The 50112-nt window shown below is 36.0% G+C and carries 47 protein-coding genes (1 of these 47 running past the window's edge); 30 read left to right on the top strand and 17 right to left on the bottom strand.

The genetic code is table 11. From position 1 onward, the window contains the following. Positions 1-115: 115 nt before the first annotated feature. A complete protein-coding gene (locus EG242_RS02885) occupies positions 116-847 on the bottom strand; it encodes an ion transporter (RefSeq protein WP_317124936.1) in 732 nt (243 codons plus the stop codon). Between the two features lie 446 nt (positions 848-1293). Here EG242_RS02885 and EG242_RS02880 point away from each other — a divergent pair, with 446 nt between their 5' ends. The 8 genes from EG242_RS02880 (at position 1294) to EG242_RS15005 (ending at position 10317) form a co-directional block, all read left to right on the top strand. Continuing rightward, the gene (locus EG242_RS02880; protein ID WP_124898411.1) at positions 1294-3303 is read left to right on the top strand and encodes a BCCT family transporter; all 2010 of its coding nucleotides are present in this window, start codon (positions 1294-1296) and stop codon (positions 3301-3303) included. 80 nt (positions 3304-3383) lie between these two features. Then, positions 3384-3677: a hypothetical protein gene (locus EG242_RS02875; RefSeq protein ID WP_124898410.1), complete on the top strand. Its 294-nt coding sequence runs from the start codon at positions 3384-3386 to the stop codon at positions 3675-3677. 819 nt (positions 3678-4496) lie between these two features. Then, complete coding sequence (locus EG242_RS02870) at positions 4497-4772, top strand: hypothetical protein (RefSeq protein WP_124898409.1); 276 nt, start codon at positions 4497-4499, stop codon at positions 4770-4772. Between the two features lie 271 nt (positions 4773-5043). Continuing rightward, positions 5044-6309 (top strand): mechanosensitive ion channel family protein, encoded by a 1266-nt coding sequence (locus EG242_RS02865; RefSeq protein WP_124898408.1) that lies wholly within the window; start codon positions 5044-5046, stop codon positions 6307-6309. A gap of 484 nt (positions 6310-6793) precedes the next feature. Continuing rightward, entirely contained in the window at positions 6794-7486 is a 693-nt protein-coding gene (locus tag EG242_RS02860) for a hypothetical protein (RefSeq protein ID WP_235831851.1), read from the top strand. 75 nt (positions 7487-7561) lie between these two features. Next, entirely contained in the window at positions 7562-8584 is a 1023-nt protein-coding gene (locus tag EG242_RS02855) for a sensor histidine kinase (RefSeq protein WP_124898406.1), read from the top strand. 1 nt (position 8585) lies between these two features. Then, positions 8586-9356, top strand: coding sequence for a LytR/AlgR family response regulator transcription factor (locus EG242_RS02850; RefSeq protein ID WP_124898405.1), 771 nt, complete (start codon positions 8586-8588; stop codon positions 9354-9356). Positions 9357-9879: 523 nt separating this feature from the next. Beyond that, a complete protein-coding gene (locus tag EG242_RS15005) occupies positions 9880-10317 on the top strand; it encodes a hypothetical protein (protein WP_235831850.1) in 438 nt (145 codons plus the stop codon). Between the two features lie 314 nt (positions 10318-10631). Here EG242_RS15005 and EG242_RS02840 read toward each other — a convergent pair whose 3' ends face one another. The 4 genes from EG242_RS02840 to EG242_RS02830 form a co-directional block, all read right to left on the bottom strand. Beyond that, entirely contained in the window at positions 10632-10901 is a 270-nt protein-coding gene (locus tag EG242_RS02840; RefSeq protein WP_235831855.1) for a hypothetical protein, read from the bottom strand. Next, complete coding sequence (locus EG242_RS15000) at positions 10828-11004, bottom strand: DUF1801 domain-containing protein (RefSeq protein ID WP_235831849.1); 177 nt, start codon at positions 11002-11004, stop codon at positions 10828-10830. Before EG242_RS15000 ends, EG242_RS02840 begins: the two co-directional genes overlap by 74 nt. Positions 11005-11054: 50 nt before the next feature. Beyond that, on the bottom strand, positions 11055-11453 hold the full coding sequence (locus EG242_RS02835; protein WP_124898404.1) for a GyrI-like domain-containing protein: 399 nt from the start codon (positions 11451-11453) through the stop codon (positions 11055-11057). Positions 11454-11569: 116 nt separating this feature from the next. Continuing rightward, positions 11570-12043 (bottom strand): twin-arginine translocase subunit TatC, encoded by a 474-nt coding sequence (locus tag EG242_RS02830; RefSeq protein ID WP_124898403.1) that lies wholly within the window; start codon positions 12041-12043, stop codon positions 11570-11572. A gap of 188 nt (positions 12044-12231) precedes the next feature. On the opposite strand from EG242_RS02830, the gene EG242_RS02825 reads away from it, so the two are divergent. The 4 genes from EG242_RS02825 (at position 12232) to EG242_RS02810 (ending at position 17411) form a co-directional block, all read left to right on the top strand. Beyond that, positions 12232-13683 (top strand): alanine/glycine:cation symporter family protein, encoded by a 1452-nt coding sequence (locus tag EG242_RS02825; RefSeq protein ID WP_124898402.1) that lies wholly within the window; start codon positions 12232-12234, stop codon positions 13681-13683. A gap of 61 nt (positions 13684-13744) precedes the next feature. Next, positions 13745-14914 (top strand): Na+/H+ antiporter NhaA, encoded by a 1170-nt coding sequence (nhaA, locus tag EG242_RS02820; RefSeq protein WP_124898401.1) that lies wholly within the window; start codon positions 13745-13747, stop codon positions 14912-14914. Between the two features lie 59 nt (positions 14915-14973). Next, positions 14974-16701, top strand: a complete 1728-nt coding sequence (locus EG242_RS02815) for a TrkH family potassium uptake protein (RefSeq protein ID WP_235831848.1) — start codon at positions 14974-14976, stop codon at positions 16699-16701. An 8-nt stretch (positions 16702-16709) separates the two neighbouring features. Next, entirely contained in the window at positions 16710-17411 is a 702-nt protein-coding gene (locus tag EG242_RS02810) for a potassium channel family protein (protein WP_124898400.1), read from the top strand. Positions 17412-17438: 27 nt separating this feature from the next. Here the strand turns inward: EG242_RS02810 and EG242_RS02805 are convergent, their stop codons facing one another. After that, positions 17439-18725, bottom strand: a complete 1287-nt coding sequence (locus EG242_RS02805; RefSeq protein WP_124898399.1) for a DUF389 domain-containing protein — start codon at positions 18723-18725, stop codon at positions 17439-17441. A 183-nt stretch (positions 18726-18908) separates the two neighbouring features. Here EG242_RS02805 and EG242_RS02800 point away from each other — a divergent pair, with 183 nt between their 5' ends. Both EG242_RS02800 and EG242_RS02795 read left to right on the top strand, forming a co-directional pair. Beyond that, on the top strand, positions 18909-20714 hold the full coding sequence (locus EG242_RS02800; RefSeq protein ID WP_124898416.1) for a chloride channel protein: 1806 nt from the start codon (positions 18909-18911) through the stop codon (positions 20712-20714). A gap of 914 nt (positions 20715-21628) precedes the next feature. After that, a complete protein-coding gene (locus EG242_RS02795) occupies positions 21629-21844 on the top strand; it encodes a hypothetical protein (RefSeq protein ID WP_124898398.1) in 216 nt (71 codons plus the stop codon). 214 nt (positions 21845-22058) lie between these two features. Here the strand turns inward: EG242_RS02795 and EG242_RS02790 are convergent, their stop codons facing one another. Continuing rightward, positions 22059-23009 carry a catalase family protein gene (locus tag EG242_RS02790; RefSeq protein WP_124898397.1) on the bottom strand — a complete coding sequence of 317 codons (951 nt, stop codon included), beginning with the start codon at positions 23007-23009 and terminating at the stop codon, positions 22059-22061. 239 nt (positions 23010-23248) lie between these two features. Here EG242_RS02790 and ku point away from each other — a divergent pair, with 239 nt between their 5' ends. From ku to EG242_RS02760, 6 genes are all read left to right on the top strand, one after another. Beyond that, positions 23249-24028 carry a non-homologous end joining protein Ku gene (gene ku / locus EG242_RS02785; protein ID WP_124898396.1) on the top strand — a complete coding sequence of 260 codons (780 nt, stop codon included), beginning with the start codon at positions 23249-23251 and terminating at the stop codon, positions 24026-24028. A 56-nt stretch (positions 24029-24084) separates the two neighbouring features. After that, positions 24085-26622, top strand: a complete 2538-nt coding sequence (gene ligD / locus EG242_RS02780; protein ID WP_124898395.1) for a DNA ligase D — start codon at positions 24085-24087, stop codon at positions 26620-26622. A 364-nt stretch (positions 26623-26986) separates the two neighbouring features. After that, the gene (locus tag EG242_RS02775; RefSeq protein WP_124898394.1) at positions 26987-27211 is read left to right on the top strand and encodes a hypothetical protein; all 225 of its coding nucleotides are present in this window, start codon (positions 26987-26989) and stop codon (positions 27209-27211) included. A 3-nt stretch (positions 27212-27214) separates the two neighbouring features. Continuing rightward, positions 27215-28381, top strand: a complete 1167-nt coding sequence (locus tag EG242_RS02770; protein WP_124898393.1) for a zinc-dependent alcohol dehydrogenase — start codon at positions 27215-27217, stop codon at positions 28379-28381. A 27-nt stretch (positions 28382-28408) separates the two neighbouring features. Then, on the top strand, positions 28409-29140 hold the full coding sequence (locus tag EG242_RS02765; protein ID WP_124898392.1) for an endonuclease: 732 nt from the start codon (positions 28409-28411) through the stop codon (positions 29138-29140). After that, on the top strand, positions 29137-29865 hold the full coding sequence (locus EG242_RS02760; protein WP_124898391.1) for a DUF72 domain-containing protein: 729 nt from the start codon (positions 29137-29139) through the stop codon (positions 29863-29865). The genes EG242_RS02765 and EG242_RS02760 overlap by 4 nt, the downstream gene beginning before the upstream one ends. Positions 29866-30827: 962 nt before the next feature. Here the strand turns inward: EG242_RS02760 and EG242_RS14810 are convergent. The 4 genes from EG242_RS14810 to EG242_RS02745 all read right to left on the bottom strand — a co-directional run bounded on the left by EG242_RS14810 (position 30828) and on the right by EG242_RS02745 (position 33754). Next, entirely contained in the window at positions 30828-30986 is a 159-nt protein-coding gene (locus EG242_RS14810) for a hypothetical protein (RefSeq protein WP_158608839.1), read from the bottom strand. A gap of 530 nt (positions 30987-31516) precedes the next feature. Next, a complete protein-coding gene (locus tag EG242_RS02755; RefSeq protein ID WP_124898390.1) occupies positions 31517-32590 on the bottom strand; it encodes a mechanosensitive ion channel family protein in 1074 nt (357 codons plus the stop codon). 267 nt (positions 32591-32857) lie between these two features. Continuing rightward, on the bottom strand, positions 32858-33409 hold the full coding sequence (locus tag EG242_RS02750; protein ID WP_124898389.1) for a DUF4142 domain-containing protein: 552 nt from the start codon (positions 33407-33409) through the stop codon (positions 32858-32860). Positions 33410-33436: 27 nt separating this feature from the next. After that, a complete protein-coding gene (locus EG242_RS02745) occupies positions 33437-33754 on the bottom strand; it encodes a hypothetical protein (RefSeq protein WP_124898388.1) in 318 nt (105 codons plus the stop codon). 632 nt (positions 33755-34386) lie between these two features. Here EG242_RS02745 and EG242_RS02740 point away from each other — a divergent pair. From EG242_RS02740 to EG242_RS02720, 5 genes are all read left to right on the top strand, one after another. Then, a complete protein-coding gene (locus tag EG242_RS02740; protein ID WP_124898387.1) occupies positions 34387-34581 on the top strand; it encodes a hypothetical protein in 195 nt (64 codons plus the stop codon). Positions 34582-34655: 74 nt separating this feature from the next. Next, a complete protein-coding gene (locus EG242_RS02735) occupies positions 34656-36845 on the top strand; it encodes a bifunctional alpha,alpha-trehalose-phosphate synthase (UDP-forming)/trehalose-phosphatase (RefSeq protein WP_124898386.1) in 2190 nt (729 codons plus the stop codon). Between the two features lie 23 nt (positions 36846-36868). Then, the gene (locus EG242_RS15125; protein WP_124898385.1) at positions 36869-37195 is read left to right on the top strand and encodes an FAD-dependent oxidoreductase; all 327 of its coding nucleotides are present in this window, start codon (positions 36869-36871) and stop codon (positions 37193-37195) included. After that, on the top strand, positions 37134-38387 hold the full coding sequence (locus EG242_RS15120) for an FAD-dependent oxidoreductase (RefSeq protein ID WP_124898384.1): 1254 nt from the start codon (positions 37134-37136) through the stop codon (positions 38385-38387). The genes EG242_RS15125 and EG242_RS15120 overlap by 62 nt, the downstream gene beginning before the upstream one ends. 198 nt (positions 38388-38585) lie before the next feature. Then, the gene (locus EG242_RS02720; protein ID WP_124898383.1) at positions 38586-38900 is read left to right on the top strand and encodes an SPW repeat domain-containing protein; all 315 of its coding nucleotides are present in this window, start codon (positions 38586-38588) and stop codon (positions 38898-38900) included. Positions 38901-39725: 825 nt separating this feature from the next. Here the strand turns inward: EG242_RS02720 and EG242_RS02715 are convergent. From EG242_RS02715 to EG242_RS02705, 3 genes are all read right to left on the bottom strand, one after another. Then, complete coding sequence (locus EG242_RS02715; protein WP_124898382.1) at positions 39726-40409, bottom strand: DUF421 domain-containing protein; 684 nt, start codon at positions 40407-40409, stop codon at positions 39726-39728. Between the two features lie 46 nt (positions 40410-40455). Then, positions 40456-41055, bottom strand: a complete 600-nt coding sequence (locus EG242_RS02710) for a hypothetical protein (RefSeq protein WP_124898381.1) — start codon at positions 41053-41055, stop codon at positions 40456-40458. Positions 41056-41197: 142 nt separating this feature from the next. Beyond that, entirely contained in the window at positions 41198-41497 is a 300-nt protein-coding gene (locus EG242_RS02705) for a hypothetical protein (protein ID WP_124898380.1), read from the bottom strand. 674 nt (positions 41498-42171) lie between these two features. Here EG242_RS02705 and EG242_RS02700 point away from each other — a divergent pair. Continuing rightward, positions 42172-42537 (top strand): hypothetical protein, encoded by a 366-nt coding sequence (locus EG242_RS02700; RefSeq protein WP_124898379.1) that lies wholly within the window; start codon positions 42172-42174, stop codon positions 42535-42537. Positions 42538-42596: 59 nt separating this feature from the next. Here EG242_RS02700 and EG242_RS02695 read toward each other — a convergent pair whose 3' ends face one another. From EG242_RS02695 to EG242_RS02685, 3 genes are read right to left on the bottom strand one after another with little or no spacing between them, the layout of a single operon-like run. Then, on the bottom strand, positions 42597-43091 hold the full coding sequence (locus EG242_RS02695; RefSeq protein ID WP_124898378.1) for a CinA family protein: 495 nt from the start codon (positions 43089-43091) through the stop codon (positions 42597-42599). 21 nt (positions 43092-43112) lie between these two features. After that, complete coding sequence (locus EG242_RS02690) at positions 43113-44000, bottom strand: SDR family oxidoreductase (RefSeq protein ID WP_124898377.1); 888 nt, start codon at positions 43998-44000, stop codon at positions 43113-43115. A gap of 11 nt (positions 44001-44011) precedes the next feature. Next, complete coding sequence (locus tag EG242_RS02685) at positions 44012-44869, bottom strand: SDR family oxidoreductase (protein WP_124898376.1); 858 nt, start codon at positions 44867-44869, stop codon at positions 44012-44014. A 705-nt stretch (positions 44870-45574) separates the two neighbouring features. Here EG242_RS02685 and EG242_RS02680 point away from each other — a divergent pair. The 4 genes from EG242_RS02680 to EG242_RS02665 all read left to right on the top strand — a co-directional run. After that, positions 45575-46609 carry a hypothetical protein gene (locus EG242_RS02680; RefSeq protein ID WP_124898375.1) on the top strand — a complete coding sequence of 345 codons (1035 nt, stop codon included), beginning with the start codon at positions 45575-45577 and terminating at the stop codon, positions 46607-46609. Positions 46610-46661: 52 nt separating this feature from the next. Further along, entirely contained in the window at positions 46662-47345 is a 684-nt protein-coding gene (locus tag EG242_RS02675) for a YciE/YciF ferroxidase family protein (RefSeq protein WP_235831846.1), read from the top strand. Between the two features lie 699 nt (positions 47346-48044). Then, the gene (locus tag EG242_RS02670) at positions 48045-48515 is read left to right on the top strand and encodes a hypothetical protein (protein WP_124898374.1); all 471 of its coding nucleotides are present in this window, start codon (positions 48045-48047) and stop codon (positions 48513-48515) included. Positions 48516-48740: 225 nt separating this feature from the next. Further along, positions 48741-50112, top strand: the 5' portion of a protein-coding gene (locus tag EG242_RS02665; protein ID WP_124898373.1) for a type I restriction-modification system subunit M. It continues 179 nt past the right edge of the window; 1372 of the gene's 1551 nt are visible here — the first part of the coding sequence; the start codon lies at positions 48741-48743; its stop codon lies beyond the right edge, outside the window.

Below are 50112 nucleotides of genomic sequence, written 5' to 3'. Positions count from 1 at the left end.
TTCATACGTCAAAAATAAGATTTTATGCTTAACTTTAACTAGAAGCTAAGTTAGTATATCCAGAGACCAGCTTACTACAGTTTATGAAATCAAAAACTTTGCTCATAAATTTATTTTAGCTTTTTAAATGATGTCCGCAACTGTAACAGTAATCTGCATCGTTTCTGTGCCCTTCCTTGTTACAGTGTGCGCAGACAATGCCGTTCAGGCTGGTGCGAAATTTTTGCTGTTCGCTGTTACTGTTTAATTTTCTGCCTACTTCTTTGGCAATTTCAACTCCTACTATACCTGTAGGCACGGCAATTATGCCGTAACCGGTTACCATCAGTATCATAGAGAAAAATTGTCCCAGTGCGGTGGTAGGCACCATATCGCCATAACCTACGGTCGTTAGGGTAACTATGGTGTAAAAAACGCTTTTAGGTATGCTTGTAAATCCGTTTTCAGGTCCTTCTATATAGTACATGAGTGTTCCTATAAGCACCGAAATTATAAGTACGGCGTAAAGGAAAACCATAATCTTTGCCTTGCTGGCAAGCAGCGCTACTTTTAAGCGCGATGATTCTTCCATGAAGTCTATCAGCCTGAAAACCCTGAAAAGTCTTAGGAGTCTTAAGATCCTGAAACTGCTTAAAATATGGCTTCCGGCGAGGAACAAGGAAAAAAACATCGGCAGTATGGACAGCAGGTCTATGATGCCGTAAAAACTAAAGATATAGCGCAGTGGCTTCTTACTGACAAATATACGTACCAGATATTCCGTAGTAAACAAAATCGTAAAAATCCATTCCAGTACGATCAGTTCATTATGGAATTGGCTGTCGATACCCTCCACGGTTTCTGCCATTATCGTAAATACGCTTAAAAGTATGGCTATTAGCAGGCCTATGTCGAATGCTTTTCCTGCCGGCGTATTCACGCCGTAGATTATTATGTAAAGTCGCTGCCTTATCAGGTCAAGTCTGCTTTTTGACTGATCGTTTGTGCTGTACATGTTTTAGCTTGTTTTATGGTACGGTTTAATTGTTCAAATTCTAATACTTAAATATAAGTAAATTATCGGAAAGGTATCTTTTTTTTGCAATGATCGTTGTTAACCACTGTTCTTTTTACAGCCATAATTGTTCGCTGTTTTAATAAAATATCGGTATTCATTGTCCTCTTCTTATATGAAATTCTTAACTTTATAAGTACAACACCCAAAATAAATTCTAATCGTCGTTATGGTTTGTGGAAATGCGACCTGTTTATTTGCAGTAATCTTTGAGTGTTTGTTAATTTAAAAGCTATGAAATGAATTTACCAAGATTTAGAACAACCCTTAGCAAAGGGGTTATAATTCCAAGCATGCTGTTTATAATAGCAGTTTCACTATTATCGGCAGTTTTTCCGGCTTTAACAAATAACCTGCTTAATCAGGTTAAACAGTTTATCTTCGTAAACCTTAACTGGATCTATGTTTGGTCTGTGACGGCTTTTGTTATCTTTTTAATTTACCTTATGGTTGGCAGGTATGGTAGCATTAGGCTTGGTCGCAATAACAGTAAGCCAGAATATTCTTTCTTTTCATGGATATCCATGTTGTTTGCCGCAGGTATGGGAATAGGCCTTATGTATTTTAGCGTTGCCGAACCAATACAGCATTTTTCAAACGATGTTTTTGCAGCAGGTCCACAGGTACAGCGTGCGAAGAATGCCCAGATGTACACCTTCTTTCACTGGGGCGTACACGCATGGGCTATATATGGTGTGGTGGGGCTCTCGCTTGCTTATTTTTCGTACCGTTATAGGCTTCCTTTGTCACTTCGGAGCTGCTTTTACCCTCTTTTAAAAGATAGGATTAAAGGGAAGTGGGGAAATGCAATTGATGTTTTTGCCTTGTGCAGTACCTTTTTCGGTATTACTACAACGCTTGGTTTCGGGGTTGTACAGATTAATTCGGGGCTGCGTACACTTAATATACTGCCGGAAAGCAGCTTTACGTACCAGGCTCTCATAGTAGCGGTTCTTGTATCCCTTGCGGTTATTTCTGCGGTAAGTGGGTTGGATAAGGGGGTTAAACTGTTAAGTAGCATAAACATCATAGCGGTACTCATACTCCTTGCTTTTGTGCTCATCTTGGGACCTTCGATATATATTATCGGAAGTTTAACCGATGGCATCGGCAACTACATAAACAACTTTTTCAGCCTTACGTTTAATACGCATGTTTATGAAGAAAACACCAAACTCTGGTTCTACGACTGGACGATCCTTTATTGGGCGTGGTGGATCTCTTGGTCGCCGTACGTGGGAATCTTTATTGCAAGGATATCAAAAGGACGTACTATCCGTGAATTTGTGGCAGCAGTCCTTATAATTCCCACACTTTTTAACTTTGTGTGGATGACGGTTTTCGGAAACAGTGCTATATATTTCGATATGAATATAGCCAACGGCGCACTAAGCAGCTTGGCAGGCGATCCAGATGCCCTGATGTTTCGTTTTTTGGAATACCTGCCGCTAAGTACATTTGCAAGTATTCTTACTATTGTAATTATTATCATATTCTTTGTTACATCTGCCGATTCTGGAATGTTCGTGATGAACAGCATTGCTACTAAAAATGCACGCATTTCTCCCAAATGGCAAACCATCGGTTGGGGTGTGCTGCTGGGCGGATTGTCTTTGCTGCTGCTTAAGGTTGGCGGACTAGATGCCTTACAAAGCATGACACTGATCACTGCGCTTCCTTTTTCAATCATTATGCTGCTTTTTATCGTCAGCCTTGTAAAGGCGTTATCAGTCGATAGAAGTTACTACGAACGTGAATTTGCCGTGACAACTGTTCCGTGGACGGGTACGTCGTGGAAAAAGAGGTTAAGGCAGATCGTTTCGTTTAAGGACCGCAATACGGTCAATTACTTCATGAACACTGTTGTACAATCTGCATTTGCTGAGTTGCAGGAAGAATTCCTGCGGAACAATGTTGTGGCAGTAGTTAAAACGTCTAATAATCCGGAATGTTTTGAAATACACGTAAGGAACGATCGGATCAATAACTTTATTTACGGCGTAAAGGTAGAATCACGTATTATATCTGAATATATTTTTGATGATAATATGCCCGATGCGGAACAGCATCAGCTGTTTTACCCTAAATCATATTTTGGTGACGACCGTCCGGGGTACGATGTTAGTTTGTTTACGAAGAACGAATTGATATCCGACGTGCTTAAGCATTATGACAGGTACATCGCCATTGTTTTAGAAGAGCAAAACAATATGTTTATAAGCAGTGAAGATAATTACAGGTTAAAGTAAAAGTCTGTTTAAAAAGTTGGCTGTAGAGCTGAAATGATTTTATTAAATTGTGATGAATGTATTAATAAATTAAAGAGACTATGAATTATATAAAATGCCCAAATTGTAGCAAGTTTAATTTAAACAGAGAAGACTGTGCTGTATGTGGTACATCATTGATGATATCTGAAAACCGAAAGCAAAAGCAGTTACAGGAAAGGGACGATGCACTTGCAAAGAGCAGCGAAACCGACAAAAACGGAATTTATGAACGTATGAAGAATCATAATTTAGCTCCTGTCAGGTGGCTGGCGTCAGGTATGAAGAGTATTTGGCTGGTGTTTATTGGGGTAACTACGTTAATTGCCCTTATATTGAGTGTTTTTGCAGGATGAAAAAAATAGTGTATCCCTTCATTTTTTTCAGTATTATTGGTATATCGGTCTACATCATGCAAATGTTGGGTACTAAATTACCGCTGTTTGTAAACAATCATTTAAATGATCTGCTAATAATACCTATAAACCTGTTCGCTGTTCAGCTGTTGTGGGGTGTTCTTACCGGTACAATAGTTTTCTTACGGTTAGGTATTGTTGCTACTTGTGTGCTGTTCTACAGTATTGTTTTCGAATACATTTTGCCTCAGTTCAACAGCAGGTATACTGCCGACTGGTGGGATGTCCTTTGCTACCTTTCCGGTGGGCTGCTGTTTTGGTTGTATCAGCATGTTGTCATCAAATTCAAAAGATAAAATCAGGTATTTTGCAGGTAAAAAAATTTAATAATTTTAGCAATGTGTAAACAACACATTAAATTATGTTTCATCTAGCACAATACCCGTACTCACCTTAAGGCATTTGTCTTTATAAAACAACATACTGCATTTTTTAGGATACAAAAATAATCTTACAATAAAATATAGGTGTTATATTTTGTAATACTGTTTGCAAATTTGTAAATTTAAGATTCTCAATAAAAAATATTACGCTATGCACGAAGAGTTGTCAAAGGTAGTGGTCACACTAAAAATGAAAAGGGAATTGATGCCGTTCTGAATACTGCAGAAAAGTTTAGTTCCACCCAGATCGCAAATTACGAAGGAGTGGCAGGCATACCTGTTTTCGAATTTTCTGTTGTAGCAGATAAGGATGATCAATTTGTAGCGGCAGTTAATGAATGCTCTCTTAAAATGTTGAAACAAAAAATATTTATATATGAAAATTATTAGTAAAATAGATGAAGATCTTGTATTTGATGCTTTGGAAAAAATAAAACTGAACAATATGGTAAATGACGGGTACTTTATCATACAGGCATACGAACGGAACGGTCTTGATGACGGTTATAGGATATATAGCTTCCTTTACGATTCAAAAGACCGTTTTACTGAGCAGGAAATGGAAGAATTAAAGCGCTATCAGGCGCTAAAATATTCAAGGCTTACCCAGATACAGTATAACGAACATCTGGACCTTAACAATGTCTATTAATGGAATGGTAGGTTTCATAACGATATTACTTCTTCATTGTATCATACTTCGGTTTCGTTCGAAATTAAAATTCGATTAAAATATTCCTGATTAATTTTCAGATATTCAGGTCATTTTTAATTTACCTTAAGTGCTGTGATGTACTGATAGACTGTATTTGGAAGTTTTTTTTATTCTTTTTTCATTTGTCCGATTTTCAACAGTTGCCATCATCCTGTTTGTATAATCGCCTGTTTTTTTGTAATTTGTGGAAAACGATAAAAAAATAAGAATGGATAAAAAAAGTTTGGTGTACGATTGGTTGTTTGGTAAGTTGTTAGATTTAGGTGTTTCCGAACAGGTAGCGCATACGGTAAATTCAATCATACTTATAGCGGTGCTAGGTGTTGTTCTTTACTTCGTAGATCTTTTTTTTAGGAAGGTACTGCTTATGGTAATAACAAAAACAGTAAAAAAAACACGAACGTCATTTGATGATTATCTTCTTTCAAACAAAGTGGTGAAATACCTTATGCATACGATCACCATAGTTATTGCCAAGCAGTTCTTACCTCTTATTCTGGCTGGCTTTCCAACTTGGATTACGGGAACTATGAAGTTAACCGATGCTATGCTTATCATCAGTATAGGACTTTTTGTAAACGGTATTTTAAAATCGGTAAGAGACTGGCTAAAAACTAAAAAAGCTTTCCAAGACAAACCTGTAGACAGTTACATGCAGGTTTTAACGATCTTGGTTTTCTTTGTATGCGGCATCCTAGTTTTTTCACTTCTTACAGGTAAATCTCCTTATGCTTTCCTGATATCTTTAGGTGCGGCGTCGGCGGTATTGATGTTAATTTTTAAAGATACCATTTTGGGTTTTGTTGCCAGTATACAGGTTTCAGCTAACGACATGATCCGGATTGGTGACTGGGTAGAAATGCCTAAATACGGGGCAGATGGCGACGTGCTTTCCATCAACCTGAACACGGTTAAAATTCAAAATTTCGACCGTACCATTACAACGGTTCCAACCTACGCTTTTATTACTGATTCTTTCAAAAACTGGAGGGGTATGTCCGAATCCGGCGGAAGAAGGATAAAGCGTTCAATCTCGTTGCAGATGAGCAGTTTCAGATTTCTGGACGAGGCTGATATTGCATTGTTTAAAAGGTATAGGCTTATAAGTGATTATATTACAAGCAAAGAAAAAGAAATCAAGCAGTATAATGAAGCTGTTCAACAACCCGAATCAGTACCGGTAAACGGTAGAAGGATGAGCAACGTTGGAGTATTCAGAGAATATGCAGAAGCGTATCTGAAGCAGAATGATAGTATTAGTGGTGATATGACAGTAATGGTTAGGCAGCTGGCTCCTACTTCAAAAGGTCTACCAATAGAACTTTATTGTTTCACTAATGATGTAAGGTGGAATTATTATGAAAAAATAATGGCAGATGTGTTTGATCATCTTATGACCATCGTACCGGAGTTCGGACTAAAGATATTTGAAGAACCTACTGGTGATGATATTGCGAGGTTGACGGAGTTTTAATGTAATGGTATCTCTTTAACCAAAGTAAAACGTTTAATGCAAGTAAATGGTTACAAGCTGTAAAGTAGTAATATTGATTCAACCGTGTGATATTTTTATGTAAGTCAACTTATAGGGATTAAAAACGATCTCACAGATCAAAACCACCTGATATAAGGTGGTTTTGATCTGTGAGATTATATAGCATTCCATATTCTTTATAATCTTGTAATGATGCATTTTTATTTTTAATATAGTAGATTATTTTTAGTTTGATCAGATAATATTTTACGTAAATAATTGGTTGACCCTTCCAACATGCTAAAACTTTAGAGCTTTTAAGCTGATTATTCCTCAGCTCGCTGTTTTTTTTCCTGAGCTCAATGGTTTATCGTTTACATAAGCCGGCTTTGATAATAGATTTGTCATCGAATAATTAAAATTAGAAATGATGAAAAGAGAATTAGTTTTTTTACGAACATTTGCAGCCGCTACAGTTGTAGCTATGGTATACATTGCGTCAACGGCTTTTAACAAATCCGAAAATACAAGATTCACTGAAATTGATGTGGAACGAATTAATATCGTAGAGAAAGATGGTACGGTCAAAATGATCGTTACAAACGTAGATCGTTTTCCTAATGGAACCGACAGCATAAATGAGAGGGAAACCAATACAGACAGAAAAAAACGTTCTGGTATGTTGTTCTTCAATGAGGACGGTATAGAGTGCGGCGGGTTCATTTATGATGGAACAAAAACGGAAAACGGTCATTCTGCGGGTCTATCACTTACTTACGACCAATACGATGGCGATCAGGTAATGCAGCTGCTTACACAGGATGTGAGAAAAGATGATAAAAGATTTGTAAGCAGTACGCTGGCATTCAATGATCGACCTGCTAAAGAATCGCAAGCCAGAACCGCTGAAATTATAAATGAATTACAGGAGTTGCGCAAAAAGGATCCAAAAGCTGCCGACATAAAGCAAAAAGAATATGAAGAGCAAGATCTGATTGGGGGAGTTACACGCGTTATGCTGGGAAAGTCAAAAAGTCAGAATAGCGGTCTTTTTCTGTTTGATGACAAAGGTATGCCCAGAGCCATGTTCTATGTAGATAAAGAAAACAATGCAAAATTGGATTTTTTTGATGATAAAGGACAAACGATTGCCTCATTTCCTCAAAAGGTAAATTAATCATAATCTATTTCCTGTTCTAAAATAGCCGTTTAAATAAAACGACACTATTGTTAAGTCCTTTATCAAGTATCCATGAAAATTTTAATTCAAAAAATTCATCAACATAAATATTTTTTGTTGTTTATATTTATTTTTGCTTATATCCAGTCAATTTATATCCGTATTGCTGTCAGGCGAGTGGTCAACGCCTACATATTTACTCCTGAGGCAGCACTTGCATCTCTCATGGGAGCTGGAATCCTATTTTTCATCGTACGTTATTTTATAAAAGTCTGGCAGCCCAACAATAAGTTTAAAGCGCTTTACACTTTAAAAATATTCGGACTTTCATTGTTTTCTTATGTGGCGGTCATGCAGTTTATCGGGATTCTAATTGCAGTTATATTTGGAAAATTCGAACAGAATTTCAGTCAACAGGCATTCATACTTTCTCTATTTTCCGATTTTATTGATGGATTCATTTACGGAAGTTTTTTTCTGGCGTATTATTATTACAACGGTAATAAAAAATACCAGCAGCAGTTAACAAGTTCTAATCAGGCACTTTCGGAAGCAAAAATCAATCAGTTGAAAGCGCAGCTGAATCCACACTTTTTATTCAATAACTTAAATATTCTGGATCAGCTCATTGAGGAAGATCAGTTCAAGGCGTCTGATTTTCTTAATGAATTTGCAGAGATATATCGTTACGTTTTGTATGTGTCAGAAAAAGATCTTGTTAAGGTTGAAGAGGAAGTTCAATTTATTAGGCAGTATTTCAAACTCTTACAACATAAGTATGGTGATATTTATCAGTTGCAGATTGAGAACTTGGATAAAGAGGGATATACCGTACCTCTTACAATGCAGCTCCTTGTAGAAAATGCCGTGAAACATAATTTGGGAACACTTTATAATCCTGTTAGGATTAAGGTTTTTATAAATGAAAGTATTACTGTTTCAAATGACATCATTCCGAAAAGGAAAACCGCAGCCAGGTCAGGAGTGGGGTTAAAAAATTTAATCGAACAGTATCGGCTTTTAACTATGAGTACTATAAATATTCATGAAGATAAAACTATTTTTAAAGTAACAGTTCCAATTATACGCCAGTAAAATGAAAAAAATAATCATAATAGAAGACGAAATTCCGGCAAGGAACAAACTGAAAAGGCTTATCGCAGAGTTAGGTATAGCAACTGAAATTATAGCAGAGCTGGATACGGTGGAGCATGCCGTTGAATTTTTAAGAAAGCAGCAGGCAGATGTCATCTTTTCGGATATTGAATTGTTGGACGGCAATGCCTTTGAGATCTACAAACAGGTAACTGTAACATGCCCTATAATTTTTACAACGGCATATAGTCAGTTTTGGATGGATGCTTTTGAAAGCAATGGTATTGCTTATCTGTTAAAACCGTTTTCAAAGGAACGTTTTCAGAAAGCATGGGATAAGTTTACATTACTGGGCAGTAGTTCCGCTGCCCAAGATGATACATCATTAAACGGACTGAAAAAACTTATTGAGGAAAGCTTAAAAAGCAACTCTTATAAAAAGAGGTTTACCGTAAATAACGGCCAAGGGCTTTATTTTATAGAAACCGAAAATATTATTTATTTTGAAGCTAGTGAAGGTGTAGTTTTTGGGCATTGCGAAAAGGGACGAAAACATCTGCTTTCAGAAGCAACCCTGAAAGAAATAGAAGAACAACTTGATCCCTTGTGTTTTTTTCGCATCAACCGAAGTGAAATGGTAAATAAGCGGTATATTGAAAAAATATCGCGCTACACTAAAAATGCACTAGCTGTTAAATTAACCGGCTTTGATAAGTATCTTAAAACCAGTCAGAGCCTTACCCCATCTTTTCGCAGTTGGGTAGAAAAGTAACTTTAGTAGATTTCGTAAGTATAAAAATGTTTTATCATGAGCTTATTAAAATACATCGTCTTATCATTTTTGGTTGCTTCGGGTTCTTTAGCTGCTCAGGAACATGCTGTTTCTTTGGTCGATCCAAAGTTCAACCGGTTTTTGAGCATGCGCGATTTCTGTATGTCAGAAAATTGACAAGAAGCATTTTTTACGTTACAGAGTCCTGACGGGAAAATATCTCAAATAGTGTCCATTATGCGTGAGAAGGCAGGGTGTTCTGAACCTGAATTGATGTTTTTTTGTGATGAATACTCTTACCTTGAACCTTTTATGACCTATAACGCTAAAAGGCTCTTCTTTGTATCAGACAGGCCGAACAGCAGTTCGGAGGAAGGTAAAAAGAATTTTGATATATGGTATATAGAAAGGGGGGGCACCGGGATCTTCCTGGTCAGAGCCAATTAATGTTGGAAGCCCTGTCAATACCGGTTCAGATGAGTTTTATCCTACATTAAGTCAAAATAGAAATTTGTATTTTACATTGGATTCTCCTGATGGTATGGGTAAAGACGATATTTATGTAAGTTTATGGAGTGAAAAAGGATATGCTAAACCTGCTTTGTTAAGTGCTAATATAAATACTGAAGGATTTGAATTTAATGCCTTCGTGTCCAAAGATGAAAGTTTTTTGCTTTACACAAAATATAATGCTGAAGGAGGCTTTGGAAGCGGAGATTTGTACATTTCCCGAAAGGATGCTGATGGTAAATGGGAAAAAGGTTTGAATCTTGGTAATATAATTAATACTTCTTCAATGGAGTACTGTCCTTTTTATCATGGAAAAACGCTGACTTTATATTTTACAAGTAGGAGAAACCTTCTGCAATCAAAAAAGTTTAATGGCATTAGTGAATTTCAAGAGTATATAAACTCTGAAAACGGCTTGAGTAAAATATATAAAACCCGTATTATATTTTAATGAGTTGTATATAATCAGATAAATTTAATTCTATATATAACATTATTTAATGTAACAGAGTATTTGATTAGTTAAAAATGTTATATTTGTTAGTGTTTTATTAAAATGTTTTTAAAAGCGCCGGCATTGTACATGTTGGCGTTTTTTATATATTTGTTAGTGATGACAGAAGCTTATATAGATATAAGGTTTTTCACTTAGCAGTAAAGAGGTTGTTTAGACAACCTCTTTTATTAATTATATAGATAAAGCTCGATAATACTGATTAGATATTTAGTCATATAGACGCAATTGGTGTATGCGCTTTACACCTGTCAGTCTTTGATTTTTATTATACCTGTTCTGTATAAGTCCAAGGCTTTTTGTAAAATACCTTTAATTTTACCTATGGGTAAATCTTTGTTTGGATTAACCTTGAAAATCTTCATTTTTGTACGGTCGCCTTCTTCCAATTCGGGATGGTCAAGGTATTTTCCTTCTACCATAAGAATATAGGGTTCGTCCGTCTTTTTATCTGTCCACAAATAGCAAAACATTTTTTTGCTTATAGCAAAAGCAGGGCATTTCCCACTTCTGCGTTTCATTAATATCTGTGTCCTGATTAAGAATAATCTCCCGTAGTGTAAGCAGGCAGCTCTTGTTTGGTTCTTCTTTATTCAGATAGTAGTCATGCAGTTGTTCATCCATTATATTTATTTTACAGCAATTAAAAAGTCAATCTTTGCATCTGCCGGATTTTAAGCTTTTGCTCCAAAAACTTCAAAGTCGGCGGTAAATGTCCTGTCTAAATCCATTTCCCAAATTTCTCTCCATTTGTTTACGATAAGACTTTTCATTAAATCACCTTTGGCAGATAGTTTTACATAGTTTCCGCTTTCAAACAACTTGCTAATCATTCCGGAAGGAATATCGTTCAGGTTTCCTACCTTGCAACCCAATATTGTCGTGTATGTTTTTGTATGGTCGCTTTCGTAATTTGTGTATATGGAATATACCGTGTTGTCAATATTGTTTGGAATTGCTTCCAAAATTTTGTCATTCATAAACTTACTCCACAAATCTGCAATATCTTTTGCCGCCTGATTGTTTTCGTTTGTGGTTCTTACAGCAGTGCCGATGACTTTAAAAGGTTCAATTTTTACTTTGTTATTTTTTTAATTAATCCACAAAAGTAAAATGGTGTTACGACAACCCTATGACAAGGGTTTTTAGAAATACTTTTCCTTACAGATTTCAAAATATTCCTGCAAGGTCATTTTATGCGGTTCAAACTGTCCACTTTTTGCTGACGATTTACAAAAAAAAGAAGGCTGGCAGATGATAAAAAAAGCAGTCCGTATTTCTTCTCATTCTTATAAACAGCAGGGTTTATATATTTCCAGAATTCCAACATAATTAGCGGAAAGGCTGCCATAACGCCAAAACTGAAGCACGTCCATATTAATACGGACAACTGGCCTTCCATCTTTCTGTTCTGAAGTTCGAAATTGAACTCCGTAGCAAACAAAGTCGTATCCATACTTAAAGTTTCAGCCAGATTTCTGTAGATGGTGTAAGTAGGGAAATCTGTGTTTTTCGGTGCGAATATAATCTGGTCGAAAATAAAGTCGCTAAATATAAAGGCAAGGATCGAACAGATAACTATTCCTGTGAAACATCTTATAAATACCCACCTTAGCTCTTCAAGGTGGCTTAAGAAAGACTGTTTTTTGTCGGTTTTATCCATTTTGGCGTGTATGTTTTTTATCAAAGATAGTTAAAGTTATTTTGATGATTGCCTTTAGTAGGAATGTATATTTTGTTTAAAAGTGCCTATATTTGTTCAAATCAGCTTTTTTTTATCTGTACGCATGTATGAGAATAGTTGAAAAACAAACCCGATATTGCGCTGGATCAGTAAAAAAATAAATATAAATGGAATCGATTGTTTACTGGATAAATGAGATTGTCTGGAGTAACGCTTTGGTTATACTCTGCCTTTGCGCAGGACTTTTCTTTAGTTTTAAACTGCGGTTTCCACAGGTCAGGCTCTTCAGGGAAATGATCAGGTTGTTGTTCGGTACTAAAAAATCCGATGAGGGAATTTCTTCTTTTCAGGCGTTTACGCTTGCTATATCCGGTCGCATCGGTACGGGAAATATCGCAGGTGTTGCGACAGCTATTGCGATGGGCGGGCCTGGAGCGGTTTTCTGGATGTGGGCGATCGCTTTCTTGGGAAGTGCCTCTGCAGTAATAGAAGCTACATTGTCCCAAACCTATAAAGAAGTAAGTAAGGGTGAGTTCAGGGGAGGTCCTGCATACTATATTTTAAAAGGGTTGAAAAGCAGGCCTTTTGCAGTGTTGTTTGCTGTTACAACCGTAGTAAGCTGCGGTTTTTTGCTTCCAAGCGTTCAAAGCAACAGTATTGCCCTGGCAGTTGAAAAAGCATTTAATTTTAGTACCCTTCATACAGCAATCGCTGTATGCCTGCTGCTTGCGCTAATTATAATCGGCGGGGTGAAAAGGATCAGTAAGGTCGCAGAAGTAGTCGTTCCGTTTATGGCGATTTCCTATATTGTAATGGCGCTGGTGATCATAGGCTTGAATATATCCGAAGACCCGCAGATGTTCTCGCTGATCTTTAAATCTGCATTCGGTCTCGACGCTACTTTTGGCGGTATGGTGGGTGCAGCAATAAGCTGGGGTGTACAGCGGGGAATATACAGCAATGAGGCCGGGCAGGGAACCGCTCCGCATGCTGCTGCTGCTGCTGAAGTGTCACATCCTTACAAACAGGGACTCGTTCAAGGGTTTTCGGTATATGTAGATACCTTGTTCGTATGTACGGCTACGGCACTTATGATCCTTTTTACCAACCAGTACAACGTACTTGATGAAGGTTCGGGCTTTATAGTGGAAAATATTCCGGGAGTCGAAGCGGGCACCGCTTTTACGCAAAACGCCGTCAGTGTGCACTTCCCTTCCTTTGGAAATGAATTCGTTGCAGTTGCCCTCATGTTTTTTGCCTTTACCACGATCATGGCCTATTACTATATTGCAGAATCGAATATCGATTTTCTGTTAAAGGGTAAAAAGGTGAAGTACGGTATATGGGCATTAAGGATTTTGATACTTGGATCTGTATGCCTCGGATGTTTAAAATCTGCTAAATTGGCGTGGACATTGGGAGATATAGGCGTGGGACTTATGGCTTGGATCAATCTTATAGCCATCCTGCTGCTTTATAAAAAGGCTGTTGCAATAGCGGCTGATTATGAAACACAGAAAGCTGCCGGTAAGGATCCGCAGTTCGATAGTTCTGTGCTTAATCTCGAAAACGCCGACTATTGGAATTCCAAAGTAAAAGGAGATAGTACAAATAAATAGGAAAACTTTCAAAGGGTAATGGTATCTTTGAGGAACTTTTAAATGAAAAATTCTTTGTAAAATGAGCGATAAGATTAATTTGAATGTTTTCAAGGACTTTGTAAAATCAAATAATTTCGGAGGTATACTCCTTTTTCTTTGTGTTATACTGTCCCTTACAGTAGCTAACTCTCCACTGGCGGAAGGTCTTCAGAATATTTTGGATACTGTTGTTGGTTTTGAAAGCGGATCCGTTCATCTTAATTATTCCGTATCTATGTGGATCAATGACGGGTTTATGGCAATTTTTTTCTTGCTGGTTGGTCTGGAAATAAAAAGGGAAATTGTCGAAGGAGAACTTTCTTCGCCAAAGAAAGCCCTTTTGCCGATCTTGTGCGCCGTTGGCGGTGCTGTTGTTCCTGCTCTTATCTTTTATACATTTAACAGTGGCACTGAAACCATACACGGTTGGGCAATTCCTATGGCAACCGATATTGCTTTTGCACTGGCTGTAATATCCCTGCTTGATAAAAGAATTCCTGCAAGCCTGAAGATTTTCCTTGCAGCACTTGCAATCGTAGACGATCTAATCGCTATTCTGGTAATCGCGTTTTTTTATTCCGAAGGTATAGAATTAACGTATCTTGGTTATGCAGCTGGGGGAATGGCTGTTCTGATACTGATGAACCGTTTCAACGTTAAAAATCCGTACTTATATCTTATACCCGGTATCTTTATCTGGTATTTTGTCCATCATTCGGGTATTCACGCTACAATTGCCGGGGTTATGGTTGCAATGACGCTTCCTACCAACGATACCACTGTGGAGTCTCCATTGGAAAGGTTGGAACATGCACTTGTTAAACCTGTAAACTTTCTGATAATTCCTGTTTTTGCTTTCGCAAATACGAATATTACGCTGCAGGCAGAAATGTTGCACGGACTAACTGCTCCGCTGGGTCTGGGAATCTTTTTCGGACTTATGTTAGGAAAGCCTGTGGGAATACTGCTTACAACTTGGGTTTGCCGCAGATTGGGCATAGCTTCATTACCAGAAGGAAGTACTTGGATGCACATTATAGGTGTAGGTATGTTGGCAGGTATAGGTTTTACCATGTCCATATTTATCTCCATACTGTCTTTTCATAATCCTTTGTTCGTATCAGAAGCTAAACTTTCTGTTTTGCTTACTTCAATAATAGCCGGTACTGCAGGATACATTCTACTTAAGGCAAATTCAGATAGAAGATAACGTCTTCAAAATTTAATTGATAGTATTCATGTGTTTTTTAACAGTGCGCCTTGTATAAATTGATATTAAATAACAAAGCATTAAATTTTCTGCTGACGGTTTCCTACGTTCTGGCAATTATAGTACTTTTGGCTATGGCAGGTTATGGTTTTCCAAGAGATTACAAAGTTTATGTCAATGTTTTTTTTATTACATTACTGCTCATAGGTGTAAGTAAAACCATAGCTAAGTATTTTTTTGGTGGTAGTATTATTTTTCGTGTGCTTATATTTGATGCTGCCAGCATTTTATTTATAGGTTTCTGTATTTACAGGCAGCTTGCAGGTTATGACATTTATTTTGTAAGTAAGTATTTGCAGGTTGCTGTTGTTTTAAAGCTTGTACGGGAGATTTCCACACCCAGTTTTAGTTTTAAGCGGTCTTTTATTACACCTCCACAGCTTTTTATCATAAGTTTCTTAGTCCTTGTCTTTGGCGGCGCCCTTCTTCTGATGCTTCCTAAAGCTTCGCATGTGCCTTTGTCTTTTCTGGATGCTCTTTTCACGGCAACCAGCGCAGTTTGTGTTACAGGACTTACGGTAGTTGATACTTTTGAGCAGTTTACAGGTTTTGGGCATTTCATCATAATGGTACTTATCCAGATGGGAGGACTTGGTATTTTGACCTTTGCAGGATATATAGCATATTTCTTTAAAGGCAATAGTTCGTACGAGAACCAGATTGCTTTGGGAAGTATAGCCAATAACGATGCTCTCAGCGAGGTTTTTGTATTTGTGAAAAGAATCATTTATATTACGTTTTGTATAGAGGCGGTAGGGGCTGTTTTAATATACCTCTCTTTGGAAAGCAACTCGATGGAATTCTTGGACAAGGTGTTTTTTAGTGTATTTCATTCGATTTCCGCTTTCTGTAACGCAGGTTTTTCTACCTTGCCCAAAGGTGCAATGAATGTCGGTTTTGTTCACAACTATAACTTCCAGTCGGTACTTATTTTACTGATCTTTTTAGGCGGTATAGGCTTTCCAATCTTAATAAACCTCTTACGGTATTTCAGATACCTGATACGTAAAATAGTTTCTAAACTGATTCACAAACAGAATAATAGAAGAAACTGGGTGTTTAGCCTTAGTTCAAAGGTCAACCTTGTAACATCACTCACGATACTCGGAGTGGCTACAATCATCCTTTTTTTTGAAGAATATTACAGAACATTGGCTCCGCATGAGGGTATAGGCAAATTTGTTTCAGCAGTATTTTTGGCTATAACACCTAGAACGGCAGGTTTCAATACCATAGATTTTGCACAGCTTAATTTCTCTTCTATCATATTGGTGATCCTTCTAATGTGGATTGGTGCTTCACCGGCTTCCACCGGAGGTGGAATTAAAACAAGTACTTTTGCAATAGGTATTTTGAATTTCATCAATATAGCACGTGGAAAGTCTAAAATAGAGATTTTTAAGCGGGAGCTGAACCCGATTAATGTGCAGAAGGCATTTGCAACAATGACCCTGTCTTTTCTTGTAATAGGGCTGGGGGTCTTTTTAATTACGAAATTCGATAGTCATTTAAGCCTTATTGATGTGGCATTCGAAGCTTTTTCGGCATACTCAACGGTCGGGCTTTCACTAAATGTCACACCTTCCTTATCAGATTCCAGTAAAATTGTCGTAATTGTCATTATGTTTATTGGCCGGGTGTCTATGATTACGATTCTTATGGCTTTTTTCAAAAGATCAACAGGAATGTCTGAATACGGTTATCCGTCAGACGATATTTTAATTTAATATAGTTTATGAAGATAATAATTATTGGTTTGGGAAATTTCGGGGCTGCACTCGGTAAGAAGATGTCTAAACTCGGACATGAAATTATAGGAGTTGATAACGATATGCAGAAAGTGGAAGCCTTAAAGGAAAAACTTTCCTACACCATCTGTATGGATGCAACCGATGAGCTTTCTATCGGTAAACTGCCTTTAAACAATACGGATATTGTAATTGTGAGCATAGGTGAGAATGAAGGTGCCAATATTATGGCTACAGCCATTTTTAAAAACCGTAATGTTAAAAGGCTCATAAGTCGCTCCATTAATTCGCTTCATGAGAATGTACTGCAGGCCATAGGCGTTTCGGAGATTATCCGTCCGGAATCTGAATCGGCAGAGCGGTGGACCAAGAAGCTCAATGTGAAGGGAGTTGTGGATTCTTTTGAGCTTAATAAGGAATACAGCATTATTGAAGTAATAACACCGGCAGAACTTGTCGGAAAGACGTTCGAAGAAATTGAGTTTAAGAAAAGACATAATATTCTGGTAATGACCATTATTCAGAATAAAGAGGAAGCAAGCTTTCTTGGACAGTATAAAATCGTGCCACAGGTACAGGGGTTTCCTTCGTCTGCTACGGTTATCCAGACTAACGATGTTTTGGTCATATATGGCGCAAATGATGATATCTATAAATTTCTAAAGAAATTTAACATGGGTAACATGTAAAAACTATTAGCTGTTTAAATTAAATTCTTATTGCTCGTTAACAACTTTAAGATTTGTGTCATTAAGCTTTGTTTTAAGCCAGTTGCTCAGTCTTTCCTTATCTGTTGTAGTTGCAGATTTATATAGGATAAGCGTAGTGGTTGAAACCGAATCTTTTGTATGATAAGTCTTTACTTTACCCATTGACAGTTCTTCGATCTCCGGGAATAGTATTTCCACTTCTTTTTTTAGGTCGTTATTTTCAAATTTATAGGCTTTCAGCTCATTGTTCAAAAGATTGATTTGAAGGTCTTTTTCAGATACGTCGGTCGAACGCTTGTTTATTTCCGAAAGAATTTCTGCTTTAAGGTCAGAAGTATTCTGTTTTATGATCAATTGTGTATTTTCTATGCCGAAATTCGAAAGCCTTTTGTTGAACTGCTTTATTTCCAAACTGTCAAATTGTTTCGATAAAAATGCCAGCTCTATGGTCTTTTTCTTCGTACTGTAATTTACTTTCTTGTATATTACGGTATAGCCGTTATTGTAGAATTCAGAATTCAGGAACTTTTCAACATTTTGCGTAAATTTCTTTTCGTTCAGCAGGTTGTAAGCCAGATAAAAACTTGGAATAGTCATTACAAGTATCATTACCGTTATAGCATAGCGTAGTTTTTTATCGTACGATTTGTTGTCCGTGACAACAGGTCTGTATTTAAGGTATTTTATAATTAAAAAAGTTGCAATACCGATAAAAAAACAGTTGATGCTGTAAAGGTAAAGTGCACCAAGTAAATATTGAAGGTTAAAGGTAGCAATTCCGAATCCTGCCGTGCACAAAGGCGGCATTAATGCGGTGGCAATGGCTACTCCCGGTATTGGATTACCCTTTTCTTTACGGGTCATGGAAATAGCACCTACAATGCCACCGAAAAAGGCGATCATTACATCATATATTGTGGGTGATGTACGTGCCAGCAGCTCGGATTGGGCATCCTTAAAAGGACTTAGATAAAAATAAAGTGAAGAAACTGTAAGGCTAACAATGGTTGCTACAAGCAGGTTTTTTGCCGATTTTTTCAGTAAGCTGAAATCATAGGTAGCAAGCGAAAAACCGGCTCCGACAATAGGCCCCATTAAAGGGGATATCAGCATGGCTCCGATGATCACTGCAGTAGAATTTACATTCAGCCCTATGGAGGCTATAAGTATAGCACAGGCAAGAATCCAAAGGTTGGCACCCTTGAAGGAAATGTTTTTGGAAACATTTTGAATTACTGCACTTCTTTCTTCTTCATCAGCGTGAAGGTTCAGCAAATTTTTCAGGTAGTTCATCAGTTCTGCGTCTAGAAATTTATAATGGTTAAAGTAATAAAAATATTTTATAAGAAATAGGTTAAGATAAAATTCATTTATTGACCATCTTACTAATGCAAAGCTATTTTGAGCAAAAGGAAAAATTTTAAATTAAATACAGTTAAAGTACTGATTTTAAAAATGCGTAACTTAATTTTGTGTATGCACAAAAACAAAAATTCTAAACATAACGCATTTTTTAAGAAACTTTCATTTGGTTTTCTAACATTCGTAAAATTGTTGAAGGCAGTGTTAACGGAGAGGCAGTTTCTTTACTTTTCCTGCGTTATTGTAGCTGTCGGATCAGCACTTGCAGTTACCGTTTTAAAACTTTTTGCACATAATGTATTCCATTTTACGGTTTATATAAACCGGTTGCTCAAACTTCCATACTTAAACAGTTTGCTGCCTGTTATAGGTATCCTGCTTACGGTTCTGATAATTAGAAAATTCTTAAACGGCTCGATTGAGAAAGGTACATCGCAGATCATGATAGCAGTAGCTAAAAAATCAGGTATCATGCCCGCAAAGCAGATGTATGCTCAAATTATAACCAGTTCGCTTACAGTGGGTATGGGTGGTTCTGCAGGTTTGGAATCTCCTATCACTATCACAGGTGCCGCAATGGGATCAAACTATGCACAAGTGTTCCGCTTGAATTATAAAGACCGTACACTTCTTCTGGCTTGCGGGGTCGCGGCTGGTATTGCTACGGCATTTAATGCACCGGTTGCAGGTGTGCTTTTTGCAATTGAGGTGATTCTCGCCGACATGAGTGTATCGGCTTTTATCCCGTTAATAATATCTTCTGCTACAGGTGCAATTATGGCGAACCTTACGTTGAATGAAGGTATATTGCTTTCGTTTAAAAGGGGGCTGTTTTTTGACTATCATAATACACCTTACTATATCTTGCTTGGGGTAGTTGCCGGATTTGTGTCTGTATACCACGCCCGACTGTTTAGAAAGGTAGAACACGGTATGAGTAGGTATTCTGATAATGTTTACAGGCGTGCATTTGTGGGAGCAGCTTTGTTAGCGACACTTATTTTTTTGTTTCCTCCCTTATTTGGCGAAGGTTACGAAAATATTAAAAGCCTGGCGAATAATGAGGCTGGGTTGCTGCTGGACAATTCCCTATTTGAAGAATTTCGAAACAACCAGTGGGTTGTGTTGGCATTTGTATGTTTAGTAATGCTTGTCAAGTGTGTTGCCACAGGTCTTACTTTGGGAAGTGGAGGAAATGGCGGTAATTTTGCGCCGTCTCTTATTGTGGGTTCCTACTTGGGCTTTATCGTAGCTAAAGTTATTGGTCTGCTCGGAATCAAGAATGTTCCTCTGGACAATTTCACGGTCGTGGGTATGGCGGCACTCTTAAGCGGACTGTTTCACGCTCCGTTGACGGCAATTTTCCTTATTGCTGAAATTACAGGGGGGTACGGACTGATTATTCCCCTTATGCTGGTTTCATCAATCAGTTTTGCAATTTCCAAACGCTATGATAAGTACAGCATGGATATTCATGCCATTGCCGATCAGGGTACTGTTTTTACTTCTGATAAAGACCGTAATATATTGAATAGGATTGATATAGGGTCATTGTACATCAGTGAACTTGAAGTTGTGAACGAACCTGTCTCAATGGCAGACGTAAGAAAAGTTTTTACAGGGTTCATTCAGGATTTTGTTCCTGTAATGACAGCAAGTGGTCAGGTTAGAGGAATAATATCGTTTAAGGATATTAAGGAGCAATTGCTTTCATCTGATGAGTTTTCTCTTGAGAAGTATATTAATACCCCAAATATATCGAGTATAGACGATGGTGCGTTCATGATTATTAGTTTGATGGAACAATCTAAAAATGATAACGTACTACTTTTAAAAAACAATGTACTTATGGGATATGTGACTAAAGATTTGATTATGGATTCCTATAGGAAAAATTTGAAGAAGCTTAGGATAGAATAGTCTTCTGGAACTCCAAAGTGCAACTGATGCCAAATTTACACTGGTAAAAGAGGGTGATGATTAAATTCCTACATCAACAGAAATCTATGTATATTTGAAAAAAAAACAAATCAATTTTAGAAGTGAAAATTCGGAAATTTATTTCCGAATTTTATTTTATGAGTAGCATTATTGGATAGTTAAATTCAAGCACCAAATTATGAAAGAAATATATAATGTTGTAATGAAATATATTCCGCCAGTAGGAAGACATATAGCGGAAAGTTCTCAGATCAATTAAGAACAGAAGTAATTAATAATTTATAAACCGAAAAGGAACTTTATTTTTGCAGATCCTCTTTTTCATTAATTTACTTTTTATTTATCAAAAGTTGTGTAAAAATTAATTTGACCCTTCAATTATTTAAATAAAGGTTTTTAAATTTAAAAATGTTCTATAATTACTTTTGTTACTCTAAAAACTTGTTGTTTATTTGTAATTCCCTTTGCTCAAGAATTCAATTTTTTTTATCTGAATTAAGTCTATTTCCATAGAGAAATTTTTCTTAAATCAGATAGTAAAGAGTTCGAATTTTGTACCAGAGGGTCCACTGAATTAAAACATAACGCATTGATTTTAAAGTTAATGCGTTTTTTGTACTATTAAGTTTCACAAATTTTTCACAACAACTATATAATTAAGGCGGTCAATAACTTTTTTTTAAATTATTTTTAATCGACAAAATTCCTGTTTACTTTTGAAACATTATAAATTCATTCTTACGGATTAGAATATTATAGGTTAGGGTTAAGGCGGGGTGGTTGCCGCTTTTTTTGTTTATGTATAAAAAAACAGACTATAAAGCCTGTTTTGGCGCATCCTGAACGTTATGATTTCTATAAAAGTGATTACGATAGTTTTAAATCTGTTTCAAATGAATATGTTAAGTAGTACAGGTTATTACGGTATGGGTATAACCACAATTGCTGACTATATTTTAAAAGAAAATATGTACGATTTTGCTGGTAGCGATGTTCACCATCAGCGACATATAAATGATTTTAGTAGCGAACTTAAAGTTAAAAATGTTGATGGTTTTGAATGTTTGTTAGCTAAAAATAAGTATTTTGAAGCTACACCTTTAGAGTGAGTAAATAATTTTATTTTATAGTAACTTTTACTATTCTCAATACAGTTAAAAGAAGTTTTTCTATTCATAGATTTTTTATATAACGGCTCTTACTGGGAGATTTTGTAAGATTTCCTTACGCGTTATAAAAGCAATACATATATTATGCAGCTTATTTCTGCGTATGCGTTTAAATATCCTGATAAAGTTTCTTTGGTAGTTTAATGTAATGTATTTAACTTACTCTTTCCTGTAAGGATGCTTCGTAGGCTTTATTTCGTAACTGCTGTATCCTTCCAACGGGTTGAAATACTTCGCTACTTTCAAAAGGATTAAATGACATCTGTTCCAAATTTGGATCGTTTTTGTCTACATAATCGGTAAAAATAAATTTTCCTATACGGATAAAAGGGCTGTTTTTCCATTCCTTGTGAAGTATGTTTACTGGTTGGTCTTTTAAATTGTAGGCATATTGGATGTAGAGATTTGCGATATATTGACCCTTTTGCGCAAACAAATCTTCAACGGATGTTTGACTGGTTAATTGTTCGGGAATCAGTTTCAGCTTTACGATATGGTCACCAAATCTGTATGCGCCAATAGAGTGATAGGTAAATGAAAACACAGAATCATTTCGTTTTTTCAACAATTTTATAATGTTCTTTAAAAAATCACGTTGGAAAATGTTTGGAACGATTGTTAAAATTCTACTCATAATGCCGATTGCGCTCCAACATTTCTGTAAAAAGCCTTCTGAAAAATAGGTGTTTAATGCGGTAAATAGTTTTAAAAAGTTCGATACGTTATTGAATGGAAAAACTGGAAAATTAACGAATGGAAAATTGGCTGTTGTTTGCCCATCATCCATTAGTTTTAACGAAAATCCGTATGCTGGAAATGCGTTACCTTTTACAATTTTCATGTGAGCGTTCGATATTCTTAACGTAGCATTTAAAATGTTTACAGGAAACAATAAATGCTGTTCAAATGCTTTATCTACTAGAAACTTCCCCTGTAAAATAGCATAGGTAGTTGCATGTGCATCTCTCGTTTTATTAGGCACACGGTTTAATTCGGGTGTCTTTCTTACAAATTTCCATATAGCATCGGTAAGCTTATCTAGTAATGCCTGTTCCTTAATAGACAGTTTGTTAAATTCTGGTGTATATTTTAATTTCTCTCGCATATGGTTATAAATCAAAACACACACCATTCTAAAATGATCAGCATATAAACTACTACCCTGTTTTTTAGTATTTTGATGCTGTAGATTTTTACAGCACTTTGTAGAAAAATGAATTATGGTGTAGCTATGGTAAAAATAGCACTATAGGCGTACGGCTATCATACTGTGGGTAAGAATGATTGTATTGATTCTGAAATACATTGGAAAGAAAATTGCGGTATGAATTTAAAAAAGAAACTATGAGAGCAATTTGGAATGGAGCAGTGGGCTTTGGTCTGGTAAATATTCCCATTAAGCTGTATTCGGCTACAGATTCAAGTAAATTGGATCTGGATATGCTGGACAGTAAAGATCTAAGCAACATAAGATTTAAACGAATTAACGAGAATACGGGCAAGGAAGTGGTTTGGGAAGATATCGTAAAGGGATATAAACTAAACGATAAATACATTGTATTGGAAGATCAGGATTTTGAAGCTGCAAGTCCCGAAAAATCTAAGATATTGTCTATTTCACAGTTTGTAAAGGAAGAAGATATAGATTCCGCTTATTTTGAAACGCCTTATTTTTTGGAACCTCAAAAAAATGGTGAAGGTGCTTATAATCTGCTGCTTAAAGCGTTGATTAAAACCAAAATGGCGGGTATAGGTTCTTTCGTTTTACGTGAAAGAGAAATTTTGTGCTTGATCCGTCCGTACGAAGGTAAGGTTCTAATGGTTAACCGTATGCGTTACCCCGAAGAATTAAGGGATTTCGAAGACTTAAAGCTTCCTACTAAAGCTCCTAAAGCAGCTGAATTAAAAATGGCAGAACAGCTTATAAAGTCACTTTCGGCAGACTTTATCCCCGAAGATTTTAAAGACACCTATAATGCCGATTTGCTGAAAATCATCAAACAAAAAGCTAAAGGTAAAAAAGTGAAGTTAACCGAAATGAAAGAACCCGAAGGCAAGGCAACCGATCTTATGGCAATGCTGAAGGAAAGCCTTGAAAAGGGAAAGAAAAAGAAAACAGGATAATTTGTGTTTTAAAAAATGAGTTTGATGTAGATATTTACCACTTAAATTTTACAGTTATGCCTTTAGAAGATTATAATAATAAACGGAATTTTAAAGAAACCTCCGAACCGCAAGGAAAAGAAAAGCCGAGTGGAACTGAATTAAAGTTCGTTATACAGCGACACGCTGCTTCTAGACTTCATTACGATTTTCGCTTGGAAATGGATGGTGTGTTGAAAAGTTGGGCAGTTCCTAAAGGTCCTTCATTGAACCCCGCAGATAAAAGGCTGGCAATGATGGTAGAAGATCATCCGTATTCCTACAGAACATTTGAAGGTAGTATTCCAAAAGGAAATTACGGTGCCGGCGAAGTGGAAATTTGGGACGAAGGAACTTATGAACCTATAGAGAAGGTAAAAGGAAAAACTGATGATTTGGTAATGCGCGCCGAACTGCATAAACAGTCGTTAAAATTCATACTGCACGGTAAAAAGCTAAAAGGAGAATTTGCTTTGGTAAAAATTAAAAATTCTAAAGATGAAAACGCATGGCTGCTGATTAAACATAAAGATAAATATGCTGTTGGCGAAGATTACGATGCAGAAGAACATACTGCTAAAAATTCGAAAGTAACCGCTTATCTAAAAGAAAAGAGCAGTAAAAAAAAAAATGATTCCTCCAAAGGAATAAAGCATTTTAGAAATTATGCACCCGCACTTTCTGGTGCTACAAAACTCGCGGAATTTATACAGCCAATGTTGTGTAAAGTGGTAGAAAAACCGTTTGATGACAGTGAATGGGCATTCGAAATTAAATGGGACGGCTACCGCGCAATTGCCGATTTAAGTAAAGATGATGTACGACTGTACTCTAGAAACGGAATCAATTTTTCAAAGAAATTTAAAAAAGTAACCAATTCACTAAATCTTCAGGAACACCAAATGGTACTTGATGGGGAAATTGTAGCGTACGATGATAAAGGAAAACCAAATTTCCAATGGTTACAGCAAATTGCAGATAATCCCAAACTAGTTATTGTATATCAGGTTTTCGATCTATTGTGGTTAAACGGTCATTCGACCGAAAATTTGTCTTACCTGCAACGCAAGGAATTACTTAAAGAAGCATTGGTTGAAAATGAAATTATAAAATTTAGCGACCATATACTTGAAAAAGGCAAGGATTTTTTTCAGGCTGCAAGTGATATGGGTTTAGAAGGTATCATCGCTAAAAAGACAGTCAGCATTTACAGAGAACATGTGCGGAGTTCTGAATGGCTTAAGATAAAAATTCACAAAAGTGACGAAGCTGTTATTTGTGGTTTTACCGAACCAAAAGGTTCCAGAAAAAAGTTTGGCGCATTGATTCTTGGCAAATACCTCAATAACGAAATGGTTTTCTGTGGTCATACCGGTAGTGGTTTCAGCGATAAATCTCTTGTCGAAATATATGAAAAGCTTCAGCCGTTGGTAACCGAAAAATCTGCATTCAAAATTACTCCTAAAACCAATGCAAAAGCTACCTGGGTAAAACCTGAACTGGTTGCCGAAATTAAATTTACCGAACTTACCAAAGATCATATATACCGTCATCCTATTTTTTTAAGGTTGCGTGAAGATATCGAACCTAATAATGTAGTGTTTAATGATAATGATCCCTCAAAAAAAGAAATTATGAAGAAAGCAAATCCTACAAAGAGGACTTCTAAAGAAGATGTTGTAAAGAAAATCGGAAAACAAGAATTGAAACTCACCAACCAAAACAAAATCTATTTTCCTGACGACGATATTACCAAAGGCGATGTCATTGAATTTTATCAAAGCATTTCAAAATACATTTTGCCGCATCTTAAAGCACGTCCGCAGTCCATGAACCGTTTTCCTAACGGAATTAAAGGGCTGAGTTTTTTTCAGAAAGATGCTTCAGACGAAACACCTGATTGGATAGAAACACAGAAAGTTTTCTCTGAGAGTTCCGATAAATACATCAATTATATCATTTGTAACGATAAGGCAACATTAGCATATCTCAACAATCTGGGATGTATCGAATTGAACGTTTGGACAAGCAAAATACAGACGGCAGACAATCCCGATTATCTGGTTTTAGACCTGGATCCGTCAGAAAAAAATTCATTTGACGATGTTATTGAAACGGCGCTGGCGGTTAAAGAAGTTTTGGATCTGGCGGGAATTGAAGGATATCCTAAAACATCTGGAAGTTCTGGAATCCATATATACATTCCCATGAATGCAAAATATACGTACGAACAGGTAAAAGATTTCGGTCATTTGTTGATGCAGTTGGTTCAGCAGAAATTACCCGAATTAACAACGCTGGAACGAAGCCTTCAAAAAAGGGATAAAGATAAAATATACCTTGACTATTTGCAGAATAGGCGCGGGCAGACCTTAGCATGTGTGTACAGCCTGCGTCCAAAGAAAGGTGCGCCGGTTTCCATGCCGCTGGAATGGGCTGAGGTTAAACGCGGACTTCAGCCTACAGATTTTAATATTTACAATGCATTGAATCGTATCACGGAAAAAGGTGATCTATTTAAACCGACTTTAGGAAAAGGAATCGATATGCTAAAAGCAATTAAAAAACTATCCTGATTACGAATGTTTTATTAAGGATCACCGGGAAGTGTATATATAAACTGCGGATTTATTCCACACAATATCGTGCAGCTAATTTGTTTGTGTTTTTATTATTTTGTAATAATTTCATTAAAATAGTATTTTAAAAGTTAATTAATTATTTTATTAATATTATTTAACTTAAATATCTGTTTTTTACTTATTTGCTAATGTTATTGTATAATTTGCTTATTTCAGGTTAAATGTTAAAAAAACGTTTTTCTTTATTAGATATTATCTGCTGAATGTTCTGAGCTTAAGTAGTTAATTAACTAGATTTTGTTATGCAAAAAGGAATAAAAATTGAATGTATAATTATACTAACTCAAAATTTTAAGCTATGAATAAGGATAGAAAAGAAATTCCAGAAAACGACAAAAATAAAAACACTAGCCCAACGGATATTAAGGGAAAAGATGTACACGATGCCAACCAAACCAATTCGGGTGCAGGCGGATCACAAATAAAAGAAGGTAGTAACTTATTACCCGAAGATGCCGATAAAGTGCCCGATCAAAATTCCGATCAACAAAAAGAAATAAGAAAAGACAATCCTAAAAAGTAGCGTATGAAAGCAGCAGTTATACACGCTCCGGGTAAAATTACCTGTGACAATACCGAAGATCCGGGTATTAAAGATGCCACGGATGTGATATTAAAGGTTACGGCAACCGCAATTTGCGGATCAGATCTTCACATTTACTCCGGCGGATTTCCTCAGCCAAAGCCTATGATTTTGGGACATGAATTTATGGGAATTGTAGAAGAAGTGGGTAAAGATGTTAAGAATCTTAAAAAAGGTGATCGTGTGGTGGTTCCATTTCCAATTGCATGTGGTTCGTGCTTTTTTTGTAATAGCGACCTTCCGGTACATTGCGAAAACAGCAATCATGAACATTATGGTCCCGAAGGTGGTTTGATCGATCAGAAAGGGGGCGGATTATTCGGCTATACCGATCTTTACGGCGGCTACGATGGCGGACAGGCTCAGTTTGTTCGTGTTCCGTATGCAGATATTGGTCCTAGAAAAGTACCCGATTCGCTAACAGATGAACAAGTACTTTTTTTAACCGATATTTTTCCAACAGGTTATTCGGGTGTCGATTGGGCTGAAGTTAAAGGCGGTGAAACCGTTGTTATTTTCGGTGCAGGTCCGGTGGGCATCATGGCTGCAAAAAGCGCATGGTTGCGCAATGCCGGCAGAGTAATTATTGTAGATACATTGCAATATCGCTTGAAAAAAGCGGTTGCAGCAGCGAATTGTGAAACAATTTTGTGGACTGATGCCGAAGAAGTAGTAGAAAAAATCAGAGCAAAAACGCAGGGTAGAGGAGCAGATGTTTGTATCGACGCAGTAGGGTTTGAACCAGATCGAAACATTGTGGATCGCGCAAAAGCATTGATCAATTTCGAAAAAGGATCGATTAAGGTTCTCGAAGCCTGTATGAGTGCGGTTAGACGAGGCGGAATTGTGAGTGTTCTGGGCGTGTATCCTACATTTTATGATAATTTCCCCGTAGGTCAGTTTTTTGATAAGGGAATTACTTTACGTGGAGGTCAGGCGGTTGTTCACAAACATATCGACAAGTTGTTGCAATATGTAATCGACGGGAAGATTGTTTTGGATGATATTATTACGCATCGACTGCCATTAACTGAAGTCGCGTATGCTTACGACATCTTCAAAAACAAAAAAGAAGATTGCGTAAAAGTAGTTTTAGATCCTTGGGCATAATTTTCAACCTTAATAAATCAAACTGATATGCCAGAAGGTCCAAGCATTGTTATCGCAAAGGAAGAAATGACTGTTTTCATCGGAAAAAAAATCATCGAAGCCAACGGTAATGCTAAAATTGATATAGACAGGATAGAAGATAAGGTGCTTACCGATGTGAAGTCATGGGGTAAGCACCTGCTTCTTTGTTTTGATGATTTCACCATCCGCATTCATTTTTTGCTTTTTGGAAGTTACCTTGTGAACGAAAGTAAATCCACAGCAATACGTCTGGGACTTGTTTTTAAAAACGGATACATTAATTTTTATGCAGCTTCTGTAAAAATATTGGAAGGAAATGCAGATGCGCATTACGATTGGTCTGCCGATGTTATGAATGATGGTTGGAATTCCGCCGCAGCGCTCAAAAAACTTTCAGATAATAAACAAGAATTGATATGCGATGTACTGCTTGATCAGGATATCTTTTCGGGCGTAGGTAATATAATCAAGAACGAGGTTTTGTTTAGAACAAAAGTAAATCCAACCTCAATCGTTGGAAAAATTCCTTCTAAAAAAATAAAAGAAGTCGTAGAACAGGCAAGAATTTACAGTTTCGATTTTTTAAAGTGGAAGAAAGAATATCAACTTAAAAAACAATGGCTGGTGCATACTAAAAAGGATTGTGTGCAATGTGGTAAGGCACTGGTTAAAGAATATACAGGTAAGAAAAAACGTAGAAGTTTCTTTTGTACAACTTGTCAAAAACTATATGTATGAGCAAAGTAAAATTTCACATAGGGTGTTCAAGCTTTGCAACACCATCATGGAAATCTATTTTTTATCCGGACGATCTTCCAAAGAAAGACTGGTTTACATACTATTGCAAATACTTTAATACATTTGAATTCAACGGATCTTTCTATCGATTTCCTACTGTTTTATCTTTACAAAAATGGTTCGATAAATCGCCGCACGATTTCACTTTCAGTATAAAAGTTCCCAAAATCATAACACATACCAAGAAGTTGTTAGACTGTGAACAGGAAATAGCCGATTTTTATTCTGTTATTGCTGAAGGATTCTCTGATAAATTAGGATGTGTACTTTGGCAGTTTCCACCGGGTTTTTTGTATAGTGAAGATAATTTAAACAGAGTTGTAAATGTTTTAAACGATCGATTTAAAAATATAGTAGAGTTTAGACATGAAAGCTGGTGGAATACGTTGGTGATTGAAAAGTTGCAAAGTAAAAATACGGTTTTCTGCAATCCAAGTTACCCTGGGTTGCCTAAACATACTATCAAAAACAACAGCTGTGGCTACTTTCGCCAGCACGGCATACCAAAGTTGTTTTATTCTGAATATTCACTAACCGAAATTGAAACGCTTTATGAACAGATTCTTGCAAAAAATTATAACGAAGTATATGTTTATTTTAACAATACTGCTTCTCCTGCTGCTGTTATTAATGCGTTGCAGTTTTTAAAGTTATTAAATGACTGATGTTGTTCTGGTTTTATATACATGTAAAATCACAAAGCTAAAACTTTTTCAAGTTACCTTAAAAAAACTTAAAAGGAATTTGGTTGAAGACCCATTACCCACCTAAACAGCTATAGCGATTCGGAATTGAATCGCTTTTTTACTTTATTAAATTTTTTCTACTTAAACTTTAAGTAAGATATGTTTAAAGTTGACTTTAATACAATATTTTCATCCATACTTATCATTACATCTTCTAGTTTTATTATTTAATTTTTCATGATTTTTCTTATTTTTATTAAAGATATGCTATTAAACAATGAAATCCCAAAGGTGATGTTATTGTGTTTAAAATCAATCATTTACTTTTTTAAAAAAAGAATAATTCGAAATGAAATGAAAAATTTCATAAATAGCTATTGGTACTTTTAAAAACTCAATCCGATTACTTATTATTGAAATAACCCGTAGTGCATTGTGATTAAAATTAATTCATTGAAAATGAATATAGTAAAAAAATAAGACTCCGTAGGAGTCAAATATTTGTAACCCCGAATGAAATTCGGGGCAAACGAAATGAAACGATGTCGGGTTTTGGCGCATATTTTTGTAGCGAAACAAAGTGTAGTAAACAAAAATTGTGACAAAACGGTATTTTGATAATGCACTACGGGTTGAAATAATAAAAAACTATTCAGAACTATTTTTAAATTAATGACCACCCAAAGTAGGGTGGTCAAATATATATAAACAATTGAGCATCTCACAGACCCAATTGTTATATATAAAGGTACATAAAAATACTTTTAAATATCTGGAATTTATAAATAATTGCAATAATAGTATATTTATTAACTAAAATTTAAAAAGTGAAAGAAAAGGTACATTCAAAAAAGTTTTCTTATATAAATTTAAAGGTTTCGGTTAATCTTGAATAAAAAAAATCCAGTATATAAGAGATACTGGATTTCCTTGTGAGATAATTAATAAACTTGTTGTGTGCCCAAAAACAAATTAATTTTTGCTATAATTTGTAAACTCATTACGTCTTTTTCGGTTTTACGATGAAAATTTTTGACGTTTTCGTTTACTTTTTGTAGCAAATACTCTCGAATCACGATTAATTCTGCTTCTGTAAACATTTTAAATTAGGTCTTTAATTTATAAAGATAGTAATTTAATTAACAATAGCAGTTATATAAATATTCATTTTTTCTACCGCATCATTACAAACCGTAAGTATATAACAGTACAGCAACACCTGCAAGTATAATTATAATAATTGCTATCAGTGTTTTATTTACGGTGCTCTTTCCTCTAAACATAATTCAAAATTTTGGTGGTTAAAAGCTTCAGACACATTATAAACATCCGGTTCATCTAAATAGTATCTTAAAACAATATAAAATGTAAATGGTTCTTATCAGTTGTGGTTTTAATATGGTAATTAAATCTTACTTTACAACCTTCAATATTTTTCATAATTTCTCCTTTTTCATCAAAACAATAACCTTTGCCGGCTACCTGCATATACTCAAATAAAAATGGTAGCTGTACTTGTATTTTAACTGCTGTAACCTATCAAAAATATGGTGCTGTATATATTCATCTCATTCAAAAAACAAAGGACTATCACTATATTTCAAAAAATAATAGTTAATAATGTAGTCGGTTAAGAATGATTATTGTCAAATACCACACGTGTTTTGGATAGGCTTTCTGGAAAACTTGTGCGTATGTACTCAATCATCTGCTCGCGGATATAGCAGCGCAGGTCAAAAGCCTGACCTGCATTTCTGCAGCTCATTAAACATCGAAGTTCCATTGTACGCTCTTTAAGTTCGGTAACCTGTAAAACAGCTACCTGTCCGTCCCATAGTGTATGTCCGTTAAGTAATGACGTTAGTTTATCTCGTAACTGCTGTACGGGTACTGTAAAATCGGTATAAATAAAAACGGTACCTAAAATTTCAGCGGTTGTGCGCGTCCAGTTCTGAAAAGGTTTATCTATAAAATATTGTATCGGCAGTACCAGTCTGCGTTTGTCCCAAATGTTTACTACTACGTAGGTAAGGTTAATTTCCTCAACTTTTCCCCATTCCCCTTCTACAATCAGTACGTCGTCTAGACGTATGGGCTGTGTGAAGGCGATTTGAAAACCCGCAAGCAGGTTTCCCAAAGATTTTTGGGCGGCAAATCCTATGATAATTCCCCCGATAACTACACCAGTTAGCAGTCCGGCACCAATTTTACGCATATTGTCAAAACTTAAAAGAATAATTGCAATAGAAAATACAATGATCACGGCAACCAACAGTTTGCGTATAAATACAATCTGTGTCTGTATCTTACGTTCGCGCAGGTTATTTTCCTTGTTAATATCAAACCGGTGGTACAGATAGTCTTCCAGAACATTGATCGATTTTATGAAAACCATTGCAAAGCATACAATAAGCAATACTTCGGTAATCTTAGCTGCTATCAGCAATGCTTGTGCATTAAAACGGGCTACAGGCAACAGGCTGTTAAAAACTAGCAACGGTATAAGTATACTTAACAATCTGTTAAATCGGCGTATGAACGACCGGAATAGGGAATAAGACGATTGCGCAATGGCTTCTTTCCTCACAAGCGGGATCAATACAACTTTAATGGCAATACCTAACAGTATTGCAAATAGAATAAGCAGTACATTCCATAACCATGCAGGCAGGTCTTCAGAAATACGTATAAGTTCTTCATTCATAAACAAAACGCTTGGTATGTTGAAAATTTATTAAATTTCGATACTGTTGTAATTAAAATCCGTTGGCATACAGTACAAGGCATAAAGTACCTGTAACAATTAGTATGATAGCTAGTCGGTAGTCGCTTAATTTTTTTTCTCTTCTCATGATTTTATTTTATATGTAGTAATAGTAATTGTATTTTTTAAATAGGTAATGCTTACCGTTCAGATAAGCATTACCGGAAAAAAATGGTGAGTTAGAGTTTAATATTCTAAGAATACTCGTTAATTTTTCCTGCTGTTCATTGTTGTTTGTAATCGCTCTATTTCCTTTAAATGTGTTTCAAGGGTTGGTAAGGCATTTGCAGCTAAATTTTTTAATTCCTGATCGGTACCGTTTGCCACCTGCTGTTTAAAAAGTTCAATTGCATGGCGATGGTCTGCAATCATTTGGTTTACAAATTCCCTGTCAAAAGCTTCACCTTCCATTTGATCTAGGGTGGTGTACATTTTCTGAGCTTCTGCAGTAAGATGGTCTGAAACTTTATAACCTCGTTGTTGAGCTGCCTGTTTAAGTTTGCCGTTTACCGAGTGGTGGTCGTTTTCCATCATATCACCGTATTTAACAATTTCTGTGTTTTTACTTTTAGATCTTGCTAAAGCTCCTTTCTTAATTTCCGCATTGCCGCCTTCCAATGCCTTCATCAGAAATAATCGGTCCTGCTCGGTTCCTTTTTGTGCTGTTTGTTGTGTTTGTGTTTTTGCAGCTTCTGTTTTTTGGGCAAATGCAGTAGTGGTTGCAACTACTAATGCTGCACTTAAAATGAATTTTTTCATAATTTTTGGGTTTGGGTTAATTCTGTATTAGTTGTTTGCTGGTCTGTTATCGGGTGTTGTTGGATTTGCACCCATACCGTCATCGGGTACGCTACCTGATTGTCTATTACCAGATCGGTTGTCACCAGACTGATTATTCTGTTGAGAATTATCCACACCGCCGTCCGGGTACAGCGTATCATTTCCGTTGTACGTCTCGTCTGTTCGCTGTTCCGTACCTCCTGCCCGCGGGTAGGTTTCGCGATAATCATCATTGGTGTTTCGTTGGTCTTTACATCCCGTAAAGATTACTGCAAGTAAACCAATCAGTAAGATCCCACTGCTTTTTAATAAAAGGTCTTTCATAATTTATAGTTTTGTGAGGCATTACCTCGGTTAAAAATATTGGTAATCCATTATTAATAATAAATTTTGAAAGAGGAATTGTAATCTGTTGAATTATAAAGAGGTATCAATGAAAGTTCAAACATAATGCCACAGTTCTACAACTCCTTTAAAACCTTAAGGGTAGCCACATAACTTTAAATAAGTATATGAGGAGTATTGAACGTATTGGGGTAAAAATAGACATTTTGTAAAAAATAAGTATAATGATATTTTTTTTTAAGTAAAAAAATTAATAATATATTAAAAATTAACTATTGTTAATTATTTATTACCGAATTAACAAAATTGATTTCTGAATTTCTAAATTTAGACCGATAAAAAATGATTACGTCAATATTTTTAGAAGATCGGTACTTTAATTTCAAAATTTTCGTAACCGGCTTGTAAACCGAACAAAGTATATATGGCACCTTAAAATGTTAAATTCTTTAAGTCCTTACAGCTACAGTTTTTATCTTTTATAATTATTAATTCAAACATTTAGGGTAAGCTGCGTTTAGAGCGATCATCGGGCTGTGGTGCGGCATTTGTTCTACAATAAACGAAAGAGGAATGTAGTCGTTGTAAAGTAATCACTAAAATAATACCGTATGAAAAGAAATAATGACAAAGATGCTTCAAAGGAAATTACTGATAAACAGAAAGATCAAAATACAGGCGGTAGCCCTAAAACTTCCGAGAAAATAGATCCTATGGGAACCGAGGTAATGCAGGAAGACGACTATCAGAAAAATAAGCACGGGGAATTGCCCGAAGATGATCAGAAAGAAATTTCCGAAAAGTAAATTTCGATTGTCATGCAGATACTTCAACTACATGTTTAATCTTAATCTGTTACAGATGAATTAAAATTACATTTATGAAACCAGAAAATATATATATAGTATCTAACCGCTTACCTGTTACCGTTATGCGTACAGAAAACGGTTTTACGGTAACCCAAAGTAACGGCGGATTGGCTACTGCTTTAGGATCGGTTTTCCATCAGCAGAACAGTTACTGGATCGGTTGGCCCGGAATTATTGTAGATAATGAAAAAGAAGAACAGCTTGTAAAAGAATTGTTGGAACCGTTAAGGTGTATTCCTGTTTTTCTTTCGCAAGAGGAATTTGATGGTTATTACAACGGTTTTTCTAATGCCATTCTTTGGCCGCTGTTTCATTACCATCCAGGGCATTGTATTTTTGACGATGAATATTGGCTTGCCTACCGTAACGTAAACAGTAAATTTGGCAGTGTAGTTTCAGCACATGTTCCGCAAGATGCTTTTTTGTGGATCCACGATTACCAGCTCATGCTGCTACCGTTTTATATAAACCATTCAAACTTGTCGTACTTCCATCACATACACTTTCCTTCTCAGGAAGTATTCGGAATTATTCCGTGGAGGTCCGATCTGCTTGATGCGCTGCTTAAATGCCGGCATATTGTATTTCAAACCGAAAAAGACCGTGTTAATTTTAAAGATGCCTGCTTAAAGTATGCATCAAAGGCACATCCCGATCTTTTTAATACGCATTCCTCGCTGGGTACCAAGGTATCGGCGCATCCCATCAGTATCGACGCGTTCGATTTTTCGCAAACCGTACAAAAAAATGCGGTGCAGACAATGACACGCGAAATTCACGATGTCTTTGCCAACCAGCGCATAATATTATCGGTAGATCGGCTGGATTATTCAAAAGGAATTTTAGAGCGTCTGGAAGCATTTCGTTTGTTACTGAAAGATTTTCCGCAATACCATGAAAAACTGGTTTTACTTATGTTGGTGGTACCTTCCAGATCCGATGTTCCTTCGTATGAAGAGCACAAAAGAAAGGTTGATGAATTGGTAGGTAACATTAATTCAGAATACGCAAGTTTAGGCTGGCGTCCGGTTCATTATTACTATCAGCAGGTAAACAGAGATACTTTATGCGCATACTACGCCGCTGCCGATGTGTGCCTTGTTACTTCGCTTCGCGATGGGTTGAATCTGGTATCTAAAGAATATGTGGCGTGTAGAACAAAAAATAACGGGGTACTTATTTTAAGCGAAATGGCAGGTGCGGCAGAAGAACTTACCTATGCTTTAAAAATTCATCCGTATGACATCAAACAGATGGTCGTAGCAATTGCGTACGCATTGGAAATGGAAAAAAGCGAAGAAAACGTACGAATGACGGCACTTAAAAAGAAGGTTTTTGGTTATACGGTGTTCGATTGGCTTGATACTATTTTTCAGGAGGTGTTCTGTATGTACGAAGAATTAAAGTATTCGTTCGAACAAAATTTAAGTTCCGAACTGGCAGAACGTTTAATGATCCGCTTTAAAAATGCCGATAGCAGATACATATTGCTTGATTACGACGGCTGCATTAGGGAATTGGAACCGTATCCCGAAATGGCTTCACCGGGAAATGATATCTTGGAGTTGCTTTGTTCATTGCAGTCCGTACCAAATACACAGGTTTTGCTGGTTAGCGGCCGCAGCAGAAAAGATATGGATTTGTGGTTTGCAGATTGCGGTATAACACTAATTGCCGAACATGGCGCTTGGTTCAAAGACAACGAGTCGGGCTGGACACCGCTAACCGAAAATAGGGTGCACGACAATAGGGCATTAATTACGATTGTGGAAAAATATGCTCTTGTTTTAGAGGGATCTTTTCTGGAAGAAAAAACATCGGGTGTTTGCCTGCATTTTAAAATGTGTTTTCAAGATCAGTTGACAGAAACCATAAATAAGCTGGAAAACGAAGTTGAGGATCATATCACTAAGAACAATTTACCATATCGGTACAAGAAAACGAATGAGTTGTTGGAAATTCATTTTTCAGACTGCGATAAAGGTCAGGCAATTCAAAAATTTGTATCATTCAGTAAAAATGCCTTTATACTTGCAGCCGGCGATGACGATACCGATGAAGATATGTTTGCAGCATTGCCCAAAAACGCCTTTACCCTTAAAATAGGTAAGAAAAATACAAAAGCTAAAATCAGGGTGCAGAATGTGGGCCGTTTCATTGAATTTCTAAATCATATAGCGGTAACTACGGTAGTAAAATAATTATGAAATAAATAAAGATAGTTATGAACAGAGATGGAGCAAGAAAAAGCGTGTGGCAGGATCAGATCAGAAGTTTTTCTGTTATCACTCCTCAATTAGCTACTTTTGATGTAGTTATAGTTGGTGGCGGCATCACTGGTGTTTCAACAGCCTTGGCGCTTCAAAAAGCAGGTAAAAAATGTTTGTTGGTCGAAGCTGCTAATATTGCCTTTGGAACATCGGGCGGTACCACGGCACACCTTAACGATTTTTCGATACGTCGTTTGCTCAGGCAATTAAAATTTTGGATTGGAAAAGGCAAAATTGTTTGCTGCGGCAGGCAAGGATGCTATGGCGGTCATCAACAATAATATCGATGATTACGGTATCAGGTGTGACTTCGAAGAAAAGAACGCACAGCTTTTTGCTTTGGATGATAAACAGGCACACGAACTTGATGAAATGGGAAAAGCAGCCGCGCAGGTGCATTATCAAATGAAATACATCAGCAGTATAAATTTTCCCATCCCTTTCAAAAAGGCTGTGGAAATTTCACGGCAAGCACAGTTTCATCCGCTAAAATATATCAAGGCACTTGCAGAAGAATATATGAATCTGGGCGGCGTCATTTTCGAAGGATGTATCTGTAGGGAACATAACGAAAAAGATGGTTCTGTAATTGTAGAAACTTCAAAAGGTACATTTACAGCACAGCAGTTGGTGTATGCTACGCACATTCCGCCGGGAATAAACAAGCTGCATTTTACCAACGCGCCTTACCGCAGTTATGTACTGGCATGCACCTTAAATGATGAAAATTATCCGGATGTACTGGGATACGATCTGCAAGACCCTTACCACTATTACCGTACCCATACAGTAAATGGTAAAAAACTGCTGATAGCCGGTGGTGAAGACCATAAAACCGGACATGCCGACAATACCGGCGAATGCTTTTCAAACCTTGAAAATTACGTTCGGTCGCATTATAATGTAGACAAGGTAATGTACAGCTGGTCAAGCCAATACTACGAACCGGTCGATGGGTTTCCTTATATAGGTGTATTGCCTGGCAGTAATCGTAATGTGTTTGTTGCAACAGGTTTTAGGGGTAACGGTATGATGTTCGGCAGTCTTTCTTCAAAAATTATCAGCGATTTAATACTTCAGGGCTCAAGTAGTTATGAAGAATTGTTTAGTCCGGCACGAATTAAGCCTGTAGCAGGTTTTACCCAGTTCGTAAAAGAGCAGACAACCGTTGTAACCGATTTTATAAAAGATAAATTTTTTTCAGAGCGAATAGAATCTTTTGCAGCAGTAGATCCCGGAAATGCAAAGGTTGTTAAGTACGAAAACGAAAATTATGCGGTTTATAAGGAAGTAAACGGAAAAACACACATTCTTAAAAGTACCTGTCCGCACGCAAAATGTGAAGTACGTTGGAACAGTGCTGAAATTTCGTGGGACTGCCCGTGCCACGGATCGCGGTTTAACGTTAACGGAAAACTGCTTACCGCACCGGCTGTGAACGGTTTGCAAAAGATAAATGAAGATAAGCTGTAAAATACAGCTGTTACTTCAACGGGTTTGCCAGTCGTTACTGCCCTGCAATTGTCTGTAAACGGTATTCTAAAAAGTGTGAACAACAATACATCGTAGTTTTTTCATTACGCTGTAAATTCATTTTAATACAACAACTTAATAAATTTTGCTATGATAAATACAAAAATGCATGGGTACATTGATTAGCTGATGGGGGTTATGCTGATAGGCATTCCTTTTTTATTCGCTATACCAGATGGTGTTCCTACTACGTTACTTATAGTATTGGGAACGGCGACCATCGTGTACAGCCTAATGACCAATTATGAATTGGGTCTTGTCAAGGTGCTTCCTATGAAGGTACACCTGTTTATCGATGTGGTTTCAGGACTGCTGCTTATTGCAGCTCCTTGGCTGTTCGGTTTTGCCGACGTAATTATTTGGCCCTTTGTTGTGCTTGGAACTCTTGAAGTTGGCGCTGCACTTATGACCAAGAATAAACCGTATTCCAATAGATACGGTCAATTAGAATAACAATAAATATAAATTAATTTCTCTGCTAATAGGGCAGATTTTAAATCATTAAGAAAATCCCGGTGTTAGTAACCTGGGGTTTATTGTGTTATAAATTAGTTCTTACGTTTTATAATAAACTGATCTTTTAATGATTTGTGAGGATTATCACCTGCCATGTATTTATATAATCTTGTCTAGAGCAAATTGTAATTTTTAAAAGACAGTACACTAGCAAATAAATATAATCAATACTGCATAAGCATTTTAGTGCCTTTCAACACAAATAATTTGGATCCGTATAATAAGATAAAAAAGGGTACTACGGCGTAGGTATATTGGTAGGATTATGTGAGAATAAAAAGTCCTCCGCACCAAATTAAATATCTCACCTTTTAATTCTATCGAGTAAAAAACCCCATTAGCGGAGGACCAAAAATTGTCGGCTCATAACGGAGTTTTTATCTGAATTAATAAGGTGAGTAAACAAATATCTAAACATTTTTAAATATAGTACAACTGCTGTTGCTATAAATAAAAGTTAATAAAATTTTATAAAACATCTTAAAACCCCTTAAACTTATAAACTTCTTTTCTCATTTAATTAATAGATGTTATTTATTTAATAAAATTTACTTTACTTTCTTTTATGAAATCAAAAAAAATATTAATTAGTAAAAAAAGATAATGCTTACCATAAAGATAAGCATTACCATAAAGAACTAAAGGTGAGAACGCGCTTACGAATAAGCTCTTCTATAACCTAATTTAGTTCTCTATTTCTTAAATATCATCTGTAGAATGTATTTCAAAATACATGCCTAAGTTACATGTAAAAGTAATTTTTTAACGATTTACTTTTCTGTTACTTGCTTTAACCCATTCTTTTTTATTGCATTTTGGGCAAATAAAATTGTTTTGTGCGATATATTTAACGGTTTGTCCGCAAAAAGTACATGAATAAAAAGTGTCGGCTTCAAAAGCCTTTACGGTTTTCTTTAAAGAATCGGGCAAAATAGGTAATCCGTATTTTGTATGTTCGTGATCAAAAAAGTAAACGCTCACTTCAACCGTTGTTTCTAAAATGGCATATTCAACCTGGCCTAAATGAAAAACACCTTGTAGCCTTAATTCCATAAAAAATTCATCTTTGCTTAATGATTCTTTCCGGAATTCTTCAATAGAAAATTTTCCTTTTTTAATGATATAAACTTCTTTGCCTTCAACAAGCGTTTCTATCCATTTAAATTTAAACACCAAAACGGTTAGTAGTTTGTAGCAGATGGTAACTACAGAAAAAGCAATCAGCGCACTAAAAACGCCAATTTCTTTATAAATCATAGGGTCGCCGGCTGCAGATCCTAATCCTAAAATTACAACCAGTTCAAATACCGATAACTGCTTAATTCCGCGTTTGCCAAGAAGTCTTAAAAATATTAAGATGAGCAGGAACATTACAAACGTACGCAGCATTATTGATACTAAAAACGAAGTGCCGTTTTCGCCAAAAAGAAACTCGTTAATTTCCATAGATGTTGTCTAAATACACATAAATGTACTTATTTATTTACGAAGATTAATTTTTTAAGATGAAAATCCAATTACCTTGAGAGTTTTCGATTGAATGTTGATGAAAAAACACCTGTATTTGCTGGTTTGGATTTGATTTTAAATATTCACGTACTTTTACCAAGCTCTGAATTTTAGCCCATAGATCAATAAAATGCGATTCGTCTAAAATGTACGATTCTACTTCTTTATAACCATTTTGTGGCGTGACAAAATCGTTGGTTTCAACTCTTTCAAAAGCAGTAGCATTACTAAAATCTTGCGGTATCAATATTTTTCCTTTTTCTGGTAACGGTAAGGTTGAAGCTTTTAAAAGTAAGGCATTTGTTTCTGTGTACGTTACGTTTGTAATGATTTCATCGGGGGTTGTTTCTTTTGAAACAGTTACGGTAAATTGATCGGCTTTATTGAAAAATTTGTATTCTTTTCCTTCAATAAAATCATTAGTATTGTCATTAAACTTTAAAACCAATACTTTATTATCGGCAATTTTATCTTCCTCTTGATCACAATGACAGGCACTTGTTAAAAAGAAAATCGAGAAAAAGCCGACAACCATTAGGTAGAGTTTTGATTTTTTTAAATAGGAAGTAATTGTTTTAGTCATAACGTAGATTATTTTGTGAGATATTGTTATTGAGCGTGAAATTATACTAAAAATTGTGCCAGGCATTACTTTTTTAAAAAAATTGTATCGATTTACTATTTTAAATCGGTACAAAAAATGTAAAATGAATAATTGAGTGTAACTAACGGTTGTCTTGTGTACTTTGATTACTGTTAGATGAAGAATTTCGTCTGTTTATAGTATCATTATCGTTCATGTTATCTGTTGCATTAATGGAGCTTCCCTGATGATTGTCAATGGTTCCGCCCGAAACATCTCTCTCGTTTAACGGGTCAGGATTATCATACATTCGTTCTTGTTCTGGTAACGAATCATAACGGTTTACATCATCGGCTTTTTTATTATCTCTACAAGCAATTGTTGTTGTCAGAGTAAGTGTTAATACACTTATAAATAAGTATTTGTATAAATTCTTTTTCATAGCAATATATTTTTATTGATCCTGTTTTCTAAACTAAAGTTTATACAAAAATCAATTTGATTAATATAAAATGAATAAGAAATTCTGTAAATAAGTAAGATATTTTTTTAAATACAAAAACTATTCCTTAAAAATACAGTTAGTTTTAGACTGCTTCTTAATTTAAGTTTTTCAAAACTAGTCGTCATTTTGTGTAATTTTGGTACAAATAAGGTACTTTTTTTACACCAATAATATTCTTTAGTTTATAATTTAAAAGTTAGTTTAAGAAAGAAGTTTTAATTATTAAAAATTATATATATTTTTGATTTAATTAAAATTATTTTTACTTAAATAGTTAATTTATTATTATATAATATTTTATTTAGCATAAATACAAGACTTTATTTTTATTAATTGTTTGGCTATAATTATATGTGATTGTATTACCGCCTAAAGAAAATGTACTCTAAAATGTTAAAATTTATATTGGTTGATTTTATTAGGATTTCTTCATTTTTGATTTCTTCGTTTTGATAGCGAAGAATTGTTTAAAACACACATATTTAATCAGCTGGATTACTTATTGAATTAATATAATTGGGAAACACCCGAAAAGTGAAGTGAAATTCATTACGTATTTAAGTAAGATTGGATACATATTATTTTATTAAACAACCTAATCAATTATAATCATGGACAATAACAAAAACAACCCCGGACAAGACGGAACGATGAACAACAACAACAACAATCCGCAAAATCAGAATCAAAATCAAAAGAATCAAAATCAAAATGATCAATCTTTTGGAAATGATCAAAACAAAAATCAACAAACTCGCAACGCTCATGATCAAACTAATATTGATCGAGAAGACGAGGCTACAAGAAACACTAATAAGGACGGTCGTTCAGAAGAGCACCAAACCAATCAAGATGAAAAAAGATACACAGGATCTAAAAATCCAGATGGTATGGACACGAATGTAAGAAATAGAGATAAAGACTTTAATGAAGACATTACGAACGATCAAGACCGAAACAAGAACTTTGAAGACTAAATTTGCAGTTTACTTTAAGTGAAATAACCTCTCTAACTTTAAGAGAGGTTGTTTTTTATTTAATTTTCATCGGTTTTTGTTAAATGGGCAGTAATGATATCTGCCGTTTTCTTTATGGTTTGATGCACAATCTGGTGCGAATTTCCCAAGAAAACTTCCTTAACCTGTAAATGGTATTCCGGGAAAATAAAATCGATATACATAGTGCCTACAGGTTTATCATCTGTTTCGCTTCCACCGCTTTTGGTAAGTCCGGTTACTGCAACCAGAATATCTGCTTTATTAAACATTTTCTTTGCGTTAACAGCCATGCAGTTTGTTACTTCACGTGATTCCGGTGTATGTTTGTCAATTAATTCTTTCGGAACATTTAATATATTCATTTTTTCATCGGCATCGTAACAAACAATGCTGCCTAATAAAATGTCGCCCGAATAAGGCGTAAGCGCAAATGCGACAGAAAGTGCCCCGGCTGTAGCACTTTCTGTAAAAGCAATTTTAAGTTTTTTTTCGGCTAATAAAGCACAGCAGTTTAAAACACTTATTTCTGTCATATTTATTTATGAGATTGAATTTTAATAGGCAATTTTTCCACCTGTTGCAGGAATGGTAATTCCGCCGATATACGATGATTCTTTTGATGCAAGAAAAACATAAATCGGAGCAATTTCAACAGGTTGTCCTGGTCTTTTTAATGAAGTATCCTTTCCAAAATCTTTATAATCAATAATCGTACTCGGAATTAATGGTGTCCAAACCGGACCAGGGGCAACCGCATTTACACGAATATCTTTCTTTTGCTCAATCAACATCTGATTTAAATTAGCCGTGTAATTTTGTATTGCTGCTTTAGTTGCCGCATAAGGTAAAAGGGTAGGGTTGGGTTGGTACGCGTTTACCGATGTAGTGTTAATAATACTGCTGCCTTTAGGCATAAACGGTATGCTTAACTGGCACAAATGAAACATTGCCAACACATTGGTATCAAAGGTTAACTGCCATTCTTCGGTACTTATTTCGTCGATTGTTTCCCGACCCATTTGGTATGCTGCATTGTTTATAAGAACATCAATTTTTTTGAATTTTTTTACAGTGCTTTCAATTAACGCTTGGCATATTGCTTTATCGTTTATATCGCCTTTAAACAGCAAAGCTTCTCTGCCGGCTTTTCGCACCCATTCTGCGGTATCTTTCGCATCTTCATCTTCTACATCGCTTAAATAAGATATTACCACATCGGCTCCTTCGCGAGCAAATGCAATGGCTATGGCTTTTCCAATTCCGGAATCACCACCTGTAATTACAACGCATTTATCGGTCATACGGTTGTAGCCTATGTATGTATGTTCACCGTGATCTGGTTTTAGTTCCATTTGATCTTCTGATGCGGGAGGATTTTGTCTTGGCTCGTGAAAAGGTGGATGTGGATAGTTGCGGATGTTATTTTCTTTTTCTGTTTTCATAATGATTATTTTTAGTATTTATAAATTTTTCCTCCGGCATCTAATGTTTCGCCTGCTATTGATTTTGATTCTTGAGATGCAATAAAAACATACAACGGCGCAACTTCGTAAGGATGCATTGGTGTTACAGAATTCATGTTTGTTGGAAGGTTTTCGTAATTAGGTAATTCATCCGGTAAGGTATCAGACCAGATAAAACCAGTAGTAATGCCGTTAATGCGCAAACTTTTTTTGGTTAGCGCAAGCATTCGGTTCATTTCGTGCGTATAAGTTTTTACGGCGGCTTTTAATGCCGAATAAAAAATTAGCTGATCGGGTTGGGCATACGCACACAAAGTTGCCGAATTTATAATAATGCCGTTTGGGCTAAGATAATCTGGAGCCAATCGCCCCAATGTAAACAATGACTGTATCTTTAACGTATCGTTTTTTCGCAACAGATAATGCCCGGTTTCTGTATCCTTTTTATTTGATATGGCAAAAGTGTTTACAAGAATATCAATTTTAGGAACTTTTTTTAAGATGCTTTCAAAAAGCCGCTTACATTTAAACTCGTCAAAAGTACACGATTTAAACAACCAGACTTTTCTGCCGAGCTTTTCAATGAGCTTAACCGTTTTTTTTACTTCTTTTTCGTGTTTTAAATGGTTGTAAACCATAATAATATCGGCACCTTCTTTCGCAAAAGCAATTGATACCGCTTTGCCAACTCCATTGTCGCTGGCGGTTACAACAACACTTTTATTAAGTAATTTATCCGATCCTTCATACTCATCGGTTGTGTACTGCGGAGTAATTTTCATAAATGAACTAATTTCATTTTCCGAAAACGCAGTAAGCGGACTTTCAAATTGTAAATTCCTTTTCATAGTGTGAGATATTTTAACTTGTAGCTAATACACAAGCAAATTCTGTACTGCAAATAGCATGTTTATGTTATTCAAGGAAGTTTGTTCTATATATTAAAAAATTAAAAAGTTTAAAAATCAGGTAATCTTCATGACCCCTTAACGAATAGTTTAGGTTACAGTTAGTTCGTCTTTTACAAAGTATTATTGACTGCCGTCAGGTAGTAGTAGCGACTGTTTTTGAGAGTAAAAATAATTATGTGGAAAAATTCCTCCTTTTATGTACAAAATGTTCATAGCGTGTTATGGCTCAATCTTTAAAAATTAGGTCTGGTTAAAAAAAGTAAACCTCTGTTTTATTTGTTTAAAATCACTTTATTATAACTATATATAGTTTAAATTCATTTATATGGTTAAAATAATAATTATAGTTTATTTTTTTAATTTAAATTTTCGTGTTTGTTAAAATAACGAATATGTGTCAGTAATAAACATTTTTTTTTACTTGCGTAGGTACTGGCTCACTTCATTAAAACCACCAAATTGTTAAAATAATTTATACTGGGTACAAGCGCAATCAGTACGATGATTCAGCGGAAAAGATTACATTTTTACCTGGTTTTATAAATAGTGTGGCACATAATATAAGGGAATACCTATTGTGCTAGAACCAATACAAAACGCTAGCAGCTTGTACAAATATTAACTTATACAAACCAATTTATTATGAATTCAAGAAACAATAACAGACGAGGTTCAAACTCACGAAGCTCACAAGGATCTTCTCATGACGATATGAGAGAATTACATGAAGAAATTTATCAGTTAGGATACGAACACGGTTACGAAGACGGCTCTGAAGACGAGGAATACGATGATGATTTCTCTGATTTCGAAGACGATTTCAACGACGACAATTCATCAGATGATTATGATGATGACGACTACGATGACGACGATATGGATGATGAAGATTATGACGACGACGATGATGAAGATTATGACGACGATGATGAAGATTATGACGACGACGATGACGACGATGACGATTTTGAGAGAGATTCTCAAGGTAGGTTTACATCAAGAGGTCGTTCTGGTCGTGGATCAGGTTCAGGATCAGGACGTGGATCGAACTCAGGTTCAGGTCGCAGTGGATCAGGTTCATCTCGTAGCGGATCAAACTCGGGTTCAGGACGTGGATCAAACTCAGGTTCAGGATCAGGACGTGGATCTAATTCAGGTTCAGGTCGTAGCGGATCAAACTCAGGTTCAGGTTCAGGACGTGGATCAAACTCAGGTTCGGGTCGTAGCGGATCAAACTCAGGTTCAGGATCAGGACGTGGATCAAATTCAGGATCAGGACGTGGATCCAACTCAGGTTCAGGTTCAGGACGTGGATCAAATTCAGGTTCAGGACGTAGTGGATCAAACTCAGGATCAGGATCAGGACGTGGATCAAACTCTAGCTCTGGTAGAAGCGGATCTAATTCAGGATCAGGACGTGGATCAAACTCTAGCTCTGGTAGAAGCGGATCTAATTCAGGTTCAGGACGTGGATCGAACTCAGGTTCTGGTAGAGGCGGATCTAATTCAGGATCAGGTCGTGGAAACTCATCTAACAGTTCAGGCGACACATCAAATCGTGGTTTTGCATCAATGAGCAAAGCTAAAAGAACAAAAATTGCCCGCATGGGTGGTTTGGCTTCTGGTAAAAGCCGTTCAGGATTTGGCGGACGTAGAAACAGCAGCAACAATAGTTAATAAAAGGGGGATAAACTCCCCTTTTTATTTTATAATCTTTTAACTGTCTATTATGAATCAGAAAGATAAAAACTCAGAAAAAACGGCACCTTCAAAAAGCGAAGAATCAACAATAATTCCTGTTGAAGAAAATAAAGCAGTTGCTGGTAAAAAGCAGCAATCTGCCAATGAAACGAATGATTCCGCTCAGGAAACCGATAAACAGACGGATGCAAAACAAAATGGTATGGAAAAAAATAACAGTCATTCAGAATTAGAGAAATTCTTTCTAGATGCCTTGCAGGATATTTATTATGCCGAAGGAAAAATAGAAGAATCGCTTGCAAAAATAAAGCAAAAGGCTACTTCCGAAGAATTGCAGGAAGCTATTGAAGACCACGAGCTGGTTACAAAAAAACAGATTCTGCGTTTAGAAAAAGTGTTTAAACTTTTGGGCGAAGAAGCTAAAAAGAAAAAATGCGATGCCATCGACGGAATTTTGAAAGAAGTCGACGAAATGGTTAAAAGCACGAAAGACGGTTCTATGACGCGCGATGTTGCCATAATCATCGGATCGCAAAAGGTTGAGCATTACGAAATTGCCACCTATGGCGGTTTGGTACAGATTGCAATTACATTAGGTCACGAAAAAGTAGCCGATTTGCTGGAAACTACGTTAGACGAAGAAGAAGAAACAGATTACCTGCTTACCGAAATTGCCGAAGAACACGTGAATTTCGAAGCTGCAGAAGAATAACCTTCTTAACCACTAGGTTAATCTACATAGGTACTTTCGTAAAGTTTATTGGTAAAAGTAAATCACCCCCGTGAAAACGGTTGCGTAAAGTAATGTGTTTATTTCTTAACAGTCCATCAATATATATTACGTTTGGTTACCACAAAAAAATTGCTATGAATAAAGATTGGTTGTCTCCTAACCTTATCACTTAAAGTGAAATTGTTGGAGACAACCTTCGTTTTATAAAATAGTTCCTTATCAAATCTCTTTGTTAACCGTGCTGGCTGCTAACCGTTCTCATAACTATACTTTACAATTGCCAAATAAATCGAAGCTATTGAGTTTTATGCAAACATAATTTTAAACGTCTCTTACAATATTATGTTTGTATATCACCCTAACAACATCTATATTTCCTATGATGATATGTAGTTAAGCTTTATTTTTAATAGCTCACAAGTTATTTCCCTTTAAACTTGATTGCAAGTGTGTTTTACTAAAAAAAACATCACTTCGAGTGAAATTTCCATAACAAAGCGCAGGAAATTTTGGATCGGGAAGTTTGTATTAATCTGAATCTTTCAACCGTCACTTCGAGTGAAATTTCTGTAGCAAAGCGCAGGAAATTTTGTATCGGGAAGTTGCATCAACCTCAGCAACACATTAGCAGCCACTACAATTCAAGAAAATTTTGTATGTTTATAAAAACGGTTACAGATGAAAAATTACTTGCAAACACCCATTTATAAAAAGTCCGAAGAAATCTTTGAAACCCTAAAAGCAATTACCGGTTTATTTCCTGAAGATGATTCTATTTTGATAGACTTAAAAGGTCAGTTGCTGGGCGATGCCATGCTTATTCAGGCGAAGTTAGCCGGAGCATTTGCGGTTAAACTCTACGATATAAAAATGGAAAATGCCACATTGATCCGCAAGGCAGCACGTGATTTAACGGTTTCGTACCACACACTAAAAATGCTTGGTTTTGAAGAGGTAGAATATTACCAGATCATTCGCTCACAAATCGAAGAGTTCCGACTGTTGTTTGTAGAATGGGTTGCTGCGTTCAACAACAAACATTTTATTACCGATACCTGGGGTTTGTTCAACCCGCCAGGTATTGCACATGATTACAAACAGCAAGACAATGAACTTGATTTTTTGGATGATGAGGAGGAAGAATACTGATTTTTGAAAAACTATTCCAAATAGGCTGTTATTATCTCTTCTTATAGCTTATCAATTTTTTCTGTTTTTATGCATAACGACAGGTAATGGCGTATAAAATGCTGTTATTTGAACATATAGACAAATTCCTTATCCGTTAGATAGCACTGCGTATATTTTCCTTTGCTTTACTTTCGGTTATTATTTCACATTTTGTTATATTTACGCAAAACATATTTAAAAACAATGTCTGAAAATAACAAACAAATCCTGGAACAAAAACTTTGGGATGTTGCCAATACTTTACGTGGTAGAATCAATGCCGATGAATACCGTAATTACATCTTAGGATTTATTTTCTTTAAATACTTATCTGAAAAACAACATCTTTACGCCAATTCGTTATTGGAAGATGAAGAGGTAAAAGAATATCATCATGTAACCGATGCTGAAACGTTAGAAGCGATTAAAGAAGAATCGTTGGCACAATTAGGTTTCTTTTTGGCTCCGGATCAATTATTAGAAGCATTGATTAAAAGAGGTGCTAATACCTACATTATCGAAGAATTAGAGCAAACGCTTAACTACATTGAGCAATCTACAATGGGAACGGAATCGGAAGAAGATTTCATTGGACTGTTCCAAGATGTAGATTTGGCTTCGTCTAAATTAGGTAAAACACCCGATAAACGCAACGAGGTAATTGTAGAAATACTTGCGAAACTAAACGAAATCGATTTTAAATTAGAAGATATCGAATCCGATGTTTTGGGTGATGCCTACGAATACTTAATCAAACAATTTGCAGCAGGAGCAGGAAAATCGGCGGGGGAGTTTTATACGCCTCAAGAGGTTTCTACCATTTTGGCTAAAATTGTAACTTTAGGGAAAGACAAAATTCGTTCGGTTTACGATCCAACTTGCGGTTCGGGTTCGTTGTTATTGCGTGTAGCCAAACAAACCAAGGTAGCTGATTTTTACGGACAAGAGTTAAACCCAACCACGTACAACTTGGCTCGAATGAACATGATTTTGCACAACGTGCATTACTCGCGTTTTAATATAGAGCAAGATGATACGTTAGAAGAACCACGCCATAAAGACCAACGATTTGAAGCCATTGTTGCCAATCCGCCTTTTTCGGCCAATTGGAAAGGTGATGCCAATCCGTTAAACGCCTCCGATGTTCGTTTTAATTCTTTCGGAAAATTAGCACCCAAAACCAAAGCCGATTTTGCTTTTTTACAGCACATGTATTACCAATTAGCCGATAACGGAACCGTTGCTTCGGTATTTCCGCATGGCGTATTGTTTCGTGGCGCTGCCGAAGGCGTTATTCGCGAATATTTTATTAAAGAATTAAACGCTATTGATGCCATTATTGGTTTACCCGCCAATATTTTTTACGGAACCAGTATTCCTACCTGTATTGTAGTATTGAAAAAATGCCGTAAAGCCGATGATAACATCGTGTTTATTGATGCCAGCGGCGAAGGCAATTTTATAAAAGAAGGTACGCAAAACAAATTGCGCGACGAAGACATACAACGTATTGTAGATGCGTATGCCAACCGACAAGAAATTGATAAATATTGCCACATAGCTACGCTTGCCGAAA

This window comes from Paenimyroides viscosum (assembly GCF_003858535.1).
Lineage (GTDB): Bacteria > Bacteroidota > Bacteroidia > Flavobacteriales > Flavobacteriaceae > Flavobacterium > Flavobacterium viscosum.
This window is presented reverse-complemented; position numbering and strand designations above follow the sequence as displayed.

Coding starts and splice junctions, on each gene's coding strand:
- EG242_RS02885 (WP_317124936.1), bottom strand. CDS start 847: ATGGCAGAAACCGTGGAGGGTATCGACAGCCAATTCCATAATGAACTG.
- EG242_RS02880 (WP_124898411.1), top strand. CDS start 1,294: ATGAATTTACCAAGATTTAGAACAACCCTTAGCAAAGGGGTTATAATT.
- EG242_RS02875 (WP_124898410.1), top strand. CDS start 3,384: ATGAATTATATAAAATGCCCAAATTGTAGCAAGTTTAATTTAAACAGA.
- EG242_RS02870 (WP_124898409.1), top strand. CDS start 4,497: ATGAAAATTATTAGTAAAATAGATGAAGATCTTGTATTTGATGCTTTG.
- EG242_RS02865 (WP_124898408.1), top strand. CDS start 5,044: ATGGATAAAAAAAGTTTGGTGTACGATTGGTTGTTTGGTAAGTTGTTA.
- EG242_RS02860 (WP_235831851.1), top strand. CDS start 6,794: ATGGTATACATTGCGTCAACGGCTTTTAACAAATCCGAAAATACAAGA.
- EG242_RS02855 (WP_124898406.1), top strand. CDS start 7,562: ATGAAAATTTTAATTCAAAAAATTCATCAACATAAATATTTTTTGTTG.
- EG242_RS02850 (WP_124898405.1), top strand. CDS start 8,586: ATGAAAAAAATAATCATAATAGAAGACGAAATTCCGGCAAGGAACAAA.
- EG242_RS02840 (WP_235831855.1), bottom strand. CDS start 10,901: ATGAAACGCAGAAGTGGGAAATGCCCTGCTTTTGCTATAAGCAAAAAA.
- EG242_RS15000 (WP_235831849.1), bottom strand. CDS start 11,004: ATGGATGAACAACTGCATGACTACTATCTGAATAAAGAAGAACCAAAC.
- EG242_RS02830 (WP_124898403.1), bottom strand. CDS start 12,043: ATGGATAAAACCGACAAAAAACAGTCTTTCTTAAGCCACCTTGAAGAG.
- EG242_RS02825 (WP_124898402.1), top strand. CDS start 12,232: ATGGAATCGATTGTTTACTGGATAAATGAGATTGTCTGGAGTAACGCT.
- nhaA (WP_124898401.1), top strand. CDS start 13,745: ATGAGCGATAAGATTAATTTGAATGTTTTCAAGGACTTTGTAAAATCA.
- EG242_RS02810 (WP_124898400.1), top strand. CDS start 16,710: ATGAAGATAATAATTATTGGTTTGGGAAATTTCGGGGCTGCACTCGGT.
- EG242_RS02805 (WP_124898399.1), bottom strand. CDS start 18,725: ATGAACTACCTGAAAAATTTGCTGAACCTTCACGCTGATGAAGAAGAA.
- EG242_RS02800 (WP_124898416.1), top strand. CDS start 18,909: ATGCACAAAAACAAAAATTCTAAACATAACGCATTTTTTAAGAAACTT.
- EG242_RS02795 (WP_124898398.1), top strand. CDS start 21,629: ATGAATATGTTAAGTAGTACAGGTTATTACGGTATGGGTATAACCACA.
- EG242_RS02790 (WP_124898397.1), bottom strand. CDS start 23,009: ATGCGAGAGAAATTAAAATATACACCAGAATTTAACAAACTGTCTATT.
- ku (WP_124898396.1), top strand. CDS start 23,249: ATGAGAGCAATTTGGAATGGAGCAGTGGGCTTTGGTCTGGTAAATATT.
- ligD (WP_124898395.1), top strand. CDS start 24,085: ATGCCTTTAGAAGATTATAATAATAAACGGAATTTTAAAGAAACCTCC.
- EG242_RS02775 (WP_124898394.1), top strand. CDS start 26,987: ATGAATAAGGATAGAAAAGAAATTCCAGAAAACGACAAAAATAAAAAC.
- EG242_RS02770 (WP_124898393.1), top strand. CDS start 27,215: ATGAAAGCAGCAGTTATACACGCTCCGGGTAAAATTACCTGTGACAAT.
- EG242_RS02765 (WP_124898392.1), top strand. CDS start 28,409: ATGCCAGAAGGTCCAAGCATTGTTATCGCAAAGGAAGAAATGACTGTT.
- EG242_RS02760 (WP_124898391.1), top strand. CDS start 29,137: ATGAGCAAAGTAAAATTTCACATAGGGTGTTCAAGCTTTGCAACACCA.
- EG242_RS14810 (WP_158608839.1), bottom strand. CDS start 30,986: ATGTTTACAGAAGCAGAATTAATCGTGATTCGAGAGTATTTGCTACAA.
- EG242_RS02755 (WP_124898390.1), bottom strand. CDS start 32,590: ATGAATGAAGAACTTATACGTATTTCTGAAGACCTGCCTGCATGGTTA.
- EG242_RS02750 (WP_124898389.1), bottom strand. CDS start 33,409: ATGAAAAAATTCATTTTAAGTGCAGCATTAGTAGTTGCAACCACTACT.
- EG242_RS02745 (WP_124898388.1), bottom strand. CDS start 33,754: ATGAAAGACCTTTTATTAAAAAGCAGTGGGATCTTACTGATTGGTTTA.
- EG242_RS02740 (WP_124898387.1), top strand. CDS start 34,387: ATGAAAAGAAATAATGACAAAGATGCTTCAAAGGAAATTACTGATAAA.
- EG242_RS02735 (WP_124898386.1), top strand. CDS start 34,656: ATGAAACCAGAAAATATATATATAGTATCTAACCGCTTACCTGTTACC.
- EG242_RS15125 (WP_124898385.1), top strand. CDS start 36,869: ATGAACAGAGATGGAGCAAGAAAAAGCGTGTGGCAGGATCAGATCAGA.
- EG242_RS02720 (WP_124898383.1), top strand. CDS start 38,586: ATGCTGATAGGCATTCCTTTTTTATTCGCTATACCAGATGGTGTTCCT.
- EG242_RS02715 (WP_124898382.1), bottom strand. CDS start 40,409: ATGGAAATTAACGAGTTTCTTTTTGGCGAAAACGGCACTTCGTTTTTA.
- EG242_RS02710 (WP_124898381.1), bottom strand. CDS start 41,055: ATGACTAAAACAATTACTTCCTATTTAAAAAAATCAAAACTCTACCTA.
- EG242_RS02705 (WP_124898380.1), bottom strand. CDS start 41,497: ATGAAAAAGAATTTATACAAATACTTATTTATAAGTGTATTAACACTT.
- EG242_RS02700 (WP_124898379.1), top strand. CDS start 42,172: ATGGACAATAACAAAAACAACCCCGGACAAGACGGAACGATGAACAAC.
- EG242_RS02695 (WP_124898378.1), bottom strand. CDS start 43,091: ATGACAGAAATAAGTGTTTTAAACTGCTGTGCTTTATTAGCCGAAAAA.
- EG242_RS02690 (WP_124898377.1), bottom strand. CDS start 44,000: ATGAAAACAGAAAAAGAAAATAACATCCGCAACTATCCACATCCACCT.
- EG242_RS02685 (WP_124898376.1), bottom strand. CDS start 44,869: ATGAAAAGGAATTTACAATTTGAAAGTCCGCTTACTGCGTTTTCGGAA.
- EG242_RS02680 (WP_124898375.1), top strand. CDS start 45,575: ATGAATTCAAGAAACAATAACAGACGAGGTTCAAACTCACGAAGCTCA.
- EG242_RS02675 (WP_235831846.1), top strand. CDS start 46,662: ATGAATCAGAAAGATAAAAACTCAGAAAAAACGGCACCTTCAAAAAGC.
- EG242_RS02670 (WP_124898374.1), top strand. CDS start 48,045: ATGAAAAATTACTTGCAAACACCCATTTATAAAAAGTCCGAAGAAATC.